The organism is Comamonas sp. CMM02, from assembly GCF_014851485.1.
GTDB lineage: Bacteria > Pseudomonadota > Gammaproteobacteria > Burkholderiales > Burkholderiaceae_C > Comamonas > Comamonas avium.
Genome location: NZ_JACUZW010000004.1, coordinates 57,672 through 115,342, shown reverse-complemented (window position 1 = coordinate 115,342; position 57,671 = coordinate 57,672). Strand labels below are relative to the sequence as shown.

The following is a 57,671-nucleotide window of genomic DNA, read 5'->3' as shown; positions in this document are numbered from 1 at the left end:
AAGGTACGTTCAGATCCGCACGGATGAAAACGCGTTGGCCTTGGACTTTGCCCTGGGCGCACAGATCAGAAAAGCGAATGATGTTCATGGCGTCAAACCGTCAAGTCTTATAGAAGTGTGAAAACTGCGCCGCATTGTAGGGGGCGCAACTTTGCCTGCGCTTATTTCCAGCGAATGGGCTCGACCACCACGCTGCCCTTGTCGCTGGACAAGGTGAGCTGGCCTTCCTGAATGGTGGCTTGCAGCTGCATGCTGCGCTCGGCCAGGCTGCCCAGCTGCTGGGCGACTTCGGAGTCGATGTAGAGCACTTGCAGCTTGCTTTGGCGGTTGACCTTGCCTTCCAGGCCCTTCCACCAGATGTTGGCGGCATGGTTGAAGGGGTAGACCAGCACGTGGTCAGATTTGTTGCAGGCCTTGGCAATCGGCTTTTCTTCGGGCTGGCCGACTTCAATCCACAGGCGTTTCTGGCCGGTGTAGTCGGTGATGTGCACATCTGGATCGTCCGGATCGCTCAGGCCCACGCCGAAAGAGAGCGTGCCGTCGCCATTGCACAGGGCTTGCAGCTGCCAGGCGTTCAGTGCCAGAGCCACCAGGCGCACCATCATGCGGTCGTCGGTTTCGCTGGGGTGGCGTGCCAGCGTCATGTTGTGGTCGCCGTAGTAGCCGTGGTCAATGTCTGCAATCTGCAGGTTGACTTTGAAAATGGTGGACTTGATCGCCATGGGCACGCTGCCCGGAGGCAGTCCTGTTTGAAAATATATAAAAACAAGAGCTGCCAGCGCTGGTGTATCCTCGCTTTGGCAGCTCTTTGATGCTAAAACGCTTACTGCATAAGCGTTGGTAGCTATGGTTTACGTGGTTTAAACGCGGCGGGCCAGTTCGGCAGCCTTGCCGATGTACGAGGCAGGCGTCATGGCCAGCAGGCGATCCTTGTCGGCCTGGGGAATTTCCAGACCACTGATCAGCTTGTGCAGATCGGCCGCCTGCACGGTCTTGCCGCGGGTCACTTCCTTGAGCTTTTCGTAAGCGCCTTGCACGCCGTAGCGGCGCATGACGGTCTGAATTGGCTCTGCCAGCACTTCCCAGGCGTGGTCCAGGTCTTCTTGCAGGCGCTCTTCGTTGAGCTCCAGCTTGTTCAGGCCGGTCATCAGCGAGGTGTAGGCCAGTGTGGCGTAACCCAGTGCCACGCCAATGTTGCGCAGCACGGTGGAGTCCGTCAGGTCACGCTGCCAGCGGCTGACGGGCAGCTTTTCAGACAGGTGCTTGAGGATGGCGTTGGCCAGGCCCAGGTTGCCTTCGGCGTTCTCAAAGTCAATCGGGTTGACCTTGTGCGGCATGGTGGACGAGCCGATTTCACCGGCTTTGAGACGCTGCTTGAAATAACCCAGCGACACGTAGCCCCAGATGTCACGCGAGAAGTCAATCAAGATGGTATTGGCACGGGCCACAGCATCGAACAGCTCGGCCATGTAGTCGTGCGGCTCGATCTGGATCGAGTAAGGCTGGAACGTCAGGCCCAGGCCCTTGGGCTCAGGCGACTCAATCACATTCTTGGCAAACGCTTCCCAGTCGAAATCTGGCCAGGCCGACAGGTGGGCGTTGTAGTTGCCCACAGCGCCGTTCATCTTGCCCAGCGTCTTGACGTTGGCAATGTTGTCCACGGCCTTTTGCAGGCGCACCAGTACGTTGGCAATTTCCTTGCCCACGGTGGTGGGCGAGGCAGTCTGTCCGTGTGTGCGGCTGAGCATGGGCACATCGGCAAACTGGTGAGCCATCTCGCGCAGCTTCAGTGTGATGCGGTCCAGCGCAGGCAGCACCACCATGTCGCGGCCCACACGGATTTGCAGGGCGTGGCTGGTGTTGTTGATGTCCTCGCTGGTGCAGGCAAAGTGCACAAACTCAGAGGCTTTTTGCAGCTCTGGGCGGCCGTCAAACTTGGCCTTGATCCAGTACTCCACGGCTTTCACGTCGTGGTTGGTCGTCTTCTCGATCTCCTTGATCGCCTCGGCATCGGCTTCGGAGAAATTGCTCACCAGACCGTGCAGATAGGTACGAGCACCTTCGGACAGCGCCGGGAATTCGGCGAAGCCGGCATCCGAAAGCGCGATGAACCAAGTGATTTCCACTTGGACACGGCGGTGCATGTAACCCTGTTCGCTCATGATGGGGCGCAGGGCGGAGAGCTTGGCGGCGTAGCGGCCGTCAAGGGGGGAGAGGGCGGAGATGGAAGACAGGCTCATGGCGCGTGATTGTAGGTGGCGCGGGCAGCGCTTGCACTGTGTGGCTACATATGCAACTGCTGGAGACCCGGAAACGAGCAAGGGCACCCGGTAGGTGCCCTTGTCGGGAATAAAAAGGCTGCGAAGCGTCTTGAAGTGAATTAAGAGAGGGAGGGAGGAGATGCACCCCAAGACGGACAACCACACCAGGTGGAACGGCTTCGCAACACTAAAACTGGCCGGGTTTACAACCCTGACGATGCTTTGTGACTTTTCGAATTTGGGAAAGTTCCCAGATTTTTCAAGGCCATTGGGCAGCGCCTGTACGAATCATAGGGCCAGCAATTTCTCCAGTGGTAGGCGAACGCGCACTTCTTTGTGTGCGACTGGACTGACAATTTTCCAGGCTGGCTGGGCGGTGTCCCGGGGTATGGGTTCGCCAGTCGGCATGCCAGAACGGTTCAGCAGCACGGCAACGCGGGGCGCCGAGGCCGAAGCTCCACGGCGGATGACTACCCCGACTTCCTCGCTGGCCAGCTTGACCCAGGCACCGGGCGGGTAAATGCCCAGTGCCTTGACCAGCGCGGCGCCTGCTTCGTCCATCGACTTGGTCTCGTCGTAGTAGCTGGCCTGCATGGCAGAGGTGACAGACATGGGCTCGCGGTTGGCACGGGGGGCGATGCGGGCACCAAAGATGTCGGCGCGCTGAATCAGACGTGCCATTTGCTGGCCCAGGGTTTTTTCTGCCAGTTTGCCCGGTGCGCGGTGGTGGTGGGTCTTGACGGCGTCCAGCCACAGAGGGTCTGTAATGCCCATGGCTCGCAAGATACTGACGGAGGCATCGGAATGCTGGTCAACCTCCTGTGCCTGCTGAGGGGTCAGCGGCGTGGATTGCTGAGCAAGGTCGTCCTGCAGCCGTGCCATGCCCATGTTCATGCTCAGCGCGGCACGCCCCAGAGGCAAGATGCGGTTTTCTGGCCAGCGCAGGGTCTCACGTGCAACGGTCATGCAGATCACGCTGACCAGCATGGCATGGGTAGCGCTGTAGTAGCGCGTTTCTTCGGCCGACATCTGCATCAGCGCGAGCAATGCCCCATCGGGGTTTTTGAGCAGGTAATTGTTGAGCGCAGAAAACAGATCTTCAAAACGCGAAGCGAAATCACTGTTGTCCGGGTTGCGCAAGAGCTGCGTAAGACCCAGTTGCCACTCGCGCCAGGCAGGAGGGCCCATGTCCTGGGGCACTTCCACTGCTGCCGCAGCCGATTGCATGGTCATGCTGGTGATTTTGTTCAGCGGCTTGTCGGACAGCAGCAAAGATTGCAGCTGCGCCAAGAAGGCACGGTAGCTTTCGCCCGATTCATCCGTATCCACGTACAGCGTCTGGCCTCGGGCGAGCAAGACGCGCAAATCGTCTGCCGAGCGAATGACAAAACCTTTGTTCGCTAGCAAGCTGCCTCCGACCCCGCGCAGGGCGAAGGGGATAGGCTGGCCAAAGGAGATGGTCGAAAGATTTAGTTCAACGAGTTTCATTGCAATTCAAGCGCGGTTGAACACATTTTTACATTTTGAATGCGGCTCGACCACCATCCAGCCCCAGGGCCCATAGGCGTATCGGTCGGTCAGTCAGAAAACACAGCTTCCCACAAGGCCAAAACCGCATCGCGGTGGGCGGCAATCGAGGAGGCCACCACCAGTCCATTGCCCTCATCCAGCCGAGACTTGTGCTGAATACGGCGCAACTCGCGATAAGCCGTGGCGGCGGCCTGCCCGATCTGGGCCGGCAGCAGCCCTGCTGCTTCTGCACGCTGCAGCAAGGCAATGTTACCGACATTGCCCAGCAGCTCTGGATTCTGTGCAGATTGCGACAGCACCAGAAACTGCACAGCGAACTCTGCATCAACCATGCCTCCGCGGCTGTGTTTGACATCAAAAAGTTCGCCACGCACGGGGTGAGCACTGCGCACCCGTTCTCGCATGCTCACGATTTCGGCCTTGAGCGACTGCGCATCGCGGGGTGCTGAGATGACCGCTTCGCGCACGCTGTCGAAGCGCTTGCCCAAATCTGCATTGCCCAGCACAAACCGCGCACGCGTCATGGCTTGGTGCTCCCACGTCCACGCGGTATTGCTGCCGCGCTGCTGCTGGTAGTCCGCGTAGGATTTAAAGCTGGTGACAAGCAAGCCAGAGTTGCCGTTGGGGCGCAGGGCGGTGTCGATTTCATACAAGTCGCCTTCACCGGTTTTGACGGTGAGCCAGTTGATGAGCTTGCGCACCCATGCGGTGTAAATCTCCGGGGCGTTCTCATCGTCGTCATCAAAGATGAACACAATGTCCAGATCACTGCCATAGCCCAGCTCTTTGCCTCCGAGCTTGCCGTAGCCGATGATGCCAAAGAGCGGATCTTCGCGGTGGCGCTGCTTGAGGCGTTTCCAGCACCATTGCGCTGTAACGCGCAGCACGCTGTCCGCCAGTGCACTCAAGTCATCAGCGACCTGCTCGACCGTAATGAACCCTTCTACATCGCGTGCCAGAGTACGGAATGTCTCTGCATGCTGCGCTCGGCGCAGCAGGTTCAGCAGGTTCTCGTCATCGTCTTCACCCGTGCTCTCCAAAGCGGCCAGGCGCAAGGCCATCTCCTGCTCAAAATCAGTGGCGTTAAAGCGCTCTGTAAAAAGCTGGTCGCTGGCCAGCTCGTCGATGACTCCGGGGTGTTGCTGTAAATAGCGGGCAGGCCATTTGGCTGCACCTAAAAGGTGCAGCAACCGCTCAAGAACCGAGGGCCGCTCCAGTAAAAGTGCCAGATAGCTTTCGCGGCGCAGCAGGGGCTCCAGCCAGGCGATGAAGCGGATGGCGTTGGTCTCTTCCAGTGAGCCCTGGCTCACCCGCTGTGCTGCTTGCTGCACCAGACGAAACAGGCGTGCCCGGGCTTCATCGCGCAGGCCTCGCACTTTGGGGTTTTCACGCCATTCAAGTAAGCGCTGCGCCATGAGAGGCGGCAGCTGCTCAATCAGGCTTTCCAGATCGGGTGCGCTAGAGGCGCCGCTGACGGTGCGCGGGCCATTGCACATGCCGGACTGGCACGTTTGGTTGCCTCCGAGCAAGGTGTCAAATTCTTGGGCCACCAGCTCGCGGTGCGTGTCCAGTTGCCGCAAAAAACTGTGCGTGTCTGCGTAATCCATGGTGTGCGCAATCCATTCCAGATCGTCGTCACGGGTGGGCAGAACGTGGGTTTGCTGATCGTCGAGGTACTGAATGCGGTGCTCAACATTACGCAGGAAGGTGTAGGCCTGTGCAAGCTGCTCTGCGGTTTCTTGCGGCATGAGGTTGGCACGCGCCAGACGTTGCAATGCCTCCAGCGTAGGGCGGCAGCGCAGTTCGGGAAATTGCCCGCCGCGAACCACTTGCAGCAACTGGACTGTGAATTCAATTTCACGGATGCCGCCACGAGACAGCTTCACATCGTTGGCACGCTCAGGGTGACCGGCACTGCGTCGGGCGGCATGCTCGCGAATCTGGCGGTGCAGTGTGCGCAAGGAGTCAAAAACGTTGTAGTCGAGGTATTTGCGAAAAACAAAGGGCAACACGACAGAGCGCAAGGCTTGAACGTTGGGGGCCTGAATTTCGGAGCGTGGAGCTACGACACGGCTTTTCAGCCAGGCAAAGCGCTCCCACTCCCGGCCATGCACCTGCAGGTAGTCTTCCAGAGATGAAAGACTGACCGCAGCAGGCCCCGAGTTGCCGTGGGGGCGCAGGGCCAGATCGACGCGAAAGACAAACCCATGCTCTGTGGTGTCACCAATCAATGCATAGATAGCTTTGACGGCTTTGCCAAAGTATTCATGGTTGCTGATCTTGCCGCGGCCATCTGCAAGGCCTTGGGTTTCCCCCTCGTGCTCATAGACATAAATAAGGTCAATGTCGCTGGAGACATTGAGCTCGCGCGCGCCAAACTTGCCCATGCCAATAATCCACAGGGGAACGGGTTGACCACCAGGGCTGGTGGGCGCTCCATGGCGGCTGTCCAGCTCTTGGCGCACGTGCAGGCAGGCGCGATCCAGTACCAGCTCTGCCAGAACGGTGACTGCGCTGGTAACCGAATGCAGATCAGCCTTGCGGTCACAGTCCAGCACCATGAGCCGTTCCATGACCAGCTGCCGCAAAACACGCAATGCAGCAGATAAGTCCAGTCCTTGGTGTAACAGGGCTTGCAGTGCCTGTTCCATCGCTTCGCGATCAGGAACTGCCGGGGGCAATATGCCCAGCATGTCGGCATAACGACGATGCAGACGCTGCCAAAAGCGAGAGTGGGCGGCGGATGGGCTGGCAACGGGCGTTTGAATATGGTCTGCGATCTGCATGCTTGGCACTGGTTGGTGCGAGTTCAAAGAACCTTCAGGTTGTTCCCTTTGGGGTCATACCCCGAGCAGGGTAAGCGGGCGATAATTCCTGCCACTTGTGAACCCACGAATGATCGATCCGAGCTCTACCCCATCACGCCAGCTGCACATCTTTGCCCGCTTTGCCCGTTGGTCATTGTGGCTGGTGCTGGCTTTTTGGCTGCTGCTGGCGCTGGTATGGGGGACTCTCCATGGAATCATTGTGCCGCGAATTGGAGAGTGGCGGGTTCAGGTAGAGCGCTTAGCGACGCAAGCACTGGGGGCAGCGGTACGGGTAGATGCCATTGAGGCCAAATCGGACGGTTTATTTCCGACGGTGCACCTTTCTGGGGTGTCCGTTTTAGATGCCCAAGGGCGGGAGGCGCTCAAACTTCAAAGCGTCGTGGCCACCGTGTCAGCGCGCTCGGTCTTGCGGCTGGGGCTGGAGCAGCTGTATATCGATGCGCCAGAGCTGGATATCCGGCATCTGGCAGATGGGCGCTGGCAAGTTGCAGGCCTGGATGTGGTTCAAAGCGATGCCTCGGAAAGCCCCGCGCTGGAGTGGCTGCTTGCACAGCCTGAGCTGGTAATTCAAAAAGGCGTGCTGTTGTTCACAGATGAACAACGTGCCGTGCCCACCGTGCGTTTGCACGATGTGGACCTGGTGCTGCGCAATCGCCACTGGAACCATGTCGTTCGCCTGGATGCCACCCCTGAGGCCGCGGATGGCGAACGGATGCAAGTGGTGGGCGCTTTTCGGCAGCCGCTGCTGCCATCGTCCAAGGCACCCTGGACCCGCTGGAGCGGGCAGTGGTATGCCTCCCTTCAGTTGCATCGCGTGCCTTTGCTGCCGTGGCCCGAGGCATGGGGTGTCCGGGCATTGCAAGGCAATGGCGCAGCGCGGGCATGGATCGATGTGCAGCAAGGACAGCTGGCCGGCCTGACCGTGGATTTGGCGTTGCCACAAGCGTTGGTGCAGTGGCAAGACACCGGTGTTGCGGATCTGGATGTCCGCGCACTGCAAGGCCGCATAGAGGCCAATTGGCAAGCGCAGGCATGGAGTCTCAAAGGGCAGCACTTCAGCTTCATGCAAGCGGACGGTGATAACTGGCCGAGCAGCAATTGGGATGTGCGTCTCGTGGGGCGGCCACACAGCGCGAAAATTGCCCTGGACTATGCAGATTTGGCGATGGCTTCCCAGGTTGTGCAAACCTTGCCACTGCCGGCGCAATGGCGCGAGTCCATGGCGCAATGGACTCCGCAAGGCGAACTGCGGCAACTGCAGCTGCAATGGCAGGACGGCGGCGCTTACCGGGCCAGTGGACGTGTAGCGGGCCTGACGTTGCAGCCGCAGCCTGCAGAGCAAGGCGTGGGCGTTCCGGGGGTGCAGGGGCTGGATGCCAGGTTTGAGCTGACAGAAGGGGGCGGTAACGCGCAACTGAACATGCAGTCCGGGGTGTTGCACTTTCCCGGGGTGTTTGAAGAGCCCGCCATTCCTATGGATGAACTGCAAGCACAAGTTCGCTGGAGTGTGAAAAACGGCGGCCACGTCAAAGTGGATGTTTCGCAGGTCGCTTTTGCCAATGCAGATGCCCAGGGCACCTTGCATGCTTCGTGGGAGATGGGGCAGCAGGCGCAGGACCGGTTGCCCGGGTATTTGCAGCTTCAGGGCCTGCTCGAGCGTGCCAATGGAGCGCGTGTGCATCGCTATCTGCCGTTAGAAATCCCGGAAATGGCCCGCCACTATGTGCGCGATAGCGTTCAGCAGGGGCAAGGCAGCAAAGTCGAGTTTGAGGTGAAAGGCAACTTGCGGGATATGCCTTTTGAGAGGCCGGGCACGGGGCGTTTTTTCATCAAGGCACCGGTCAGGAATGTGATTTATGAGTTTGCCCCTGCCTCGGTGCAGACCCCTGGAGAGCCAGCATGGCCTGCTCTGACAGATTTGAGTGGCACTTTGATTTTTGAGGGTGCCGGCATGACGGTGCAGCAAGCGAGCACTGGGTTCGTCGGATATCCGAAGCTGCGCATGGGCTCTGTCGTGGCGCATATCCCTGATCTTGAGCATCCCCATTTAACGGTGAATGCTTTGGGGCAGACGGATTTGAATGCAGCGTTGGCGCTGGTGAAAAAATCTCCTTTGGCCGTTTTCACCAGCCACGCCCTGGACGCCACGCAGGCGCAAGGTGATGCCAGTATTACCTTTGATTTGGAGTTGCCCATTGACCACTTGGAGCGGGCCAAAGTGCGAGGCCGTGTCGGTTTCCAAAACAATGGCCTGCAGTTCAATGAAGAGGCACCGCTGTTGCGTCAATTGCAAGGGGCGGTGCAGTTCCATGACCAGGGGTTTGAGCTGCTCAACGTGCGTGGACAGGCTCTGGGCGGCAGCATCAAGCTGGAAGGCGGCATGCCGTCACTCAAACAAGGTGTACACATCTTGGCGCGCGGCACAGCCACTGCGCAGGGGCTGCAAAAACACAGCGGTATTGCGCTGCTGGCGCAGATTGCAGCGCATGGGCAAGGGCAGGCCGCTTATACGGTTGATGTGAATGCACGCAATGGAACGCAGGATGTCACGGTGCGCTCAGATTTGCGTGGCATCGCGCTGAATTTACCGGCACCTTTTAGCAAGCAAAGCGATGAAGCCTTGCCTTTGACCGTGCAGCAATCGCTGTCTGAGCAACAAATGCAAGAGTTGCGGGTCGACGTTCAGGGGCGTGCCCAAGTGAGTTACACGCGCAACTTGTCGGTGGTGCCTGCACAAGTGGTGCAGGGGCGCATTGTGGTTGGCGAGCCTCCAAACAATGAGCCATTAGAGCGTGGCGTTTCTGCGTACGTGCAATTGCCAGAGCTGGACATGGATGCGTGGAGCCAAGTACTCTCGTCCAAGGCTCACAGTGACGGGAGTGAAACCGCATCGCAAGCACAGGCTTATATGCCACAGCGACTGAAGCTTTCTGTGGACCGGTTGCTGGTTAAACAGCGCGAACTGCAGTCGGTCAAGGCAGACTTCGTTCAAGCCAGCGCAGTGTGGCGCGGGCGCTTGAATGCCAAGCATTTCGCAGGCCAGGTGGAGTACCGGCTGCCCAGTGCATCGGACCCTTCCGGGCGCTTGTTTGCGCGTTTGTCTCACCTCTCGATCCCCAAGTCAGAAGCCTTGCGGCTGAACCAGGCCACAGGCGATGAGACTTCGTCTGAGCCTGAAACTTTGCCGGCACTCGACATTGAAGTGGAGCGCTTTGAGATTGCCGGAAAAGCGCTGGGCAAGCTGCAGTTGCAGGCACGCAATAGCATGGGGCCATCTGGGCGGGACTGGCTGCTGGAGCAGTTTTATTTGACAACGCCAGAAGCTCGCTGGAAAGCGAATGGATATTGGGGTGCCCCGTCGCGCGGTGCTCCCCGCACGACGCACCTGAGCTTTCTGCTAGAGCTCGATAGCTCAGGCAAGTTGCTGGAACGGTTTGGCATGCCTGGTGTGATTCGTGATGGACAAGGGCGATTGAGTGGAAACATCGCGTGGCAGGGTGCGCCAATTACGCCCCACTGGCAGAGCATGGATGGTGGTGTACACATGCAGGTAGACAAGGGACAGTTTCTGAAGGTAGAGCCAGGCATGGGCAAGCTGTTGAGTGTGCTCAGCCTGCAGTCCTTGACCCGTCGGGTAGCACTGGATTTTCGAGATGTGTTCAGCCAGGGTTTTGCATTTGACTATGTGCGTGGCGATATCAGTATCGAGCAAGGCGTAGCACGTACCAATAATTTGCAGATGAAGGGGCTCAATGCCGCGGTGCTGATGGAGGGCAAGGCCAGCTTGATTGATGAAACCCAGGACCTGACGGTGGTGGTTGTGCCAGAAATCAATGCAATGACTGCCTCACTGGCTGCAACGGCCATCAACCCTGTGATCGGACTGGGAAGCTTCTTGGCGCAAATGTTTCTGCGGGGTCCGCTGATGGAGGCCGCAACGCGCACGTTCCATGTGCACGGCCCCTGGAGTGACCCAGTCGTGGACCCGGTCAGTAAAAAGGCGGTTGAAAGAAAATCGACACCCAGCACAGAAGGAGTGGTGCCATGAAGGTTGCAGTACTGCAGATGGTGTCTTCACCTGACGTTGAGGACAATTTGGCTTGTGCGCAGCAATTGATTGCGCAAGCCAGCGCACAAGGGGCTGAGCTGCTGGTACTGCCCGAATATTTTTGCGGCATGGGGCTCCAAGATACCGACAAGCTGGCCTGGGCAGAGCCGCTGGGCAAGGGCCCCATTCAGGAGGCCATGGCTGGATGGGCACAAGCCTATGGCATCTGGCTGGTTGGGGGGACCGTGCCTGTTCAATCCGGTGCTGAAGGCAAAGTGCTCAACACGTCGATGCTCTTTAACCCGCAAGGGCAGCGGGTGGCGCATTACGACAAAATTCACCTCTTTCGTTTTGCAACCGACACGGAGCGCTATGACGAAGCGGCGGTAATTGAGCCGGGTGTTTTGCCGGTGGTGGCCGATATGGTGGACCGCAGCGGACAGCAATGGCGACTGGGGCTTAGCGTGTGCTACGACCTGCGTTTTCCGGAGTTGTACCGACAGCACGTAGCCCAGGGCGCGCACATTTTGTTGGCTCCGTCTGCTTTCACGTACACCACGGGGTTTGCGCACTGGGAGCTGCTGCTGCGCGCCCGTGCAGTGGAAAACCAGTGCTGGATGCTGGCAGCGGCGCAAGGCGGCCAGCATGACAATGGCAGGCAGACCTGGGGGCACAGCATGGTCGTGGATCCGTGGGGGCAAATCGTTGCTGAACAGGCATCGGCTGGTGCAGGCATCAGTTATGCCGTACTGGATGCTGCCTTTTTGCAGCAAGTGCGTCAGCGCTTGCCGGCTTTGGAGCACCGTTGTTTGTAAATCCGCTTCAGCCTTGGCCGTGGCAACGCTGGCACAGCGCATGGCGCCGCTGGTCCCTGTGGACAGTGCTGGTCGTGCTGGTGGTGGGCATGCTCATCATCATGGTGTGGCTGGCTGGGCGCTATGAAGCCTCGCAAGTTCAGGACAAGCTGGACCGAGATGCCGCCCAGGCGGTGGTGGAAATCCGTTCCGGCCTCAATCGCAACCTTCAGGATCTGCAAGCCATCAACCCTATGCACGTGACGCCAGAGCAATGGAGCGTGCGTGTCGCGGAGCTGCTGCAGGTGCGCCGAGAGCTATTGCGGGTGGAGTGGCGCGGTGAAAACCTGAACATTCGCCAGGTGGCAGAGACTCCCTACCGTTCTGTAGAGTGGGATGCGGATTTACGAGAAGAATCTTTCAGCCATGCCGTGACTGCGTGTTCGAACGCGCAGCGCACGAACAGCCCTGCCTACTCGACCAGCTATTTTCAGATCTTGGGCGGCACGATGGGGGCTGAGCTGATGGAGGTGTGCCTGCCGCAAATGGAAGGGGGGCATGTCAGGGGCTTTATGGTGGGTACGTACTCGCTGCAAAACATTCTGATTTCGCAAGTGAGCAAGAACCTGACGCAGAACCAGGAAATCTCTTTTACAGAGCCTGATGGCACCCGTTTGGCGGTGCTGGGGGCTGCGTGGCGCGGATCACGTGTGTTCACATCACAGCAATTGCTGGATTTGCCAGGTAACACCATGGTGCTGCGCATGGACAGCTGGCATCGGGCTCCCAGCGTGTTTCCGAACGTGCTGACAGCACTGGTGACTGGCATGGCCATTGCCCTGGGCTCCGTCTTGATTGTGCTGGTGCGCGATAACCGCCGCAGGCTGCGCGCAGAGCGCGATCTGGGAGATGCGCTGGCCTTTCGCAAGGCCATGGAAGACTCTCTCATCACCGGCCTGCGGGCGCGTGACTTGCAGGGGCGCATCAGCTACGTCAACCCTGCTTTTTGCGCCATGGTGGGCTTTAGCGCCGAAGAGCTGCTGGGCCAGAGCTTTGCACCCTATTGGCCTCCAGAGCTGGCCGAGGAGTATGTGCGCCGGCAGGCCCGGCGTTTGTCGGGTGCGATGCCTCCTGCGCGGGAGGGGCACGAGTCCGTGTTTATGCGCAAAGATGGCACGCGGTTTCCGGTGCTGATCTTTGAGGCACCACTGATCAACGCACAAGGCCAGCAAACGGGCTGGATGAGCGCATTTATCGACATCACTGAGCAGCGTCGCATGGAGGATCTGTCGCGTGCCTCGCATGAACGGCTGCAGGCTACGGCGCGGTTGGCGACGGTGGGCGAAATGGCTTCCTTGCTGAGCCACGAACTCACACAGCCGTTGATGGCCATGTCCAGTTATGCCAACGGTTCACTCAATATGCTCCAGCACGACGGGGATCTGGCGTTGCTGGACAAGGCCAGCCTCATCCAGCGCTTGGGCGACTTGAAGTCTGCCATGCAAAGGATCGCGTTTCAGGCCGATCGTGCAGGCAAGGTGATCAAGAGCGTGCGTGACTTTGTTCGCCGTCGTAGCCAGACACATGACACGATTACCGCCTCCGAGCTGCTGGACGCGGTGATGCCTCTTGTGCGCATGCAGGCGACAAAGCTGGGCGTGAAAGTACAGGTGGATGTTGAGCCACGCCTGCCGCCCATGGTGTGTGACAGCACGATGATTGAGCAGGTACTGCTGAATCTGGCGCGCAATGCCATGCAATCCATGGAAAATGTGGAGGCCGCGTACAAGAAGCTGACGATCAAAGCGCTGTGGGACGAGCCCTCAGGCCGGGTTGTTTTTAGCGTGCAAGATCAAGGCGCAGGCATTCCTCATGAGGTGGCCGAGCAATTGTTCACCCCGTTTTTCACCACCAAGGCAGAGGGTATGGGGCTGGGTCTGAGCATGTGCCGCACGGTGATTGAGCAGCACTCCGGAGAATTGCGCTACAGCGTCAATGCCCCACGTGGTACGGTGTTTACCTTCAGCCTGCCTGTTGCAGGTGACCGAGAAAAGTTAAGCTGAACCCCATGGAACCAGTCACTAATGCCACGGTTTATATCGTGGATGACGATGCGGATGTACGCGACGCTTTGGCGTGGCTGCTGCGTTCGCGCCGTTTGTATAGCGAAAGTTTTGCCTGCGCCGAAGATTTCCTGGCCATGCTGGGCGAGCGGCCCGTGCCACGGCATCCGCAATGCCTGCTGCTGGATGTTCGCATGACGGGCATGAGTGGCCTGTCTTTGTTTGCACAGCTCAAACAAATGGAAGGCGTGATTGAGACGGTACCGGTGATTTTCCTGACCGGCCATGCCGACGTCCCCACCGCTGTGCAGACCGTCAAGCAAGGCGCTTTTGATTTCTGTGAAAAGCCGTTTTCAGACAATGTGCTGGTGGATCGCATCGAGCAAGCGCTGCAGCAATCTGCGCAATACCTTGAAGAGACGGCGTTGCGCCATGCTTTGCTCAACCGCCTGGCGGATCTGACAGAGCGCGAGCGAGGGGTGATGACACTCGTTGTTGAAGGCGTGCCCAACAAGCTGATTGCGGATCAGCTGGACATCAGCGTGCGCACGGTCGAAGTGCACCGGGCACGTGTGTTTGACAAGATGCAGGTGAAATCGGCGGTAGAGCTGGCCAATGTGCTGCGCGCGCACGGGCAGTTGTAAGCTGCTTCAGGGACAAGACCGGGCAAGCCTCACAACGCGTCCACAAGCCCTTTGAGGATGTGATGGGGCATAAAAAAAGGCTCTGAATTTATTCAGAGCCTTTTTGCCTTCCAGTGCCTTGCCAGGCAAGTACTGTCAGCTGTCCTTATTGAGCGCGTTCACCCACAAAAATTTCAACACGGCGGTTGCGCGAACGGCCCTCTGCAGTGCTGTTGGATGCGATGGGCTGGTAGGAGCCGCGGCCTTCTGTAAAGATGCGGCTGCCGCTGACGCCACGCTGCATCAGATAGTCGCGGGTGCTGTTGGCACGGTTGAGCGACAAGGGGTTGTTCACAGCATCAGAGCCGGTGCTGTCGGTGTGGCCCACGATGCGTACTTCTGCGTTGGGGCTGCTGCGCAGGCCTTCAGCGAAACGATCCAAAATGGGGGCAAAGTTGCTCTTGATGTCGTAGCGGCCAGTATCAAAAGAGATGTCGCTGGGGATTTCCATCTTCAGCTGGTTGTCGGCGGTTTGAACCACATTTACACCCGTACCCTGGGTGGCCGCCTGCATTTCTTGTTTGCGCTTTTCCTGGTTGTTGGACCAGATGTAAGTGCCAAGTCCGCCAAGGGCGGCGCCAGCTACCGCGCCGACACCGGCTTTACCGCCTGTGGCAGCACCGATGGCAGCACCAGCCAGAGCGCCGACACCAGCACCAGTGGCGGTACGCTTGGTGGTGTCAGACATGCCATCCGTAGCGGCACAGCCGGAAATTAAGAGTGCTGCAGCCACGGAGGCAGAGAGGATGAGATTTTTGCGCATGGTTTTTCCTTTACGTTATGAGCGCTACAGCCGTAGCGGGCAGATATTCGATTGTGAGAAGTCTGCTTGAACGCTCTATCAGTCGTGCCAGATGCCTCGCGTAGGAAATTGCCGAGCAACGTCAATCTTTGTCTTGGTGCTCATCGCAGGGCGGTAGTTCCCCTTTAGAGCGACCATGGAACATGGTCCACCAGACAATCCCCACCAGAATCAACAAAGCGAGCAAAGCTTCAAGCAAAATCAGGCCCATGACCGTATCTCTCCTGCTTCGTGTTTCGATGGCGCTGATTGTAGGCACCCTCGCTGCCTGCTCTTCTGGCCCACGTGTGTCCGGCTCCTCCGGGGGCTCCAACGACGGCCCCAGCACAGGCTTTCCTACCGGTGAGGTGATCGATACCGCCCCGCTGGGGCCACCCAGCTTTCGTGCAAAAAGCCGCTGGCTGCCTGTGCGCTGGGCAGAGTTGCCCGGTTTCCAAGACGATGCCCTGCATGAGGCGTGGAATGCCTGGCTGCGCAGTTGCGAGCGCCCGCCTGCGGCGCTGGCGGGGCTGTGTCAGGACGTGCGCCGTTTGAGCATTGCCAGCGTACAGGAGCAAAGCCACTGGCTGCAATCGAACCTGCAGCCTTACCGCGTGGAGTCGCTGGATGGCAAGTCGCAAGGCATGCTCACTTCGTACTATGAGCCCGAGATGGTGGGCTCGCGTGTGCGTACGGCAGAGTTCAACATTCCGCTGTACCGCGCACCTGCAAGCTTGGGTGCGCGCAAGCCGTGGTTCTCGCGCCAGCAGATCGATACCCTTCCCGAAGCGCAGGCCGCCTTGGCCGGGCGCGAGATTGCGTGGCTGAACGACCCGATTGAAGCCTTGGTGCTGCACATTCAGGGCTCAGGCCGTTTGCGCATTACCGAGCCGGACGGCAGCGTGCGCCAGATTCGTCTGGCCTATGCCGCCACCAATGACCAGCCCTACAAGAGCGTGGGCCGCTGGCTGCTGGATCGCAATCTGATTACGGATGCCAGCTGGCCCGGCATCAGCGCATGGATTGCGGTGAACCCCGATCGTGTGCAGGAGATGCTGTGGAGCAACCCGCGTTACGTGTTCTTCCGTGAAGAGGCGCTGGAAGGGCTGGACGCACAGTTTGGCCCCAAAGGCGCGCAAGGCGTGCCGCTGACACCGGGGCGCTCGATTGCAGTGGACCGTGGCAGCATTCCTTACGGCACACCGGTGTGGATGTACTCCAAGGGCATGGAAGTGGAATACAAGCGCCTGGTGCTGGCGCAAGATACGGGCAGCGCCATCGTGGGCGCTGTGCGCGCCGACTACTTCATGGGCTGGGGCAAACAGGCAGGAGACCTGGCCGGGCGTATCAAGCAGCCGCTGCGACTGTGGGCCTTGTGGCCCAAGGGTATGCCTGTGCCGCAGTAAAAGTGAGCATATGACGCTTGTCAGTCAATGATTTCAAATAGTTTTAGTGCTGAAATCGTTGATGAATAAGCCTTGATAGCTCATTTATTAGAAATACCATCCAACAAAAAGGCTGCATGACTGCAGCCTTTTTGTTGCCCGCCTGGGCCTTAATCTGTCTCGAAATAGCGCGTGACCCGGGGCGGTGTATCCAGCACGTGGAAGGCCAGCTTGCGCTCACGCAAGGCCACATCGGCAGCGGTGACGCGGTCAAAGCGGCGCAGGTGCTCAATCCAGGACTCATCCACAATTTCTTCCACATAGCGCTCTGGCCGCTCCATGCTGTGCAGCATGCGCCACGCCAGCGCGCCCTGGCGCATGCGACTGCGCCGGCTTTCCTGCATCAGTGTGCGAAAGCGCTTGGCCTTGGCGGGGTTGATGATGAACTCAATGTGCACCACCACGCGGCCCTCTTCGGGCTGGCTGTGTTTGGGCGGCTCCCAGGCTTTGGAGGGGCTCAAATCTTCCAGAGCCTGGCGATCCAGAAATACGCGCTGCACCACCAGCATGCAGACCACGCCAGTGATGGCGGCGGTGATCAGGCTGGCAGGCACCGAGGTGAGCGATGCAATCTTGCCCCACAGCGCCGAGCCCAGCGCCATGCCGCCCATGATGGACATCTGATAGGCCGACATGCCCCGCGCACGCACCCAGTTGGGCAGTGCCATCTGGGCTTTCACGCCCAGCGTGTTGGCCGTAGACAGCAGCGACAGGCCGGCAATCATCATGCACACAATGGCCAGCGCCAAATTGGGTGCCAGAGCCACACCAATGGTGGATGCTGCCTGCAGGCAGGTGCCCGTCAGCACCAGAGCCTCGCTGGGCAAAGCCTGCCGGATGCGGGGCAAAAACATGGCACCGATGATGGCCCCAGCGCCCATGGATGCCAGCAGCACGGTGAACACGCCCGCGCCGCTGATGAAGCCAATGCCATCAAAGCGTTTGGCGGTCAGCGGCAGCAAAGCCATGATGGCGGTGGACATGAAAAAGAACGACACGGTGCGCGCAATTACGGCGCGCATGCGCGGCGATTCTTTGACGAACTGCAGCCCCACGCGCATGGCACTGGGCAGGCGCTCGCGCCCCAGAGGGTTGATGGCTGCCTGCTCCCGCTGCCAGCGCAGCAAGATGAAGCCCGCCACGATGGACAGCAGCGCATTCAGCACAAACACCCACAGCGTGCCTGCGCTGGCAATGATGGCGCCTGCCACCAGGGGACCCACAATGCGCGAGGCATTCATGGCCACCGCATTGAGCGCCATGGCCGAGGGCAGCAGCGGCTTGCTGATCACTTCGGGAATCAGCGCAGAAAAGACCGGCCAGCGCATGGCCATGCCAATGCCGTTGGCAAATGTCAGGGCCAGAAGCAGCGGGGCGCTCATGGCGTCCAGAGCGACGGCTGCGCACAGCAGCACAGCCACGATCGCCACCCAGAACTGCGTGAAGATGAAATAACGGCGTCGGTCCAGGATGTCGGCCAGAGCGCCGCTGGGCAGGCCCAGCAAAAACACGGGCAGGGTGGATGCCGTCTGTACCAGGGCCACCAGCACAGGGGATGTGGTCAGGGAGGTCATCATCCACGCGGCGGCCACATCGTTCATCCAGACGCAGATGTTGGCCACCAGCGTCACGCTCCACAGCAGGCGGAAGGTGGGGGTGCGCAAGGGTGCCCAGGTCGAGTCAGGCCGGGAGGCTTGGGGCGCTGGTGTTGCACCAGGCTCTTCAAGAATGCGCCCTGGGGAGGGCGTGGGCGGGAGGGGGGCTTGGTGGTCGGGCATCACCGCCAATTGTCAGCCCTCTAGCAGCTTCTTGCCGGACATTGCCTGCGAGCGATGGCTGCCATCTCACTTGGCACATGCGCGCAGGTCACAAGTGACCTGCTTGGCTACACGCCAGCGGCCGGCACGGGCGGCATGCTGGATTTCACCTCCCCCAGTGAAAAGCTGGTGTGCATGTCCTTCACATTGGGCAAATTGAGCAGTACGGAACGCGTGAAGTTGGAAAAACTCTCCAGATCCTTGGCAACCACCTGCAGCTCAAACATGCCCTTGCCGCTGATGTAGTGACACGAAATGACTTCGGGGATGGCGCAAATGGCCTCTTCCATCTCCCGGGTGCGCGCGCCAGAGCTGATTTCCGCATCAATGCGCACAAAGGCCAGCACACCCAGCCCGATTTTGTGGCGGTCAATTTCAGCGTGGTAGCCGCGGATGTAGCCCAGCGTTTCCAGCGAACGCACACGCCGCCAGCATGGCGCTGCAGACAGGCCCACACGCTGTGCCAGTTCAGCATTGGTCAATCGCCCATCGGCCTGCAAATGGGCCAGGATGGCGAGGTCAAATTTGTCCAGAGTATTCACGTTTTCCCTTGTTTGAGAAAGGATCTTGCGCAGGATTGGTATTTTGGGGCAAAAAAAGCAATCCCTTATCCCGCGCTCACTTCTACACTTGATTTGGGTCATCGCCCACACACCAAGAGACCAGCCAAACGCATGGTCCATATGAAGGAGACAACGATGAACGCCCCATGGATCAATGCAGTAAGCCCCGTGCTGACACCTGCCAGCCAAGGACGTGCGCTATGAACGCACCCTTGAACGACGCCGTGCGCCTGGCGCTGGAAAACGTCACGCTGGACGACAAATACACCCTGGAAAGAGGCCGCGCCTTCATGAGCGGCGTGCAGGCGCTGGTGCGCCTGCCCATGCTGCAGCGCCTGCGCGATGCGCAGCAGGGGCTGAATACAGCCGGTTTCATCAGTGGCTACCGTGGCTCGCCTCTGGGTGGCTATGACCAGGCGCTGTGGGCAGCCCAAAAACACCTGGAGTCACAAAACATCGTCTTTAAGCCGGGTGTGAATGAGGAGCTGGCTGCGACTGCCCTGTGGGGCACGCAGCAGCTGGATTTGTACCCGCAGTCGCAGAAGTTCGACGGCGTCTTTGGCATCTGGTATGGCAAAGGGCCGGGGGTGGACCGCTGCTCCGACGTGTTCAAGCACGCCAACATGGCCGGTACCGCACAGCACGGTGGCGTCATTGCACTGGCGGGGGATGACCACATCAGCAAAAGCTCCACGGCGGCCCACCAAAGCGATCACATTTTCAAGGCCTGTGGAACCCCCGTTTTCTTTCCCAGCAGCGTGCAGGAAATTCTGGACATGGGCCTGCATGCCTTTGCCATGAGCCGCTTCAGCGGGCTGTGGTCGGGGATGAAGACGATTCAGGAGGTGGTCGAGTCCTCCAGCAGCGTCTGGGTGGACCCAGACCGCGTGAACATCGTGCTGCCCGAAGACTTTGCCATGCCACCCGGTGGCCTGCACATTCGCTGGCCTGATGCCCCGCTGGAGCAAGAGCAGCGGCTGATGCACCACAAGTGGTATGCCGCCCTGGCCTATGTGCGCGCCAACAAGCTGAACTACAACGTGGTGCAGGGCAGTCAGGACCGCTTTGGCATCATGGCCAGCGGCAAGGCCTACAACGACATGCGTCAGGCCTTGATCGACTTGGGGCTCGATGACGCCACCTGCCAGCGCGTGGGCATTCGGGTGCACAAAGTGAATGTGGTGTGGCCGCTGGAGGCTACGATCACGCGCGACTTTGCACGCGGCCTGCAAGAAATTTTGGTGGTGGAGGAAAAGCGCCAGATCATTGAGTACCAGGTCAAAGAAGAGCTTTACAACTGGCGTGATGATGTGCGCCCCACCGTGGTGGGCAAGTTTGAAGACCGCGAAGGCGGCGAGTGGAGCAAGCCCAGCCACGCCAGTGGCGACTGGCTGCTGCGCGCCAATGCTGACCTGACCCCCGCGCTGATTGCACGCGCCATTGCCAAGCGGCTGAAAAAACTGGGTGTGCCGCAAGACGTGCAGGCACGCATGGACCAGCACCTGGCACTGCTGGATGCCTGTGAGCTGCAGCAGACACAAGCCAATGCCCCTGCGGGTGACCGTACGCCGTGGTTTTGCAGTGGCTGCCCGCACAACACCAGTACCCGCGTGCCCGAAGGCAGCCGCGCTGTGGCAGGGATTGGCTGCCACTACATGACGGTGTGGATGGACCGCTCCACCAGCACTTTCACGCAAATGGGCGGCGAAGGGGTCAGTTGGGTGGGCCAGGCACCGTTCACCAAAGAGGCGCACGTGTTTGCCAACCTGGGTGATGGCACCTACTTTCACAGCGGGTTGCTGGCGATACGCCAGAGCATTGCGGCGGGTGTGAACATTACCTACAAGCTGCTTTACAACGATGCCGTGGCCATGACGGGCGGGCAGCGTGTGGGCGAGCGGCCTGAAGGCCACTCGGTGCTGCAAATCATGCAAAGCTTGCTGGCGGAAGGTGTGCGCAAGCTGGTGATCGTCACCGATGAGCCCGCCAAATACCAAGGGGTGAGCCTGTCGCCCGGGGTGACGGTGCACCACCGCGATGAGCTGGACCGCATTCAGCGTCAGTTCCGTGAGCTGGAAGGCTGCACGGCCATCATTTACGACCAGACGTGCGCCACGGAAAAACGCCGTCGCCGCAAGCGCGGCACGCTGGCAACGCCTGCCAAGACCGTCATCATCAACGAGCTGGTGTGTGAAGGCTGTGGTGATTGTTCGGTGCAGTCCAACTGTCTGTCGGTCGAGCCGGTGGAGACGCCGTTTGGCCGCAAGCGCCGTATCAACCAAAACAGCTGCAACAAAGATTTCTCTTGCGTGAAGGGCTTTTGCCCCAGCTTTGTCACTGTGGAAGGCGGACAGCTCAAAAAGCCCAAGAAGGAAAAAAAGGGTGACCTTTCCCTGCTGCCAGCGATTGCCGAGCCGGTGTTGCCCGATGCCACCCAGGCGTGGGGCATTGTGGTGGCCGGGGTGGGCGGTACCGGGGTGATCACCATTGGCTCGTTGCTTGGCATGGCGGCACACCTGGAAGGCAAGGGTGTCATCACGCAAGACGCTGCGGGCCTGGCACAAAAGGGTGGCTCAACCTGGAGCCATATCCAGATAGCCAACACACCAGAGGCCATTCACACCACCAAGGTGGATGTGGGCAAGGCCGATTTGGTGATTGGCTGTGATGCCATCGTCGCGGCGAATGCGGTGACCCTGGCATCCATGCAGTCGGGGCGAACCTTTGTAGCCCTGAACACCCATGGCACGCCGACAGCGGCCTTTGTACACAATCCTGATTGGCAGGCACCCGGCGCGCAATGCGAAACCGCCATTGCCCATGCTGTGGGTGGCCAGGCCCATCTGGGCGTATGGGATGCCGATGAAGTGGCCGTCAAGCTGCTGGGCGACAGCATCTACACCAACCCGCTGATGCTGGGCTATGCCTGGCAAAAGGGCCGTATCCCCCTCAGTCGGCAAGCCCTGTTGCGTGCCATGGAGCTCAACGGTGTACAGGTAGCCAACAACCAGGCCGCGTTTGAGTGGGGCCGCCGCTGCGCGCACAAGCTGGAAGATGTGCAAGCCATTTACCGCACGGCGCAAGTCATTCAGTTCGTGAAGAAACCCGGGGTGCAAGAGCTGGTGGCGCAGCGTGAAGAGTTTCTGACCGGCTACCAGAACGCCGCCTATGCCGCGCAATACCGTGCGCTGGTCGATAAGGTGCAGGCGGCAGAAAGTCAGCTCGGTGCTTCCACCAAGCTGACCGAAGCTGTGGCGCGTTACTTGTTCAAGCTCATGGCGTACAAGGATGAGTACGAGGTGGCGCGTCTGCACACAGACCCGGCTTTCACACAAAAGATTGCGGACATGTTTGAAGGCGACTACAAGCTGGTGCACCACCTGGCACCGCCCACAACAGCGTCCAAAGATGACCAAGGTCATCTGGTCAAAAAAGCGTATCCGCAGCGTATCCGTACCTTGTTCAAGGTGCTGGCAGGCTTGAAGGGTTTGCGCGGTACGGCTTTGGATGTGTTCGGCCGCAACCCTGAGCGCAAAACCGAGCGCGCCTTGATTGCAGAGTACCGGGAGTGCATCGAAGGCTTGCTGCCACAGCTGACGACGGACAAGCTGCCGCTGGCCGTAGAGATTGCCCGCATCCCCGAAGACATCCGCGGTTATGGCCACGTGAAAGAACGGCATTTGCAGGCTGCACGCAGCAAGTGGCAGGCGCTGATGCAGCAGTGGCGGGCCCCGGCTGCAGCAAAATAACAGGCTCTTTGACAGCCGGTTATTTCTGAAAAGATAGCTGCTGACGCTTATCCAGTAAGCGCCAGCAGCTCATTTCTTTTAAAAGATATTCTGTGGCAAACACTGGCAGGTACTCAGGTTTAGCTGCGGCATATCACAAGGCGCACGCATACAATGCTTCGTTGACTTGCGCTCAGCTATGCTGTAGCGCTTGGCAGGCCCTGTGGCCTGTTCTTTTTTTTGACCCATTCCATCTTGGAGTTCGTCCGTGTTTATTTCTTCTGCTTTTGCCCAAACCGCTCCCGCAGCCGCTGCTGCTGAAGGCGGCATGATGTCTTCGCTCACCGGCATGCTGCCTCTGGTGCTGATGTTTGTGGTCTTGTACTTTGTGATGATTCGTCCCCAGATGAAGCGTCAAAAGGAACACCGCGCCATGGTGGAAGCCCTGTCCAAGGGTGACGACGTGGCAACCTCCGGCGGCATTCTGGGCCGTGTGGTCGATCTGGACGAGCAGTTTCTGTTCATCGAAATCGCTGCCGGCGTGAAGGTGCAAATCCAGCGTTCCGCCGTGGTGCAAGTGCTGCCCAAGGGCACCGTTAAGTAAGACCAGACTTTCTTCTGGTTGAGCGGGCCGGTGGGCTTGTCTGAAGGCATGCCGCGCCCTGTTTCTAGCGTGAGAGATAGAGCGCGATCATGAACCGATACCCGGTCTGGAAGTACGCGATCCTTGTGGTCGCGCTACTGGTAGGTGTGATCTACACCCTGCCCAACTTTTTCGGCGAGGCACCTGCAGTGCAGGTGTCTTCTGCCAAATCTTCCGTCAAGGTCGATGAGGGTGTACTCACCCGTGTCGAAAGCGCACTGCAAGCGGCCTCGTTGTCGCCAGACGTTCTGACTCTGGAAGGCAATTCTGTGCGCGCGCGTTTCAATACGCCCGACGAGCAGCTCAAAGCCAAGGACGTGATCGAACGTGCTCTGGTGGCCGACCCTGCTGACCCTGCTTACATCGTGGCGCTGAACCTGGTTTCGCGCTCACCCCAGTGGCTGACATCCTTGGGCGCCAACCCCATGTACCTGGGCCTGGACTTGCGCGGTGGTGTGCACTTCATGCTGCAAGTGGACATGCAAGCCGCGTTGACCAAGCGTGCTGAATCTCTGGCGGGCGATCTGCGCACCATGATGCGCGACAAGAGCATTCGCCATGGCGGTATCAGCCGTGATGGTCAGGCCATTGAAGTGCGCCTGCGAGACGAAGCCAGCATGACTGCTGCGCGCAATCTGATTGCCGACCAGTTCCCCGATCTGCAAGTGGCAGAAGTGGGCACCGGTGCCGATGGCCGCCTGCGTGCCACCATCAAGCCTGAATCGCTGCGCAAGGTGCAAGAGCAGGCACTCAAGCAAAACATCACCACGCTGCACAACCGTATCAACGAGCTGGGTGTGGCTGAGCCCGTGATCCAGCAGCAGGGTCTGGACCGCATTGTGGTGCAGCTGCCGGGCGTGCAGGACACCGCCAAGGCCAAGGACATCTTGGGTCGTACCGCGACGCTGGAAGTGCGCTTGGTGGACGAATCCTCCGAGGGCCGCGCAGCTGAAATGGGCACGGGCAATGTGCCATTTGGCTCGGAGCGCTATCTGGACCGCAGCGGCAACCCGGTCATCGTCAAGAAACAAGTGATTTTGACGGGCGAGAATCTGACCGATGCCCAGCCTGGTTTTGACAGCCAGACCCAGGAGCCAACCGTGAACCTGGTGCTGGATGCCAAGGGCGCGCGCATCTTCAAGGACATCACGCGCGAGAACATCAACAAGCGCATGGCCATCATCTTGTTCGAAAAGGGCAAGGGCGAAGTGGTGACTGCGCCAGCGATCCGCTCTGAAATCGGAGGAGGTCGCGTGCAGATTTCGGGTCGCATGACGACCACGGAAGCCAACGATACCTCGCTGCTGCTGCGCGCAGGTTCTCTGGCTGCGCCCATGGAGATCATCGAGGAATACACCATTGGCCCCAGCCTGGGTGCTGACAACATTGAGCGTGGTATCAACTCCGTGGTGTGGGGCTTCGTCGTTATCGCCATTTTCATGTGCGTGTACTACCACCTGTTCGGCGTGTTCTCTACGGTGGCGCTGGGTGTGAACGTGCTGTTGCTGATGGCGGTTTTGTCCATGCTGCAAGCGACGCTGACCTTGCCCGGTATCGCGGCGATGGCGCTGGCGATTGGTGTGGCGATTGACTCCAACGTGCTGATCAACGAGCGTATACGGGAAGAGCTGCGAGCCGGTCTTTCGCCGCAGGCGGCCATCCACGCGGGCTATGACCGCGCATGGGCCACCATCCTGGACTCGAACCTGACGACCCTGATCGTGGGCTTGTCGCTGCTGGCCTTTGGCTCAGGCGCCGTGCGCGGCTTTGCCGTGGTGCACTGTATTGGTATTGCGACCAGCATGTTCTCTGCCGTGTTCTTCTCGCGTGGCTTGGCGAACCTGTGGTATGGCCGTCAAAAGAAGCTCAAGAGCGTGTCCATTGGCACGATCTGGCGCCCTGACGGCACTGCCGTTGAAGAAGCGAAGTAAAGGAGGAAGACATGGAACTCTTCCGCATCCGAAAAGACATTCCGTTCATGAAATACGCGTTGGTGCTCAACGCGATTTCCATCATCACCTTTGTGCTGGCCGTTTTCTTCCTGGTCACCAAGGGCCTGCATCTGTCTGTGGAGTTCACGGGTGGCACGGTCATGGAAGTGGCCTATAGCCAGCCCGCTGATCTGGAGAAGGTGCGCAAAACCATCCAGGACAAGGGTTACAGCGATGTGACGGTGCAGAACTTTGGCACTGCACGGGATGTGATGATCCGCATGCCCGTGCAGCAGGGCGTGACTTCTGCGCAGCAAAGCGAAAGCGTATTGCAGGCGCTCAAGGCGGCTGACCCTGAAGTCACATTGCGTCGCACCGAGTTCGTTGGCCCTTCTGTCGGGGAGGAGCTGGTCACCAATGGCCTGCTGGCGCTGGTTGTGGTGATGGTGGGCATCATCGTCTACCTGGCGTTCCGCTTTGAATGGAAGTTTGGCGTAGCCGCAGCGTTTGCCAACTTCCACGACGTGGTGATCATTCTGGGCTTTTTCGCGTTCTTCCAGTGGGAGTTCTCGCTGCCAGTGCTGGCCGGTGTGCTGGCAGTGCTGGGTTACTCCGTGAATGAGTCGGTGGTGGTGTTTGACCGTATTCGTGAAACCTTCCGCAGGCAGCGCAAGATGGATACGACGGCGGTCATCAACCACGCCATCACCTCCACCATGAGCCGCACGGTGATTACCCACGCATCGACCGAAGCCATGGTGCTGGCCATGTTCTTCTTTGGTGGCCCCAGCCTGCATTACTTCTCGCTGGCGCTGACCATTGGTATCGTGTTCGGCATCTACTCGTCCATCTTCGTGGGCGCGGCCATCGTGATGTGGCTGGGCGTCAAGCGTGAAGACCTGGTCAAGCCCTCCAAGCAGGAGCAAGACCCCAACGACCCCAATTCCGGGGCTGTGGTCTGAGTTCACAGGCTGACAATCAAAAAAAGGGCACCTAAGGTGCCCTTTTTTTGCGCCTGATGGCTTCAGGCCTGGCCAGTGCGCTGAAACAGACCTCCGGCCAGGCGATGGACACTGCCTTCTAATTCCAGCTCCAGCAACTGGGCCTGCAAATCTGCTGCGCTCCACCCTGTGCGAGCGACGAGGGTGTCCAGATGGACAGGGTCGTAGCCCATGGCGGTGAGCAGTGGGTGCTCATTAGAGGTGGGTGTCGCGGCGACTGTACTGACCATGGCTTGGGGTGTGTGGTCGCCCCATTCATCCAGAATGTCCTGTGCACGTTCGACCAGTTTGGCGCCCTGCTGTATCAGTGCATGGCAGCCACGGGCTTGTGGGCTGTGGATGGAGCCCGGAATGGCGAATACTTCGCGCCCCTGCTCTGAGGCCGTGCGTGCCGTGATCAGTGAGCCGGATGCCAGAGCGGCTTCGACCACCAATGTGCCACGAGACAGCCCTGAAATAATGCGGTTGCGTTTAGGGAAATTGCTGGCGATCGGTGGGGTGCCTAGGGGGAACTCACTGATGATCAGCCCGCAGTGAGCCAGTTGATGTGCCAGCTGCTTGTGCTGGCGGGGGTAGATGCGGTCTACGCCGGTGCCCACCACCGCAATTGTGGGCAGTGATGCGCTGCTGGCGGCCATGGCTCCTGCATGGGCTGCCGCATCAATACCCAGTGCCATGCCTGAAACAATACACCAGCCCTGGCCTGCCAGATGGTGGGCAAATTGATAGGCGTTGTCAGCCCCCTGAGGGGTGGGGTTGCGAGAGCCAACGATTGCCAGACTGTGCTGCCAGTCCACGATGGGCGTATGGCGCTCTAGCCAGTGGCGAGCACCCATCACATAGAGCATCAGAGGCGGGTCTGCGGTGTGCAGCAAGCTGTCTGGGTAACGCGGATCACCAAGTGTGATCAGCGCATGACCCAAATCCGGGCTGTTCGCATGCAGCCATTGCCAGGTGGTTTCGCATGCCGCAGAAAAATTCTTCGGGGGATGACGCAGCTGGGCCGCCTGCGCCAGGCTCACGCAGGTTTGCAGCTCGGCCACTGATTCTGTGAAGATCGCTGCAGCTGAACCAAAGCGTGCAAGCAGGCGGCGGGCGGCAGCGTTGCCAACGCTGGGCGTCAGGGACAAGCGCAGCCATGCCTCCAGATCTGCGCGCTCCCAGTGGGTGATGTCCGCTGTCATGGCATGGATTAGCGTGGTGTTGTCAGTAAATCTCCGACTTGGACGCCGCGTTGAATGTCCATGATGAGGGCGTAGGAGACGCGGTCAAAACTGCGAAACACCATGGCCAGCCCGTTTTCTTCGTTGGGCAGCTGTACGGTGGCGCGCTGTGGATCGGTTTTGTCGACCAGCGTCTGTCCCGTGGTCATCAAGGCCAGCACCATGCCGGGAGCCATCCCATCTTGGCTGCCTTTGTTGATGGTTACCACCTGATATTGCGTGCCGTAGCGTACGGACGTACTGCCGTAAATAGACACAACGTGGGCCGCCACTGCGGTTTGCGGGGCGTGGGGCGCATAACTCAGGTATTGGCGCGCAGGCTCAGGCAACAGGCGGTCGCCCGGGCGTATTTCTTCCTTGATCTTGCTGATATTGACCGTGCCTGGCACGTAAACGGGCAGCGCATCCTTTCGGGCCGCCATACCCAGCGTTTCACCGCGTTCCAGCTCAGCCTGGCCCAGATACTGCGCTTCATAACCCAGGACTTCTTTGGTGATGGGGTCGTGCAGCGGCGTGGCCTGGCGAAACAGGCGGTAGCTGCGCGAGGCCCCCTGCGCATACAAAAGCGGTGCTGTCGACGGCCCACGCACATAGGCGCGGTCACCGGGAGAGAGCATGGAGCGGTCATCCTCGCCGGCGATGATGCGCGGCGCATTGGCAACCGTGTCACTGTCAACGACCAGTGGCTCGGCCAGAAATGCCTCAATGATGTGCATCTGCAGGGTCGGCAGTGCGAGGTCAGACAGACTTTCGCTGCGCACGCGCGGCGAGAGCTTGATGGTGGATGAGCCACCATTGCGCGCCGTGGTCAGACGGGCATAGTCACCGTCTTTCTCCAGATACAGCTGCTGGCCGGGGTAGATCAGATGGGGGTTGGCAATCGATTGCAGATTCATGCCCCACAGCTCGGGCCAGCGCCAGGGCTGGCGCAGGAACAGGCCGGAAATGCGCCAAAGGGTGTCTCCACGTTGCACGGTGTAGCTGCTGGGTGCGCTGGGGTTGAGCGCCGACAGTGGTACGCCTTGCTGTGCGACTTGCTGGGCGGTGGCACGTTGTTCTGTAGTCACCGCTAAGGAGTGGGTCTGAGCACCACCCACAGAGCTATACAGCGCAGCGACCATGGCCAAAACACACGTGGTGACAGTACCCTTCATGCTCTTCCCTCTCTCTCTGTTATTCAGGCGCGGGCGCCATTTTGTGTAGACAATCCCTGCAGATTCTCATTCCAAGGCCTTGATTGGGCAATGCGTATCAACAACTTGTGCTGCGCGACTGTGCGAAAGTGGCGAAAATAGAGACATATTTCCAGAATTTGCCATGGCCTTACTTCCGATTCTTTGCTTTCCTGATCCTCGCCTGCACAAGGTAGCCAAACCTGTTGAGCAGGTGGATGACCGCATTCGCAAGCAGATTGAGGACATGTTCGAGACCATGTACGACGCCCAGGGCATCGGTCTGGCAGCCACGCAAGTGGACTTCCATGAGCGCCTGATCGTTATTGATGTGTCGCAAGAGCATGACCAAAAACTCGTCTTGATCAACCCGGAAATTGTCTGGGCCAGCGAAGAAAAGCAGGTCAACGAAGAAGGTTGCCTGTCCGTGCCCGGTATTTACGACGGCGTGGAGCGGTCTACTTCGGTCAAGGTCCGGGCGCTGGACGAAAACGGTCAGGCGCGCGAAATCGAAGCCGAGGGCTTGCTGGCCATCTGCATCCAGCACGAGATGGACCATCTGATGGGCAAGGTATTTGTGGAATACCTGTCACCTTTGAAGCGCAACCGCATCAAGACCAAGATGGTCAAACTGCAAAAACAGGCAGAACGCTGATGCCCAAGCTTCCAGCGCTCTCGTTTTTGTGGCGCTGGGCCGTGATGCTTGTGTGCACGGCCACTGTGATGGCATGTGCAGTGCCCGAGTGGCAAAAGCCCGGCACACCCGCTGCGCAGTTGCTTGAGGACATGGGCCAGCCCCACGTGCGTGTGCCTCTGGCCGGTGGCGGTGAGCGCTGGGTCTACAGCCGCCAGCCTGCGGGTCAGCAGGTCTATCACATGCAGCTCGATGCCCAGCAACGGCTGGTGCACGTAGAGCAAGTGCTGCAAGAGGCGCATTTTCAGAAACTGCAGCCGGGCCAGGACAATCGCCAAAGTGTTTTCAACTACTTTGGCAAGCCTGCACTGGTTGAGGGTGTGGGCAACTTCAAAGGCGATATCTGGACCTACCGGATTCGCGAAAATAGCATTGACCGGATGGCCCATGTTTTCATCGACCCGCAAGGCGTTGTGCAACGGGTGATGTTTACCGACGAATTACGCAGCGACGACGACTCGCGCCCATGAAGGCGCTGTCAGTCCTTGCGCCTTGCAGGCCTGGCGCCCTGTGTCAAACGCTGCATCTGCCCAGCCAATGGCAGTAGTTTTCTCCGGATGGAACGCATGAGAGTTATTTTTGCCGGCACGCCTGAGTTTGCGCGTGTGGCCTTAGAGCGCCTACTCAAGGCAGGTTTTGATGTCCCCCTGGTGCTGACGCAGCCAGACCGCCCTGCGGGACGTGGCATGAAGCTGCAGGCCTCCCCCGTCAAGCAATGTGCGCTGGAACACGGCATTGCCGTGGCGCAGCCCTTGAGCCTGCGACTGGATGGCAAATACCCCGAAGATGCTGCTGCGGCGCGCCAAGCCTTGCTGGATGCCAACGCTGACGTGATGGTGGTGGCCGCCTATGGCCTGATCCTGCCGCAGTGGGTGCTGGATTTGCCTCCCAAAGGCTGCCTGAACATCCATGCTTCGCTCTTGCCTCGCTGGCGCGGGGCTGCGCCTATTCACCGAGCCATTGAAGCGGGTGACGCGCAAACGGGCGTGACCATCATGCAAATGGACATCGGTCTGGACACCGGTGACATGTGCCTGATAGAGCGCCTGCCCATTACTGCCACAGACACCACGGCCAGCATGCACGACAAGCTGGCCGATCTGGGAGGGCGCATGATTGTGGAGGCGCTGGAGATGAGCACCTGCGGCGGCCTGCCGCGCACGCCGCAGCCGGCTGAGGGCGTGACGTACGCGCACAAAATTGAAAAATCCGAAAGCTGGATGGATTGGCGCTTGTCCGCCATCGAGCTGGACCGCCGCCTGCGTGCGTTCAACCCCTTTCCTGGCGGTGCTACGCAGTGCGGCGCTGAGGTCATCAAGCTGTGGGCAGCCACCCCTGAGGCCTACAGCGGCAATGCCCAGCCTGGCACCGTGCTGGCAGCGGATGCCGATGGCGTGCTGGTGGCCTGCGCAACTGGTGCACTGCGGCTGATGCAGCTGCAGCGTGCTGGCGGTAAACGCCTGTCCGCAGCCGATTTTCTGCGTGGCTTTGAGCTGCCTGCCGGTACATTGCTGACACTGCCAGACACGGCGGCGGAGTAAGCCGTGCGTACACAAGCTATCTGGCAGCGCGCCGCGTCAATTGCGCGCGAACCCGCTTTCGAGGCCGGCGCCCGTGCCGTCATGGCCACCATGCTGGGAATTGCCGCCTGGGGTCTGGTCACAGGCGTAGCGATGGTCAAGGCCGGCATGTCGGTGCCTCTGGCTATTTTCATGTCGCTGACCGTGTACGCGGGCAGCGCGCAACTGGCGGTACTGCCCCTGATGATGGTGGGTGCACCGCTGTGGGTGGTGTGGTTCACGGCCACCTGCGTCAACCTGCGGTTTGTGATTTTGAGCAGCATGTGGCGCCACTATTTTGGCCACCTGCGTCTGGCGCACCGCATCACGCTGGGTTACTTTAGCGGCGACATCATTTTTGTGGCCTTTGCGCAGCGCTACCCCACACCCGAGAAAAAGCCTGAGCAGCTGTCGTTTTTCTGGGGGGCAGCCGTGGGCAACTGGGCATCCTGGCAAGTGGCCTCCATTGCAGGCATCTTGCTGGCGGATGTCATCCCGCTGGAGTGGGGGCTGGGCTTTGCGGGGGTATTGGCGCTGCTGGGCGTGCTGTATTCCATGCTCAAGGACAAAGCCACCTGGCTGGCCTGCGTGGTGGCCAGCGGTGCTGCAGTGGCCGCATTTGCGCTGCCATTGAAGATGAACATCTTGGTCGCTATTGCAGCGGCTGTCACGGCCGGTCTGCTGATGGAAACCGCAGAGCGGCGCGCGGCCCGGTTGCGGCCACAGCCAGCGATCCGGCCCCCGGACCCCAGCAAGGGCGAAAAACACCCGGTGATGCCGCTGCCAGAGCGCACCACAGACAAGGAGTCGGTATGAGTGGACAGTGGAGCGGCGTGCTGCCCTGGGTGGCAACTTTCGGCCTGGCCGTGGTGACTGTGGTCACGCGGGCGTTCTTCATGATTCCTGAACGCGAAGTGCCCATGCCTGAGTGGTTCAAGCGGGGCCTCAAATACGCCCCCCTGGCGGCGCTGGCGGCCGTGATTGCACCAGAAATCCTGATGAGCCAAGGCGCACTGATCACCACGCTGGCAGATGCGCGCCTGCCCGCAGCGCTGTGTGCGTCCATCTACTTTGTCTGCAAGCGCGGCATTCTTGGCACCATTGTGGTGGGCATGGCGGTGTATTTGCCGCTGCACATTATCTGGGGTTGGTAAAAATAAGAGCTTCTATCGCTTGTGGGCTATAGTTTTTAGATATAAAACTATCTGAAAACGTTGCTGGATAAGCGATATGTGCTCTTTTTTATGATTTATTCTCCAGTGCCCGCTCGGCGTAGCGTGTAAAACGCCACGCGGTGCCTTCGGTCGTAATGCGCTGCCAGACGGCACGCTTGGCATAGGGGCTCATGCCGGGCCACAGCTGCACCTCTTCAAAAGTGCGCCCGCAACCTTTGCAATGGTTGTCGCCCTGACTGGTGGAGCAAATGGCAATGCATGGCGTGTCAGGCTGCGTGTCATACCAGGCCAGCCATGCGTACAAAGCGGCCTCGGGCATGTCTTGCAGGGCAATGTGCGTGGCTTTACTGCAAATCAACCCGGCGTACACCTCGGCCAGATGCGCGGTTTCTGCTGCCAGCGCCAGGCCCGGCCCCTGTGCGCAGCGTGCGCGCCAGAAGTTGATAGCGGCTTCCAGATCGGTAATGTGAATGCTTTCCATGAAGTGCCAAGCGTACGAGAGCCGTGCCAGACACAAGATGCGCGGTGCGAACATCCGCAAAATCCACATGCACATTTATCTGCACAGTACTTTGACTTGTGTTTAAATTGCGGCCTTCAAAGGGGAGTAGCTCCCCGCTGGGCCGCAGCATGCGGTAGCAAACCAGCGGATTGGCAAGTCGTCAGTACGAAACTCCGGTTTCCGGCTTGTCAGGTGAGGTCCAGCGTGATCTTGCGGGCAAGACCTTTGGGCGACTGATTACACGTGGTCCCCAAAGAAGCCCCCATAGTGCGCTGGTCCTGCATCACGCGCTTTCAGACTTCCCAGGGTGAGCATGCGTAAGTAACCGCTGCATGGCGCGTTGAGGTGCGTGCGGCTTCCTTTTGAGGTTTTATATGGATATGGATTTCCTGACCCATGCCCCCTTCTGGGTTGCACTGGGGCAAATCATCATCATCGACATCTTGCTGGGTGGCGATAACGCGGTCGTGATCGCGCTGGCATGCCGCAAGCTGCCGCCTGATCTGCGCCGCAAGGGCATCATCTACGGCACCGCCGGTGCCATCGTCTTGCGCGTGATCTTGATCGCGTTTGCCATGACACTGCTGGCGCTGCCAGCGCTGAAACTGGTGGGCGCATTGCTGCTGGTGTGGATCGGTGTCAAGCTGCTTGCGCCTGACGATGAAGGCCACGACAACATCCAGGGCAGCGACAAGCTGCTTGCAGCCATCAAGACCATCATCGTGGCCGACCTGGTCATGTCGGTGGACAACGTGATTGCTATCGCTGGTGCGGCCCAAAGCTCGGGCGAACACCAGATGCTGCTGGTTGTGCTGGGTCTGCTGATCTCGATTCCGATCATTGTGTGGGGCTCGCAGCTGGTGATTACGCTGATGGAGCGCTTCCCGTTGATCATCGTGGCAGGCGGCATGCTGCTGGGCTGGATTGCTGGCGGCATGCTGGTGACCGATCCGCTGTTCGTGAACCCCGACAAGTGGACATGGATGCCCAAGCTGGGCACGCTGGACGAAAATGGCCTGGCCCAGATCTCCAGCACGCTGTACTGGACGGCCCACATCAGCGGTGCGCTGCTGGTGCTGGCGGTAGGCAAGCTGATCGCTTCCAAGAAGTCCGGCGGCCAGGCGGCCCACTAAACCAGTCAGGGCACGGCATGGTCCGTGCCTTGTATCTGGCTCAGCCCTGCTGTGGGTCACACCAAGGAACCAAATCCTCTGGTGGTAGTCTCAGCAGGGCTTTTGTTTTTTTGACACGCCTTCAACTTCTGCGACCGACTGAGGAAAGACATAGATGGAAACCATCATCGTATACGTGGACGACGCTGAGTACGCCCGGCGCTTGCTGCAAGCAACCGCGCAAGCGCCCCAGGCCAGCCGCGCGCACTGGGTGCTGGTGGCCTGCGCCCCTCGTATTACCCATCGTGTCAGCAAGTTTGTGAGCAATCGCTCTCGTGAAAACTGGCGCAATAAATGGGCGGATCGTCTTTTTCAAGACTGCGTGCCCATGCTCAATGCGCGTGGCGTGCAGGTCAGCACGGTGCTGGCGCGTGGCCCTTTGCCCGAACTGCTGGCCAGCCTGCAGGCCGAACACGGCGCGCAGGCGCAAGTGATCGACATGCGCCGCCCCAAGATGCAGGAGCAAGAGGTACAGCTAGCGGCCGCTCCAGCGGGCGTTTCGCCTCTGCGCAAGCTGGCTGGTACCCTGGCCGGAATTGGCGCACTTTGGACCGTGTTGATTGGCGAAACACTGGCTGCCTGAACATAGCGGGCAGAGATGCAAAAGGGGCTTCAGAGCCCCTTTTTTTATGCTTCATTGCAGATTCATGCCGGTGTGTTCAGCGCCAGTGCCCCTGCTGGCTGCTATGCTGGATTCCATGAAAATTTTGCTCAAATGGCTGCTGAATGCAGGCGCATTGCTTTTGGTGGCTGCCGTATTTAGCGGCGTACAGGTTGAAAGCTTTGGCTCTGCGTTGTGGGCGGTGGTGGTCATCAGCTTGCTCAATACCCTGGTGCGCCCAGTGCTGATACTGCTGACCTTGCCCGTCACCTTGATTACGGTGGGCCTGTTCCTCTTTGTGATCAACGGGCTGATGCTGTGGTCGGCATCGGGCATGCTGGGCGGCCTGCACGTCGCAGGCTTTTGGGCCGCAGTATGGGGGGCTATCCTTTACTCGCTGCTCGGTCTGGCCATCGAATCACTTCTCGCGCGCCTGTTCCCGCAGCAGTGAATCCACGGCACGCAGCCGTGTATCAATGATCGACGCCTCAATGTAATCGGCCTGCGTATGGCTGCGGCGGGCCAGATCCTGAGCGGCTCTGAAGCGGTCAATGGCGGCCGCATAGTCGTAATGTGCGGCATGCGCCTCCGCTTCTGCGCGGATGGCGCGCAGCCCCAGCCCCTGCGCCTGCCATGCCTGCGCCAGCAAGCGCCAGGCCCAGGCGTCATTGGGCTGCTCAATGACCCAGGTTTGCAGCCGGTCAGACACCTTGTTCGGCTGGCCTGCGGCAATCAGGGCCTGGCTGCCCAAAATCATGGCAGGCCGCGGGATTTTTCCCTGTAAATCGCTCAGGCCCAGCAGCCGCAGTGCGGCCTGTGGTTGCTGGGCCGCAAGCTCCAGCTCTGCCCCCAGCCAGCGCACTTGCTGCTGGGCAGGCGCATCGCCTTGGGTCTGTACGAGTGCCTGAAGCTGACCCCACGATTGGCGGGCGTCGGCCAGGTTCTTCAATTCCATGTAGCTGAGCGTGGCCGCATACAGCTGGCTGGCCTGCTCCAGAGCGGGCAGCTGCGCAAACTCAGGCAGCCGTGGTTGCGCGGCCCACTGGCGCAGCCTGTCAGGGCCTGGGCGGCTCAGAACGCGTGCCCGGGCCGCCATCATGGTGTGCTCCATCGTAGGCTGGGGCGGCTGTGTCTGGTCATGGGGCACCCGCGTCTGCATGTCTGCCATGCGCTCGGTGGTCAGCGGGTGACTGCGCAGATAGGGCCAGCTGCCGTTGTCGTTGAGGCGGCTGGCATGCTGGAGCTTTGCAAACATGCTCACAGCCCCTTGCGGGGCAAAGCCTGCCGGGGCCAGCAGGCTGTAGCCAATGCGGTCAGCCTCGCGTTCCATGCTGCGCGAAAAACTCAACTGGTTCTGAATGGCCGCTGCCTGCCCCCCCAGAATCAATGCATTGGCCGCATCCGGGCTTTTGCTGGCGGCCAGCGCACCCAAAATCATCCCTGCGACCAGCAATGGGGTGCTCTTTTTCTCCTCGCCAATCATGCGTGCAATGTGACGCTGGGTCACGTGCGTCAACTCGTGTGCCATGACGGTGGCCAGCTCATCGCTGCTGGATACCGCACCGATCAGGCCCAGATGCACGCCCAGATAACCACCGGGCAAAGCAAATGCGTTGATGCTTTTATCGCGGCCCAACAAAATTTGCCAGGCAAAACGCTCCTCCAGCTCCGGCGACATGTCTCCACGTGCCTTGGCGGCCTGCACCAAAGGCTGCCAGATGCTCATCACATAAGCCTGCAGCTGCGGGTCGTCAATGTAGTCCGGGTCGCGGTACAGCGAGCGAATGATGCGGTCACCCAAACGGCGCTCTTCGCTGCTGGTGATCTCTGCACCATCGCCCATATTGGGCAGAGCCAGCTGCGCGTGCGTGGGCGCGATATGCCACAGGGGCGCACTCAATGCCAGTATCAGCAAACTTTTGCGCAGTGCTGGCGCGGCCAAACCAGTGAAAGCAGTCATCATGGGCAACAAAAGGGCGCAAGGCCATCTGAGGCAGGAACAGGCTCTTATGATGCCTGCATTGCGACCATGTTCCCCGCTTTACATGTTTTTGACATGGATTGCCTTCCGAGGTCGCCCCCACCATTGACTGGCAGAGACCCCTTATGAGCGAGCAAAACCACCCCAACCACGGCCTGACCCACTTTGACGCCCATGGTCAGGCGCACATGGTGGATGTCGGCGGTAAAGCCCCAACGCACCGCGTTGCAGTGGCGGAAGGCCGCATTGTGATGAAGCCCGAAACACTGGCCATCATTCAAAGCGGCACTGCCAAGAAAGGTGATGTACTGGGCATTGCCCGCATCGCCGGCATCATGGCGGCCAAGCAAACCAGCAACCTGATTCCGTTGTGCCACCCCCTGGCGCTGACCCGTGTGGCCGTTGATTTTGAGCTGTTGCCTGCAGAAAACGCGGTGCGCTGCGAAGCCACCGTTGAGCTGCATGGCCAAACCGGCGTAGAGATGGAGGCGCTGACTGCCGTACAAATCGCCTTGCTCACGGTGTATGACATGTGCAAGGCGGTAGACAAGGGAATGGTGATGCAGGGCGTGCGCGTGCTGGAAAAACGGGGAGGAAAGAGTGGCGCGTTCAATGCGCACACGCAGGTACATATTGATGTTTGAATTTAATTAATTCAGTTATTTTTTTTGTTTCTTCTTCACCATAATACGAGTCTATCACCTTGATTTGCTTTGAATATTCTGAGCATTGCATGCTTGCATAAAGTGCTTCAGCATATTTTGATTCATATGTTTTTGAGGGGCGAGTATGAGAAATTCTTCTTAAAATCTCAATGTCTTCTGACGAAATATCTTTATCAATTTTGATATTTGAAATAATTTTATCAGGCTCAAAATAATTTAAATATTTTTGTTTTTCAGTTGTTTTGTTGTCATACGCTACACCAATAGAATTGAATCTGATAGATCTAATTAATTCTTCTGAATTAATGTAAAGAATACTGTAGCTGATAAGCGGTATTGAGGTCAGAGTTATCAGTATAGTGGATGTTAATTTGTTAATTGAAAACAATGAGGCATTGGCGCCTGTTATATTTCTTCCGACTACGAAAAAGAAAGGAATCCCGAAATACATGTAGGCGTGAGGATATTCTAATAAGGAGTGTAGTATTAGCGGAATAAGGATGATCTTTGTTTTGTCATTTTTCTCTTTTTCTATTTGCAGTAGAGCTTTTGAAGAATAAATTAAAATTAATATGGTGATTGGAATGCCAAACCAAATCAAAAAATCAATAATTATATTGTGTGAGTAGTGAAATGGCGCGGACCTTAAATTTTCGTTATTTCTTATTTGATTATCCAGCGTGCTGAATACACTGTTGAAGCCATGCCCTGTAATGGGTTTTTCTTTGACAGAGTCAATAAGGATTGACCAGGCAAGCAGTCTGCCGCTGCTGCTGGTATCGGTGATTCTGGTATGGCTTTCTACTTGATTTTGGTAAAAACTATCATAAATTTTCGGAGTGAGCAGAAAGCTTAGGCAGACGAATATTAGGCTTGAAAATAAAATTGTTTTTCCGCAATATTTCTTCAGCGAAGCATAAAAAATATAAACAGAAAATGCAAGAAAACCAGTCCTTGATTCTGTTGCAGCAATAGCGAAACTGAGTGTTATAAAAATAATTAATTTAATTATTTTGGAAGAAAAACTCTTTTGCAAGCAACAAATTAAACCGAGGCATATAAATGTTGCTGCATGATTGGCTTGGATAAGTGACCCGCCAGGGCGACGAGTATTTTCAATGCTCGGTAATAATTCGAAATTATCCGCAACATCAAAAAATTGTGCAATAACTGATATGGATAGGAAAAAACCAATTAAAATTATGAAATTGAATAAATTATTTTCTTTGATTTCTTTTGTATTAAACCCTGCAATTAACGCCAGGCTATATATGGCAAAGTAGACTAAGAAGTTCTTATATTCGGCGGAATTATTTTGTATGATTAATCGGATAGCAATGTAAATTGATATTACTGCTGCGAATATTAAGAATTTCTTGGGTATCTCAATACTTTTATAAAAAGATTTGAAAAGCAAAAGAAAAACTATAGCAAAAGCGCATAAAAACTCGGAATGAAATGAATTCCATGGTGGAATATGAAATGGATTCAATACGCCAATAAAAAAGAATGAGGCAGATAATAAGTAAAAAAAGTACATAAAAAAACGCCCCGAAGGGCGTTGTGATTTATTTAAATTAAACGCCGCGGCATGATCCTGGAAGGAATTTTGCAGGCACCGTTGTCACAACATCGGAATTGTCTACGGCAGCACGGTTGCCACAAATCCATTCTGTAATTTGCTTGGTACTATTATCGACCTTAGGAACCAGTGAAACCGTTTTTTGGTCAATATCGTTATCGCCAAAGCCTCGCGCGGTCACTGCAATGCCACCTGCATCATCAGTTTCGACCTTTTCTACATATCTGGTGGCGCCGGTGCCAGAAACTTCACAGCCCCAAGCATTGGCTTCAGGTAGGCTGGCGGCGCTATTGGTTTGATAAACTTCAGACACTGTTGTGCGGCAAGAAGATGCGGCCAGAATTACTTCTGACATCTTTGCGCGCTTCGTGTAATCCTGATAAGCAGGCAGTGCCACAGCAGCCAAAATACCGATGATTGCCACCACAATCATCAATTCGATCAGGGTGAAACCCTTTTGCATCGTGCGCTTCATGAAAAAGCTCCTTGAAGTAGAAATAGAAAAATACAGTGTAGAGAGAGCAATCGGCGTGCCAGCCCTGTCCTACAAGGGAAAGCGTGAAACTTTGCAAAGTTTGCTTGCAAATAGACGGGATGTGTCACGTTTCTAGGGGCGGCGTCTGCTGTAAGTGACGTTTTTGTCAGATTGCAGGCATTGCAGCACACAGACTGCCTTGGTTTTAAGGCCAGCGCGGGCTGGCACAGGGGTGAAGCTTGCGGATACGCTGTGCCAGCCAAGAAAAAGCGCCCGAAGGCGCTGGTGCTGGCTGGTGCCTGTGCCGGCTCAGGCCAATGGTTTGACCTGGCGGGTTTGCATCCACTTGCCTACGGCGACCACCAAAACGGCACCCGCAGCAGCAGCTACGTAGTGCAGCCATGGGTGGGCCAGTGCGACCCCGTGCAGCAGGTTGTCGTTGACGATGGTTTCACCACCGACCCAGCCAATCAGGGCTGCACCCAGCGTGATGATGACGGGGAAACGGTCCATCAGCTTGATCATCAGGGTAGAGCCAAAGATGACCAGAGGGATGGAGATGGCCAGGCCCATGATCAGCAGCACCATGTTGCCTTGGGCGGTGGCTGCAACGGCAATCACGTTGTCCAGGCTCATCACCAGATCGGCGATCAAGATGGTACGAATGGCCGCAGCCATGGAGCCCTTGCCCTTGGCTTGGCCTTCTTCTTCCTCACCGCCAGTCAGCAACTGGTAGCCGATCCACAGCAGCAGGCAGCCGCCGATGACTTGCAGGAACGACAGCTCCAGCAGCTTGGCCGCAACCACCGTCAGCACGATGCGCAGAAAAACGGCAGCGCCAGAGCCAAACATGATGGCTTTCTTTTGCTGCTCCGGCGGCAGTGAACGGGCAGCAAGGGCGATGACGACAGCGTTGTCACCAGAAAGAATGATGTTGATCCAGACGATCTTCATCAGGCCGATCCAGAAATCGGCAGTGCTCAGAAATTCCATTTTTACTCCACTGTTATGAATTGAAAACGCCGTTCTGCAGATGCAGAGCGGCGTTTACTTTTTTTGGAGTCGGCAGTTTACGCCTGCGCTTGCCCAGTGGCGTGCGTAGTTTTGCGTAAATGGCTGGCTGCTCGCGGCATGCTCATGCAAAAAGGCCGCCCCGACAGAAGTCGGCACGGCCTTTTTGGTCAGCAAGCTGCTGTGGCTTACTTCTTGAGCAGGCCTTGCAGCAGGCGGCCCATTTCGGAAGGGTTGCGCGTGATGGTGAAACCACACTCTTCCATGATGGCCAGCTTGGCGTCAGCCGTATCAGCACCGCCAGAGATCAGCGCGCCAGCGTGGCCCATGCGCTTGCCGGGAGGCGCTGTCACGCCAGCGATAAAGCCAACGATTGGCTTGGTCATATTGGCCTTGCACCACAGAGCGGCTTCGGCTTCGTCCGGGCCACCGATTTCACCAATCATGATGACGGCGTCGGTGTCTGGATCGTCATTGAAGGCGCGCATCACGTCGATGTGCTTCAGACCGTTGATGGGGTCGCCACCAATACCGACAGCCGAGGACTGGCCAATGCCCAGTTCGGTCAGTTGAGCCACGGCTTCGTAAGTCAGCGTGCCGGAACGCGAGACCACGCCGATACGGCCCTTCTTGTGGATGTGACCGGGCATGATGCCGATCTTGATTTCGTCAGGTGTAATCAGACCGGGGCAGTTAGGGCCCAGCAGCAGGGTTTCCTTGCCGCCTGCGGCGACCTTGGCGCGCATTTTGTTGCGCACTTCCAGCATGTCACGCACTGGAATGCCTTCGGTGATACAGATGGCCAGATCCAGGTCGGCTTCTACGGCTTCCCAGATGGCAGCTGCAGCGCCTGCTGGTGGCACATAGATCACGGAAACAGTGGCACCGGTTTCTTTGGCAGCGTCTTTGACGGAGCCGAAGATTGGGATGTCAAAAATGCGCTCGCCAGCCTTCTTGGGGTTCACACCCGCTACGAAGGCGTTCTTGCCGTTTGCGTACTCTTGGCACTTTTCGGTGTGGAACTGACCGGTCTTGCCGGTAATGCCCTGGGTGATGACTTTGGTGTCTTTGTTGATAAAGATCGACATGTTTTTATCTCCGAGGGCTTTTTACTTAACGGCAGCGACGATTTTTTCAGCCGCTTCGGCCATGGTGTCGGCAGCGATGATTGGCAGGCCGGATTCGGCCAGAATCTTCTTGCCCAGATCTTCGTTGGTGCCCTTCATGCGCACCACCAGTGGCACGGACAGGTTCACGGCCTTGCAAGCGGTAACCACGCCGTTGGCAATGGTGTCGCACTTCATGATGCCGCCGAAGATGTTGACCATGATGCCGGTGACCTTGGGGTTCTTGAGCATGATCTTGAAGGCTTCAGTAACCTTCTCAGCGGTTGCACCGCCGCCCACGTCCAAGAAGTTGGCAGGCTCGCCGCCGTACAGCTTGATGGTGTCCATGGTGGCCATGGCCAGACCTGCGCCATTGACCAGACAGCCGATGTTGCCGTCCAGCGAGATGTAGGCCAGATCGAACTTGGAGGCTTCCACTTCGGCTGCGTCTTCTTCGTCCAGATCGCGGTAAGCCACGATTTCTGGGTGACGGAACAGCGCGTTGGGGTCAAAGTTGAACTTGGCGTCCAGCGCCATCAGGTTGCCCTTGGAGTCGCAGTTCAGCGGGTTGATTTCCACCAGCGATGCGTCGGTGTCCATGTAGCACTTGTAGATCTTGGCGAAGATGTCTACGGCCTGGTCAATCGATGCGCCTGTCAGGCCGATGGCAGCAGCCACCTTCTTGCTCTGCTCAACGGTGATGCCAGCGATAGGATCGATCATCTCGGTGATGATCTTCTCGGGTGTGGAGTGAGCCACTTCCTCGATGTCCATGCCGCCTTCGCTGGAAGCGATCAGCGCAACTTTTTGCGTGGCACGGTCAGTGACCAGCGACACATACAGTTCGTTCTTGATGTCGGCGCCGTCTTCAATGTACAGGCGACGCACTTGCTGGCCTTCGGGGCCAGTTTGGTGCGTGATCAGCTGCATGCCGAGAATTTGCTCGGCCAGGGTTTTCACATCCTCGATGGACTTGGCCACCTTCACGCCGCCGCCTTTGCCGCGGCCGCCAGCATGGATCTGCGCCTTCACCACCCAAACTGGGCCGCCAAGCTTTTGTGCTGCCTCTACAGCTTCTTGGACGGTGAATGCCGGAATGCCACGGGGTACTGGCACACCGAATTGGCGCAAGATTTCCTTGCCTTGGTATTCATGAATCTTCATGAGTCTTGTCTCTCTGAAACGGAGGGGAAAATGCCCGTTTTCCTGCTGCCTAAACATGCGGAGCCGGGCTCGTATGACATGGCAATCAAAGAATGTACCATGGTGCACTGCAACCAAAAAGTGCCATGTCAAGTGGGTTCTACGTATGTCAATACGTAGTGAAGTGCGCAAAGCCGCGTCAAATCTGTGTTTGCGCGGCCTAGCAAAAACCCTAGTGGCTCTATGGGCGGCGTGCGGGGGTGTCCTGTCGAGGGACAATCCGCGTTTTTGTTGAGATGGTGCCGCAGTGTGTGGCACAGATGCGCCAAAGAGCGCGGGAGCGTTGAGATGTCCAAAGTCTTTATTGATGGCGAAGCCGGCACCACGGGTCTGCAGATTCGTGACCGCTTGCAGGGGATGGCTGGCGTGGAGCTGGTCAGCATTGCGCCTGAGCTGCGCAAAGACCCTGCTGCCAAGCGTGCGCTGATCGCGGGCGTGGATCTGGTGATTCTGTGCCTGCACGACGATGCTGCGCGCGAGACCACTGCCATGGTGGATGCGATCACCGCAGAGACGGGCCGCGTCATCAAGATCATTGACGCATCGACCGCGCACCGCGTGGCCCCTGGCTGGGTGTATGGCTTTCCAGAGCTGTGCACGGGCCAGCTGGCTGCGGTCAAGGCCGCAACCCGCGTTTCCAACCCCGGCTGCTATGCCACGGGTGCCATTGCGCTGCTGCGCCCGCTGGTGGATGCGGGCCTGATTCCTGCCGACTATCCGGTGGCCCTGCCATCTGTGTCGGGCTACTCTGGCGGTGGCCGCCCCATGATGGAGGCGTACGAAGCTGGCAGTGCAGCGCCGTATGAGGCTTATGCGTTGGGTTTAAGCCACAAGCACATTCCAGAAATCTTGCACTACACCGGCATGACGCGCCGCCCGGTGTTCATTCCTGCGGTGGGTAACTTTGCCCAGGGCATGCTGGTGCAGTTGCCCCTGCATCTGGACTTGCTGCCAGGTGCGCCCAAGGCGGCTGACTTGCACGATGCGCTGGCCAGCCACTACGGCCAAACGAATACGCCAGCCCAGTGGGTCAAAGTGTTGCCTCCGACGCAGGACAACAAGCTGGCTGCTGACACGCTGACCAACACCAACCAGCTGGAGCTGCGCGTGTTTGCCAACGAGCAATACCGCCAGGCCGTGCTGATTGCGCGTCTGGACAATCTGGGCAAGGGCGCCAGCGGTGCTGCGGTGCAAAATCTGCAGCTGATGCTGGGCCTTTAAGCGCCGCGCTGTCAGCGCTCACAACAAAGAAGCGGTCTGGTGCCGCTTTTTTTACGCAGAGCGACCGTATTTTTTATTCATAGCGCACTACGCGCGTATTCATTGGTTTTTAGATAGATATGTATCTGAAACCATTTAACTGCAAGCGTTAACAGCTACTTTTTATGATGCATGCTTGATGTCTGACTTAACAGCCAAGGCTGCCCAGGTGCGCCGTGCCACCTTGATTGGCCTGATTGCCGTGGTGTGCTGGAGCTGCACGGTTGGCCTGATGCGTTCTGTGGCCGAAGCGCTGGGTGCCCTGGGCGGTGCGGCCGTGCTTTACAGCGTGAGTGCAGGCTTTGTCCTGATGGTCAAAGGCCTGCCATCGCGCACGCAGCTGCGCGGGGTCTCACGGGTGTATCTGCTCGCTTGCGGGCTGCTGTTTGCGTTCTACGAAATCTGCCTGTCTTTGGCAATCGGGCTGGCCCATGACCGCCCGCAATCGCTGGAGCTGGGCATGATCAATTACCTCTGGCCAAGCCTGACCATTGTGCTGGCTGTGGTGTGCCGCCAGCAGCGTGCCCGCTGGTGGCTGTGGCCCGGGGCGGCCCTGTGCCTGTGGGGTCTGGTCATGGTGATGGGTGAGGGCGCACAAGCCAGTGCGGCGCCTTGGTGGCGCAATTTGGGCACGCACATGGCGGCCAATCCGCTGGCCTATGCACTGGCTTTTGGTGCAGCACTGATGTGGCCTGCGTACTCTGTGCTGGCGCGCATGTTTGGCGGGGGCTTTAATGGCGTGGGCCTGTTCCTGATCCTCACCGCAGCATTGCTGTGGCTGCAGTGGCTGGCAGTCGATGCACCGCCCATGCAATGGAGCTGGAGCGTGGTGGCACAGGTGCTTGCCGTGGGCGGGGCGACGGCACTGGGCTATAGCTGCTGGGAGCATGGCATTCAGCGCGGCAATCTGGCGGTGATGGCGGCCGGCTCTTATTTCACCCCTGTACTGTCGGCACTGTGGGCCAGTGTGTGGCTGTCGGTGCAGCCGGGTCTGCCGTTCTGGCAAGGCGTGGTGCTCATTACCGGTGGCTCGCTGGTGTGCTGGTGGGCGACGCGGCACTAGAGCGGTCTTTACCTTTTGTGAGTGTGGCAACTGCTGCCTTCGTGCGGTTGCTAGGCAGGGGCCGTTGCCGGCGCCTGCTGCACTCGCTTAATCCTCGTCCGGGGCCTGTCCGCGCAGTACTTTGTTGACCACATCGCCGCCAAAGCCCCGGCTGGCCAGAAAGCGCATCTGCTTCATGCGTTCTTGTGGTGTGGTGGCGGGTTCGCCAAATTTGCGCAGCCAGACATCCCAGGCGCGTGCGTGCTCGGTGTCTTTGAGCTGCTCGGCGGCGGCGCGCACTGTGTTGTCATCCAGCCCTTTGCTGCGCAGCTCGTGCAGCACGCGGGAGGCTCCCAGCTTGCCGCTGCGCCGGTACAGCACCGATTGCGCCACACGCTCGGGGTTGATGAAGTTCTTGGCCTCCAGCGCATCCAGCACGGCAGCCAGGTCTTCGCCTTCTTCTACGTAAGGGGCCAGCTTGCGCTCCAGCTCCAGGCGCGAGTGCTCGCGCTGTGAAAGGTATTTGAGCGCGCGGCCGGTCAGAGATATTTTGTGGAAACCCATAACATCCAAAAAAATGGCTGCCAGTGCTTGAACAGTCAGCGCTGGCAGCCTTTTTCACGCTAAAAGCTGATTAGGCAATCACACCGTCTTCGTCGGCAACCAGCTTGTCGGCTTTTTTGCCTTTGGCAGGTTTGGTGGCTGCTGCATCTGCGCCGGGCACGGCCACCAGGCTGATGCCCAGGCTTTCGCGCACCTTGTTTTCAATCTCGATGGCCAGCGCGGGGTTCTCTTTGAGGAACTCACGGGCGTTGTCGCGGCCCTGGCCGATTTTTTCACCGTTGTAGGCATACCAGGCGCCGGATTTTTCAATCAGCTTGGCTTCAACACCCATGTCCAGCACTTCGCCTTCGCGGCTGATGCCTTCGCCAAACATGATGTCAAATTCCGCCGTCTTGAAGGGGGGCGACACCTTGTTCTTGACGACCTTGACCTTGGTTTCGTTGCCAATGGCGTTGTCGCCCTTCTTGATGGTGCCGGTGCGGCGAATGTCCAGACGCACCGAGGCGTAGAACTTCAGCGCATTGCCGCCGGTAGTGGTTTCTGGCGAGCCGAACATCACGCCAATCTTCATGCGGATCTGGTTGATGAAGATGACGGTGCAATTGGTCTTCTTGATCGTGGCCGTCAGCTTGCGCAGGGCCTGGCTCATCAAGCGCGCCTGCAGGCCGGGCAGCGAGTCACCCATGTCGCCTTCAATTTCGGCCTTGGGCACCAGTGCGGCCACCGAGTCGATGACGATCAGATCCACCGCGCCAGAGCGCACCAGGCTGTCGCAAATTTCCAGCGCTTGCTCGCCGGTGTCAGGCTGGCTGATCAGCAGCTCGTTCAGGTTCACGCCCAGCTTTTGGGCATAGGCGGTGTCCAGTGCGTGCTCGGCATCGATAAAGGCGCAGGTGCCAGCCAGCTTTTGCATCTCAGCAATCACCTGCAGCGTGAGCGTGGTCTTGCCCGACGATTCCGGGCCGTAGATTTCAATCACGCGGCCACGTGGCAGGCCACCAACGCCCAGCGCAATGTCCAGGCCCAGCGAGCCGGTAGACACCACCTGAATGTCTTCAATCGCTTCGCCTTCGCCCAGCTTCATGATGGTGCCTTTGCCAAACTGCTTTTCAATCTGGGCCAGGGCTGCAGCCAGTGCCTTGGACTTTTCGCTGTTGGCATCGGGGGTGTTGCGGGTGATGGCGTTCATGGCTTTTCCTTGAAAAAAGAGGGTGGACTTGGTAAGTGCACCCCCTGTGGTTGTTCACAGGCTGGATGCTTGAACAGTAGTGTATGGGCTTTGTAAAAAATATATAGTCAAGTTGTATGACTATTCGTAAAACTGACTATGCCAATGAAAACATTGCCTGTGCATGTCGATGAAGCGTGGCGGCAGACCCACCTGGGGCGGTTGCTGGGCCATGCCATGCGCAAGTTTGATGAGCGGGTGCGCAGTCTGATGGCGCAGGACGATGAAACACCGCTGGCGCTGTCCAACCTGGCAGCGCGCAACAAGGTGGGGGCGGCGCACATTCACATCACGCGCCATCTTTCGCTGCAGGGAGACCGCATCACCGATCTGGCCGAGAGGGCCAGCATGAGCAAGCAGGCCATGATGGATCTGGTGGATCAGTGCGAGGCCTGGGGGCTGGTCACGCGCGTGGCTGATCTGCATGACCGGCGCGCCAAGCGCGTGCAATACACCGAGGCCGGCTGTGAATGGCACTGGGCTTTTCAGCGTGCGGTACAGCAGGCGCAGGCAGAGTTTGTGGAGGCCGTGGGCGAAGAGGTTGCCACCGTGGTGCGTCTGGGGCTGGAGGCCTACGGCAACGATGCAGGCGATGTGGCCTGACTGGTTGCTTGTCCGCCACATGCGTGCTGCAGCGCAGCACCCGCGTAAACACCTGTAGGGCGCGCAGGGGGGGACTTCTAGAATGGTCAGATGAACGGTGCCGTCCACGGTGCCGTGCGTGAAGTGACAACACACGCTGCAGCCTGCGGCACGAGATCGCGGCGCGGCAAGGAGACTGACCCATGCGCATCCTCATTGCAGAAGACGATCAAGTGCTGGCCGATGGCCTGTTGCGCAGCCTGCGCAGTGCGGGGGCGGTGGTCGATCATGTGGCCAGTGGCATTGAGGCCGATACCGCCTTGGTCACCAACAACCAGTTTGACTTGCTGATTCTGGATCTGGGCCTGCCCCGCATGCATGGGCTGGAAGTGCTCAAGCGCATGCGTGGCCGTGGTGACGGTCTGCCAGTGCTGATTTTGACGGCCGCTGACAGTGTGGACGAGCGCGTGCAGGGGCTGGATTTCGGTGCTGACGACTACATGGCCAAGCCCTTCAGTCTGCAAGAGCTGGAGGCTCGCGTGCGCGCCCTGACGCGCCGGGGCATGGGAGGCACCAGCAACTCCATCAAGCACGGCCCCTTGGTGTACGACCAGGCCGGGCGTGTGGCAACGATTGACGGCAAGATGGTGGAGCTGTCTGCGCGTGAGCTGGGCTTGCTGGAGGTGCTGCTGCAGCGTGCGGGCCGTCTGGTCAGCAAGGACCAGCTGGTCGAGCGCCTGTGTGAGTGGGGTGAAGAGGTGAGCAACAATGCCATTGAGGTCTACATCCACCGCCTGCGCAAAAAAATTGAGCGCGGCCCCATCCGCATTGCCACGGTGCGTGGTCTTGGGTATTGCCTTGAAAAAATCCAAGGCTAAATAAAGCATCGCTGGCAGCGCTTGCTGCACAGGCGTTAGCGGCCAAAAATATACCAATGACAGGCCAGCCCCGTGAAGATATTCCAGCGTGAGCAGCGATCCTTGTTCGGAGAAATTCTGGACTGGATGCTCACGCCCTTGCTGCTGCTGTGGCCCGTGAGCCTGGCGCTGACGTGGCTGGTGGCGCAATCGCTGGCCAACAAGCCTTTTGACCGTGCGCTGGAGTACAACGTGCACGCGCTGGCGCAGCTGATCATGGTGGAGCCCGATGGCCGCGCCCAGTTCAACCTGCCCCTGCCCGCCACCGAAATCTTGCGCGCCGATGAGTCCGACATGGTGTTCTATCAGGTGCTGGACAACAAGGGCGAGCATCTGTCCGGGGACCGCGATTTTCCTTCCGCCCACTCGCGTTACGACGTTCCCCCCGGTGAGGTGGTGCTGCGTGACGATGAGCTGCGTGGCGTGGACATTCGTGTGGCGGCCATGTGGGTGCGGTTGCCGCTGGTGGGCAACGACGAGCTGGCACTGGTGCAAGTGGCCGAAACGCGTGAAAAGCGCAGCGTGCTGGCAGCAGAAATCATCAAAGGGGTGATGCTGCCGCAGTTCGTCATCTTGCCGCTGGCGGTGCTGCTGGTGTGGCTGGCGCTGGCGCGTGGCATCAAGCCGCTGCACCGGCTGGAAGAGCGCATTCGCGCCCGCAAGCCCGAAGATTTGTCACCACTGAACCACCGCGCTGTGCCCATGGAGGTGGCCCCGCTGGTGGATGCGGTGAACGATTTGCTGCGCCGCCTCAATGAATCGCTGGCCACGCAAAAGCGCTTTCTGGCCGATGCGGCGCACCAGCTCAAGACACCGCTGGCAGGCCTGCGCATGCAGGCCGATCTGGCGCAGCGCGAGGGCATGAGCACGCAGGAGCTCAAACGCTCGCTGGAGCAAATTGCGCGCTCCAGCGTACGGGCCACGCACACGGTCAATCAACTGCTGTCGCTGGCTCGTGCCGAAGGCGGTGGTACGGGCTTGCAGCGTGCACCGTGTGACCTGGTGTCGCTGGTGATTGAGGTGATGCAGGACTTGCTGCCCCAGGCCATGGAGCGCCATGTGGACATGGGTTACGAGGGGGCCGAGCCGGGTGACCCGGGAGTGTGGCTGCAAGGCAATGCCACCTTGCTCAAAGAGCTGGTGCGCAACCTGCTGAGCAATGCGATCAACTACAGCCCATCCAGCGCTGAACACCCGGCGGTAGTTACGGCGCGCGTGTTGCCGGATGTGCTGGCGCGTGTGGTTTTGCTGCAGGTGGAAGACACCGGCCCAGGCGTGCCGCAGGAAGAGCGGGATCTGGTGTTTCAGCCGTTTTACCGGGCGCTGGGTTCAGAGGCTGACGGCTCGGGTCTGGGCCTGCCCATCGTGCAGGAGATTGCACGCCAGCATGGTGCCGAGGTGGTGCTGAGCGACGCCCAGCCGCAGCGCAAACCGCCGGGCGCACTGTTTTCCGTGCGCTTTAACGCCATCCGATCCGCTGCATCTATAGAAGCCACTGGCGTCGATTAAGTCAGCGATCCAGCATGTTTATGCTTGAGAAGCGTTGCTGGATGAGCGGTGCTTGCTGCGAATTTTGTGTTGCGCCGCCAGGCTGCTGGCGGTTGGCTCTTTGGGAGGCTGTGCATGCTGCAGCAACCAATTGCGAAAAGCCACCAGCGGTGCAATGTTGGCGCGTGACTCGGGGTAGCACAGCCAGTAGCCCAGGTTGCTGACCAGCCCGTGCTGGGGCAGTGGCTCGCTCACCATGCCGCTGGCAATCTTGTCCTGCACCAGACAGCGCGGCACCAGAGCTACGCCCATGCCGGCCATGACGGCCTGAATGATGGTCTGAAACTGGTCAAACTGCAGGCCTGCCAGCGGGTCCATATTGCCCACATCCCAGGCTTGTGCCCAGGTCATCCACGCATGCGGAATGGTCAGGTGGCGCAGGCGCGTATAGCGCGCCACATCGTGCGGGGTTTGAATGGGGGGGCCACCAAAGCTGGCAGGGGGTGCAATCAAGGCTACGTCCTGGCCGTCCAGATAGTGCGCCCGGGCGCCGGGCCAATGGCCATCCCCAAACAGGATGGAGCAGTCCAGGTTGGGGCTTTCAAAGTCATAGCTTTGCACGTAAGGCACAAAGTGCAGTGTCACTTGCGGGTGCTGCTGTTGAAACTGGGGGAGCAGCGGAATGAGCCAGCAGGCGCCAAACGTGGGCAGGCTGGACAGGTGCAGCGCCCCGCCACCATCGGTGCTGGTGATCAATTCCAGCGTGGCTGATTCCAGTTGCGACAGCAAGGCGCGCACGGCTTTCTCGTAGCGTTCTCCTGCGGGCGTCAGGGTCAGCCGTTTGCGGCTGCGCTCAAACAAATCCACGCCCACCCACTTTTCCAGCTCCTGAATCTGCTTGCTCACCGCGCTTTGGGTGAGGTGCAGCGCCTCAGCCGCACGCGAAACCCCACCAAAGCGTGCGACGGTGGAGAAAGCGCGCAGCAGGTGCACGGGAGGCGTCAGACGACGCAGGGGAAGTAGGCTGGTTGACACGGTTTTATTCCTCTTGGGAATAATAACAATAGGACTATTTGTTTGGTTGTAAGCAGGATTTACCCTAACCTCATGCACTGGTCTTATAGATAACCCGCTTTTTCGTCATGGAGTCCGCACGATGCAACGCCGCCACTTTCTCTCCACTGTAGCCGCAGCTGCTGCAGTGTCTGTTTCCGGAATGGCCATGGCCCAAGATACGCGCCCCTTGCGCATCATCGTGCCCTTCCCTGCAGGCGGCTCCACCGACATGGTGCCCCGCAATTTGCAGGACGTACTGGGCAAGCTGCTGGGCCAGCCTGTGATTATTGAAAACAAGGCCGGTGCGGGTGGCTCCATCGGCATGGCTGAAGTGGCTCGCTCCACCGACGGCCTGACTTTTGGCATTGCCACACTGTCCACCCACGGTGTAAACCCTGCGGTCTACGCCAAGCTGCCTTACAACGCGATTGAAGATTTTGTGGGCGTCACAGAAATCGTGAAGGCGCCTGGCGTCATCGTGATCAACCCCAAACTGATTCCTGCCAAGAATTTTGCAGAACTGGTGGCCTACCTGAAGGCCAACCCCGGCAAGGTCAGCTACGCCACACCCGGCAACGGCACCATTGGTCACATGTGGGGCGCTCAGTTCATCAAGGCCACTGGCGTAGACATGCTGCACATTCCTTACCGTGGCGCAGGCCCTGCCATCAATGACGTGATGGGTGGCCAGGTGCCGGTGTACTTTGACCAGGTGGCATCTTCGCTGCCGCACATTCAGGGCGGCAAGCTGCGCGCCATTGCGGTGTCTTGGCACGAGCGTCTGGCGGTGCTGCCTGATGTGCCCACCTACAAGGAAGTGGGTCACCCTGAGTTGAACGATCCTTCGTGGTTTGGTCTGGTTGCGCCCAAGAGCACGCCTGCAGAACAAGTGGCGCGCGTGCAAAAAGCGGTGGCCGATGCACTGAAAGACCCCGCAGTGAAAAAGCGCATGGATGCCCAGGGCATGTACATCTCTGGCACAAGCAGCGCAGATTTCACCAAGCAGATCGCCAGCGAAGTGGCCAAGATGAAGAGCGTGGCATCCTCTGCCAATATCAGCGTGAATTAATTCACCGCTGTCCCGACAGCCAGAACCCGCAGCGCCCATGGCCTGCGGGTTTTTTGTTGCCCAGCGTGTCTGCGTGGCTTGGCATGTTGCTTGCATGCAAGTAGCACCAATAGCGCATGTGCGCTGGTTTCATTGCTTGAAAGGTGGGTTTTATGCAGCGTCGCTTCTTCTTGGCCTCAATGTCCGCAGTCGCTCTGGCGGCCAGTTTTCCGGTGCAGGCCGCCACGCAAGACATGGCGCCACTGCGCATCGTCGTGCCATTCCCTCCTGGTGGGGCCACCGATATGGTGCCGCGCAATATGCAAGACGCGCTGAGCAAGCTGCTGGGCCAGCCTGTGATCATTGAAAACAAGGCCGGTGCGGGTGGCTCCATTGGCATGGCCGAAGTGGCGCGCGCCGTGGATGGCAATACCTTTGGTGTTGCCACACTGTCTACCCATGGCGTCAACCCTGCGGTCTACAAAAAACTGCCGTATGACGCTGTCAAAGACTTTGTGGGTGTGAGCGAGGTGGTGAAGGCCCCGGGTGTCATCGTGATCAACCCCAGCGTGATTCCTGCCAAGAATTTTGCGGAGCTGGTGGCCTATCTGAAGGCCAACCCCGGCAAGGTCAGCTACGCCACGCCGGGCAACGGCACCATTGGCCATATGTGGGGGGCACAGTTCATCAAGTCCACGGGTGTCCAGATGGTGCACATTCCCTATCGTGGTGCAGGCCCGGCAGTCAACGATGTACTGGGCGGGCAAGTGCCGGTGTACTTTGACCAGGTGGCCTCTTCGCTGCCCCATGTGCAGTCGGGCAAGCTGCGCGCCATTGCGGTGTCTTGGGGTGAGCGTCTGGCCGTGCTGCCTGAAGTGCCCACCTACAAGGAGGTTGGGCACCCCGAGTTGAACGATCCTTCGTGGTTCGGGCTGGTGGCCCCAAGGAGTACCTCGCCTGAACAAATTGCACGCGTTCAGAAAGCGGTGGCTCAGGTGCTGCAGGACCCCGCGGTTAAAAAGCGCATGGATGCGCAGGGCCTGTATGTCTCGGGTACATCCAGCGCAGAGTTCACCCAGCAAATCGTCAGCGAAGTGGGCAAGATGAAAACGGTGGCTGCAGCCGCCCATATCAGCATCGAGTAAGCACTTGGTGCTTTAAAAAAGGCCTGCGGCATCGAATGCGGCAGGCCTTTTTCAATGTTCAGCTGCTTCCAGTGGGCCTGTGGCTTGACGACTGCACCGCCACTGCCAGCACCACCACCAGTTTGCAGCGGCTGGCTGGCGTGGGCTGTGCCTAGCTGGCGCAGGCTCGCAATGCTTTGCCACCCATTGAGAGCTGCAGGCGTTGCAAGATGGAGCGCTGTGCAGCGGTGGCATGGCTCAAGCGCAGCGCATACAGGGTTTGGGGTGCGCGCTCTTGCACAACGCGTGCACCACGCACGCCCTGGTTGAGCATCTGGCCCAGTTCGCGGGTGGCGGCATCTTCCGAAGAGAAGCGGCCAAGGGACAAGCCGGGCTCCAGACTGCCGCCTGCACGGTCGTAGCCAATCTTGCGCGTACGCAATTCAGCGCGGCGTTTTTCAAGGGCTGTTTCGTTGGGGAATTTGCCCAGGTACACCATCCAGCGCCCGGCAATGGCCGAGCTTTGCATCTCCCAGCTGGTGGAAGGCAAGTCACTTTGCTGCAAAATTTGCTGCAGTTTTCTGGACTGTGCCTCATCCATGTTCTCGGACTGCAGGCAGACCGTGGTTTCAGGCAGTATCTCTTCGACAGGTTCGGTGGCGCTGACGGAGGAGGATGCGGGTGCTGGCGGAGCGGTGGCTGCTGGCGGTGTGGGGACCACGCTCAGGACATCAGGGCGCACCTGCTGCTTGAGCCGGTAGGGCTCGGTCTGGGCTTCAGGCATCCAGCCCAGTGTGGCCATCCAGCCTTGAGACCACGCCAGATAGCCCGCATTCGCCACCAACAAAACCAGCAATGCAAAACGCAGCATGAAAACAGTTCCTGTGGATCAAAGGGGCGCAGCCGGCAAGGCCATGTGTATGGGGCGCACGCTGACGTCGCCGCTCAGTACGCTGCGCACACCGGCTTGTGTGCGCAGTTGCAGTGTGCCATCGGGCAAGACGCCAAGGGCTTCACCGCTGCTGCCGTCGCTTAAATGCACACGCTGGCCGCGCAAGACATCGTGCGCGGCAAAGCGTGCCTGGAAAGGTGCAAAACCGTGGTCGGCAAACTGCATCACGTCATCTACCAGACGCGGCAGCAGATGCTGTAAAGCCCGTGGCGCTGACCATTGGGCATCGATATCCTGTAAACACGCGGTGGGGGTGGACAGCGCATCGGTCGCACCTTGGGGTGCCCGCACATTGATGCCCGTGCCAATGATGACAAAGCGTGCCATGCCCTGGCCAGCTCCTATACCTGCAGCATGGGTGCTGGCGGGTAAGTTGGCCGTTTCAATCAAGGTGCCGCCCAGTTTGCGGCCATCGTGCAGCCACAAATCGTTGGGCCACTTCACACCAATCCGAGCCTGACTGGTGGGCGCACCCGCTTGCAGTGACTCGGCAATGCTCAAGCCCACCACCAAGGACAGCCCTGACCAGTCGACAGGGTTGAGCACCAGACCCAGCGAATACATCAGGCAGTCACCGGGCTGGTTCAGCCAGGCACGACCTTGGCGACCACGGCCCGCTGTTTGCGACTCGGCCACCAGCACAATCGGCTCGGTCTGGCCGGCACGGGCGCGGCGCATGAGTTCGGTGTTGGTCGAATCAATCTCGGGCAGCACTTCCACGGTAAACCCCGGCAGTCTGGGGGCGATTTCCAGCCAGAGGTCTTCGGCAGGCCAGCGGGTAGGTGCCAGATTCACAGCGCAACTCCGTCTTCGGAAAAGTCTTCTGGCATGGGGGGGCGCCAGCCACGCTTGGGTGCCAGCATGGTGCCGCGACAAGAGGCGGCGCCGCAGTAGCAGGCGTACTCCGCCTTGAGCGCCTTGGTGTAGCGCTCTTGCACCATCAAGCCGTAGTCGTAGTTCAGTTCTGAGCCCGCCTTGATGTTGCGCAGCGCCACGATGTAGATGCGCCCGGCGCGCTCATCCGTATAGCAGTTGGGCGCGCAGCTGTGGTTGATCCAGCGGGCGGAGTTGCCCTTGTGGTTGGCATCAATCACCACATCGTTGTCCACGTGGAAGTAAAAAGTGTGGTTGGGCTGACTGGGGTCATGCGGGTGGCGCGCTTGCGCTTCTTCCCAGTTGATGACTTCGCCGGTGTACTCGATGATGGTCTCGCCTGCGGCGATGTCCTGCACGGCAAATACGCCTTTTCCATGTACACCGGAGCGGCGCGTTTGAATGCGTTTAGCTGTGGGAGAAGGACGTAATGTGCTGGGCATTGAAATCTCTGATAACTTAAATATGCACACATGCACGTGCGCGCACATGCGTACATGTACATGTGCGTACGCACGCGTGCGTGAAGACGAATTGTAGAAGCGGTGGCTATTGCATAGAAAGCGACCGCTGCAAAAGACGAGAACACTCAATGACAAAGACCTTGGTGATAGCGGAAAAACCGTCGGTGGCACAGGACATCGTGCGGGCACTCACGCCCGTCCACGGCAAATTTGAAAAGCACGAAGACCACTTTGAGAACGAACAGTTCGTGGTCACCAGTGCAGTGGGTCACCTGGTTGAAATCCAGGCGCCCGAAGAGTTTGATGTCAAACGTGGCAAATGGAGCTTCGCCAACCTGCCGGTGATTCCACCCCGTTTTGACCTCAAACCTGTAGACAAGACCAAGAGCCGGCTGAATGCGGTGGTCAAGCAGGCCAAACGCAAAGATGTGACGCAACTGATCAACGCCTGTGACGCGGGCCGCGAAGGGGAGCTGATCTTTCGTTTGATTGAGCAGTACGCCGGTGGTGCCAAGGGTGGCCTGGGCAAACCTATTCAGCGCCTGTGGCTGCAGTCCATGACGCCGCAGGCGATTCGCGATGGCTTTGCCAAGCTGCGCAGCGAAGCGCAGATGCAGGGTCTGGCTGATGCTGCACGCAGCCGCTCCGAGGCCGACTGGCTGGTGGGTATCAACGGCACACGCGCCATGACGGCCTTTAACTCGCGCGACGGTGGCTTCTTTCTGACCACCGTAGGGCGTGTGCAAACGCCCACCCTGTCGCTGGTGGTGGACCGCGAAGAAAAGATCCGCAAGTTCGTCAGCCGCGATTACTGGGAAGTGCACGGCACGTTCGATGCGCAGGCCGGTCAGTACCTGGGCAAGTGGTTCAATCCGCAGTGGAAGAAGAGCGAAGACCCCGAGGCCAAGGCCGACCGTGTGTGGAGCGCCGCCGAAGCGCAGGCGATTGCCGCAGCTGCCAAAGGCAAACCTGCCAAGGTCACCGAAGAAAGCAAGCCCACAACACAGGCTTCACCGTTGCTGTTTGATCTGACCAGCCTGCAGCGCGAAGCCAACGGCAAGTTTGGCTTCTCGGCCAAAACCACGCTGGCGCTGGCGCAGAGCCTGTACGAGCGCCACAAGGCGCTGACTTACCCACGTACCGACTCGCGCGCGTTGCCCGAAGACTATGTGGCGGTGGCAGGCCAGACCTTTGAGATGCTGGCCAACAGCGGCATGCGCCATCTGGAGCCGTTTGCCAAGCAAGCGCTCAGTGGCGGCTACGTACGCCCCACCAAGCGCATTTTTGACAACAGCAAGGTATCGGATCACTTTGCCATCATCCCCACGCTGCAAGCCCCATCAGGCCTGTCGGAAGCCGAACAAAAGCTGTACGACCTGGTGGTGCGCCGCTTTATGGCGGTGTTCTTTCCCAGCGCGGAGTACCAGGTCACCACACGCATCTCGCAGGTCGAGCAGCACGCCTTCAAGACCGAGGGCAAGGTGCTGGTCAAACCCGGCTGGCTGGCCATTTACGGCAAGGAAGCGGCCATCGAAGTGGAAGACGCCAAGGAAGGTGACAAGGGCCAGCCGCTGGTGGCCGTGCAAGCCGGTGAGCAGCCTCGCACCAGCGATGCACAGGCCAAGGGTCTGAAGACCAAGCCCCCGGCACGCTACTCGGAAGCGACCTTGCTGGGTGCCATGGAAAGCGCAGGCAAGCAGATCGACGACGAAGAACTGCGCAGCGCCATGCAGGAAAAGGGTCTGGGTACACCTGCCACGCGCGCTGCCATCATTGAAGGCCTGTTGACTGAAAAGTACATGCTGCGCGAAGGGCGTGAGCTGATTCCAACGGCCAAGGCCTTCCAGCTGATGACGCTGCTGCGGGGTCTGCAAGTGGAAGAGCTGTGCCGCGCAGACTTGACCGGCGAGTGGGAATACAAGCTTTCGCAAATGGAAAAAGGTGCACTGTCGCGTGCGGCCTTCATGCAAGAAATTGCCTCCATGACCGAGCGCATGGTGAAAAAGGCCAAGGAATACGACCGCGACACTATTCCGGGTGACTACGCCACCTTGGAAACTCCGTGCCCCAATTGCCAGGGCATCGTCAAAGAAAACTACCGCCGCTACGCCTGTACGGGCGCAGACGGTCACAGCGACGGTTGTGGCTTCTCGTTCACCAAGTCACCTGCGGGGCGCACCTTTGAAACTGCCGAAGCCGAAGCCCTGCTGCGCGAGCGCCGCATTGGCCCGCTGGAAGGTTTCCGCTCGAAGGCGGGCTGGCCGTTCACGGCGGAAGTGGCCATCGTGCATGACGAAGAAGCCAAGAACTACAAGCTTGAATTTGACTTTGGCGATGACAAGGAAGAAGAGTCCGGCGAGATTGTGGATTTCAGCGCACAGCAAAGTCTGGGCAGCTGTCCCAAGTGCGGCGCGCCCGTGTTCGAGCATGGCGCCAACTATGTGTGCTCCAAGGCCGTGCCTACACAGCAGCAGCCAGCGCCGAGCTGCGATTTCAAGAGCGGTCAGATCATCTTGCAGCAGCCGATTGAGCGCGAGCAAATGAGCAAGCTGCTGACCACAGGCAAGACCGATTTGCTGGAGAAATTTGTCTCCAACCGCACGCGCCGCAACTTCAAGGCCTTCTTGGCGTGGGATGCGGCTGCGGGCAAGGTGAATTTTGAGTTTGAACCCAGCAAGTACCCGGCACGCAAGACTGCAGCCCCTGCAAAAACTGCAGCCGCGGGTGCCGCAAAAACGGGCACTGCTGTCAAAAAGACGGCTGCAGCCAAAAAAGCCCCTGCAGCCAAGAAAACGGCCGCACGCAAGCCTGCTGCGGCCAACTACCGTCCTGATGC

General features: G+C 58.9%; 49 protein-coding genes (2 of these 49 cut by a window edge). 26 read left to right on the top strand and 23 right to left on the bottom strand.

Annotated elements, in window-relative coordinates; translation table 11 throughout:
- The 5 genes from IB213_RS14120 to glnE form a co-directional block, all read right to left on the bottom strand.
- Window positions 1-88: the start of a phosphoglycerate kinase gene (locus IB213_RS14120; protein WP_191721892.1), read on the bottom strand. 1,106 nt of this gene lie to the left of the window's left edge; the window shows 88 of its 1,194 coding nt (coding positions 1-88); the start codon lies at window positions 86-88; its stop codon lies beyond the left edge, outside the window.
- A 73-nt stretch (window positions 89-161) separates the two neighbouring features.
- Window positions 162-722: a YaeQ family protein gene (locus tag IB213_RS14115; RefSeq protein ID WP_191721891.1), complete on the bottom strand. Its 561-nt coding sequence runs from the start codon at window positions 720-722 to the stop codon at window positions 162-164.
- A gap of 138 nt (window positions 723-860) precedes the next feature.
- The gene (gene purB, locus IB213_RS14110) at window positions 861-2,240 is read right to left on the bottom strand and encodes an adenylosuccinate lyase (protein ID WP_191721890.1); all 1,380 of its coding nucleotides are present in this window, start codon (window positions 2,238-2,240) and stop codon (window positions 861-863) included.
- Window positions 2,241-2,549: 309 nt separating this feature from the next.
- Window positions 2,550-3,749: an HD-GYP domain-containing protein gene (locus tag IB213_RS14105; RefSeq protein WP_191721889.1), complete on the bottom strand. Its 1,200-nt coding sequence runs from the start codon at window positions 3,747-3,749 to the stop codon at window positions 2,550-2,552.
- 89 nt (window positions 3,750-3,838) lie between these two features.
- Window positions 3,839-6,577, bottom strand: a complete 2,739-nt coding sequence (gene glnE, locus IB213_RS14100; protein WP_192407317.1) for a bifunctional [glutamate--ammonia ligase]-adenylyl-L-tyrosine phosphorylase/[glutamate--ammonia-ligase] adenylyltransferase — start codon at window positions 6,575-6,577, stop codon at window positions 3,839-3,841.
- Between the two features lie 109 nt (window positions 6,578-6,686).
- Here glnE and IB213_RS14095 point away from each other — a divergent pair, with 109 nt between their 5' ends.
- The 4 genes from IB213_RS14095 (at window position 6,687) to IB213_RS14080 (ending at window position 14,168) form a co-directional block, all read left to right on the top strand.
- Window positions 6,687-10,667 (top strand): YhdP family protein, encoded by a 3,981-nt coding sequence (locus IB213_RS14095; protein WP_192407315.1) that lies wholly within the window; start codon window positions 6,687-6,689, stop codon window positions 10,665-10,667.
- Window positions 10,664-11,482, top strand: coding sequence for a carbon-nitrogen hydrolase family protein (locus tag IB213_RS14090; RefSeq protein WP_192407313.1), 819 nt, complete (start codon window positions 10,664-10,666; stop codon window positions 11,480-11,482). Before IB213_RS14095 ends, IB213_RS14090 begins: the two co-directional genes overlap by 4 nt.
- An 89-nt stretch (window positions 11,483-11,571) precedes the next feature.
- A complete protein-coding gene (locus tag IB213_RS14085; protein ID WP_192407620.1) occupies window positions 11,572-13,524 on the top strand; it encodes a nitrogen regulation protein NR(II) in 1,953 nt (650 codons plus the stop codon).
- A gap of 5 nt (window positions 13,525-13,529) precedes the next feature.
- Entirely contained in the window at window positions 13,530-14,168 is a 639-nt protein-coding gene (locus IB213_RS14080; RefSeq protein WP_192407311.1) for a response regulator transcription factor, read from the top strand.
- A gap of 145 nt (window positions 14,169-14,313) precedes the next feature.
- On the opposite strand, the gene IB213_RS14075 is transcribed toward IB213_RS14080, so the two are convergent.
- Window positions 14,314-14,970: an OmpA family protein gene (locus IB213_RS14075; protein ID WP_191721884.1), complete on the bottom strand. Its 657-nt coding sequence runs from the start codon at window positions 14,968-14,970 to the stop codon at window positions 14,314-14,316.
- 248 nt (window positions 14,971-15,218) lie between these two features.
- Here IB213_RS14075 and IB213_RS14070 point away from each other — a divergent pair, with 248 nt between their 5' ends.
- A complete protein-coding gene (locus IB213_RS14070) occupies window positions 15,219-16,394 on the top strand; it encodes a murein transglycosylase A (protein ID WP_225213965.1) in 1,176 nt (391 codons plus the stop codon).
- A gap of 149 nt (window positions 16,395-16,543) precedes the next feature.
- Here IB213_RS14070 and IB213_RS14065 read toward each other — a convergent pair whose 3' ends face one another.
- Complete coding sequence (locus IB213_RS14065) at window positions 16,544-18,211, bottom strand: MFS transporter (protein WP_191721882.1); 1,668 nt, start codon at window positions 18,209-18,211, stop codon at window positions 16,544-16,546.
- Between the two features lie 107 nt (window positions 18,212-18,318).
- A complete protein-coding gene (locus tag IB213_RS14060) occupies window positions 18,319-18,792 on the bottom strand; it encodes an Lrp/AsnC family transcriptional regulator (RefSeq protein WP_191721881.1) in 474 nt (157 codons plus the stop codon).
- 221 nt (window positions 18,793-19,013) lie between these two features.
- Here IB213_RS14060 and IB213_RS14055 point away from each other — a divergent pair, with 221 nt between their 5' ends.
- The 4 genes from IB213_RS14055 to secF all read left to right on the top strand — a co-directional run bounded on the left by IB213_RS14055 (window position 19,014) and on the right by secF (window position 26,077).
- Window positions 19,014-22,562 carry an indolepyruvate ferredoxin oxidoreductase family protein gene (locus IB213_RS14055; protein ID WP_192407309.1) on the top strand — a complete coding sequence of 1,183 codons (3,549 nt, stop codon included), beginning with the start codon at window positions 19,014-19,016 and terminating at the stop codon, window positions 22,560-22,562.
- Window positions 22,563-22,809: 247 nt separating this feature from the next.
- On the top strand, window positions 22,810-23,145 hold the full coding sequence (gene yajC / locus IB213_RS14050) for a preprotein translocase subunit YajC (RefSeq protein ID WP_191721878.1): 336 nt from the start codon (window positions 22,810-22,812) through the stop codon (window positions 23,143-23,145).
- Window positions 23,146-23,234: 89 nt separating this feature from the next.
- Window positions 23,235-25,115, top strand: coding sequence for a protein translocase subunit SecD (secD, locus tag IB213_RS14045; protein WP_191721877.1), 1,881 nt, complete (start codon window positions 23,235-23,237; stop codon window positions 25,113-25,115).
- An 11-nt stretch (window positions 25,116-25,126) separates the two neighbouring features.
- Window positions 25,127-26,077 carry a protein translocase subunit SecF gene (secF, locus tag IB213_RS14040; protein WP_191721876.1) on the top strand — a complete coding sequence of 317 codons (951 nt, stop codon included), beginning with the start codon at window positions 25,127-25,129 and terminating at the stop codon, window positions 26,075-26,077.
- Between the two features lie 62 nt (window positions 26,078-26,139).
- Here the strand turns inward: secF and dprA are convergent, their stop codons facing one another.
- Complete coding sequence (gene dprA / locus IB213_RS14035) at window positions 26,140-27,300, bottom strand: DNA-processing protein DprA (protein WP_192407307.1); 1,161 nt, start codon at window positions 27,298-27,300, stop codon at window positions 26,140-26,142.
- An 8-nt stretch (window positions 27,301-27,308) separates the two neighbouring features.
- The gene (locus IB213_RS14030; RefSeq protein ID WP_192407305.1) at window positions 27,309-28,493 is read right to left on the bottom strand and encodes a LysM peptidoglycan-binding domain-containing protein; all 1,185 of its coding nucleotides are present in this window, start codon (window positions 28,491-28,493) and stop codon (window positions 27,309-27,311) included.
- A 163-nt stretch (window positions 28,494-28,656) separates the two neighbouring features.
- Between IB213_RS14030 and def the strand changes: the two genes are divergently transcribed.
- From def to IB213_RS14005, 5 genes are all read left to right on the top strand, one after another.
- Window positions 28,657-29,166, top strand: a complete 510-nt coding sequence (gene def, locus IB213_RS14025; protein ID WP_191721873.1) for a peptide deformylase — start codon at window positions 28,657-28,659, stop codon at window positions 29,164-29,166.
- The gene (locus IB213_RS14020; RefSeq protein ID WP_191721872.1) at window positions 29,166-29,675 is read left to right on the top strand and encodes a hypothetical protein; all 510 of its coding nucleotides are present in this window, start codon (window positions 29,166-29,168) and stop codon (window positions 29,673-29,675) included. The genes def and IB213_RS14020 overlap by 1 nt, the downstream gene beginning before the upstream one ends.
- A 96-nt stretch (window positions 29,676-29,771) precedes the next feature.
- A complete protein-coding gene (gene fmt / locus IB213_RS14015; RefSeq protein WP_192407303.1) occupies window positions 29,772-30,746 on the top strand; it encodes a methionyl-tRNA formyltransferase in 975 nt (324 codons plus the stop codon).
- Between the two features lie 3 nt (window positions 30,747-30,749).
- Window positions 30,750-31,580: an AzlC family ABC transporter permease gene (locus IB213_RS14010; RefSeq protein WP_287918744.1), complete on the top strand. Its 831-nt coding sequence runs from the start codon at window positions 30,750-30,752 to the stop codon at window positions 31,578-31,580.
- Entirely contained in the window at window positions 31,577-31,918 is a 342-nt protein-coding gene (locus IB213_RS14005) for an AzlD domain-containing protein (RefSeq protein WP_191721870.1), read from the top strand. Before IB213_RS14010 ends, IB213_RS14005 begins: the two co-directional genes overlap by 4 nt.
- Before the next feature lie 88 nt (window positions 31,919-32,006).
- Here the strand turns inward: IB213_RS14005 and IB213_RS14000 are convergent, their stop codons facing one another.
- Window positions 32,007-32,420 carry a DUF3717 domain-containing protein gene (locus tag IB213_RS14000; RefSeq protein WP_191721869.1) on the bottom strand — a complete coding sequence of 138 codons (414 nt, stop codon included), beginning with the start codon at window positions 32,418-32,420 and terminating at the stop codon, window positions 32,007-32,009.
- 395 nt (window positions 32,421-32,815) lie between these two features.
- Between IB213_RS14000 and IB213_RS13995 the strand changes: the two genes are divergently transcribed.
- The 3 genes from IB213_RS13995 (at window position 32,816) to IB213_RS13985 (ending at window position 34,665) form a co-directional block, all read left to right on the top strand.
- Window positions 32,816-33,574, top strand: a complete 759-nt coding sequence (locus IB213_RS13995) for a TerC family protein (RefSeq protein ID WP_191721868.1) — start codon at window positions 32,816-32,818, stop codon at window positions 33,572-33,574.
- Between the two features lie 154 nt (window positions 33,575-33,728).
- Window positions 33,729-34,196 carry a universal stress protein gene (locus IB213_RS13990; protein ID WP_192407300.1) on the top strand — a complete coding sequence of 156 codons (468 nt, stop codon included), beginning with the start codon at window positions 33,729-33,731 and terminating at the stop codon, window positions 34,194-34,196.
- Window positions 34,197-34,311: 115 nt separating this feature from the next.
- Window positions 34,312-34,665 carry a phage holin family protein gene (locus IB213_RS13985; protein ID WP_191721866.1) on the top strand — a complete coding sequence of 118 codons (354 nt, stop codon included), beginning with the start codon at window positions 34,312-34,314 and terminating at the stop codon, window positions 34,663-34,665.
- Here the strand turns inward: IB213_RS13985 and IB213_RS13980 are convergent.
- Window positions 34,633-36,174, bottom strand: a complete 1,542-nt coding sequence (locus IB213_RS13980) for a M48 family metalloprotease (RefSeq protein ID WP_192407298.1) — start codon at window positions 36,172-36,174, stop codon at window positions 34,633-34,635. The genes IB213_RS13985 and IB213_RS13980 overlap by 33 nt on opposite strands.
- Window positions 36,175-36,320: 146 nt before the next feature.
- On the opposite strand from IB213_RS13980, the gene moaC reads away from it, so the two are divergent.
- Window positions 36,321-36,839: a cyclic pyranopterin monophosphate synthase MoaC gene (moaC, locus tag IB213_RS13975; protein ID WP_192407296.1), complete on the top strand. Its 519-nt coding sequence runs from the start codon at window positions 36,321-36,323 to the stop codon at window positions 36,837-36,839.
- On the opposite strand, the gene IB213_RS13970 is transcribed toward moaC, so the two are convergent.
- From IB213_RS13970 to sucC, 5 genes are all read right to left on the bottom strand, one after another.
- Window positions 36,805-38,400, bottom strand: a complete 1,596-nt coding sequence (locus IB213_RS13970) for a PglL family O-oligosaccharyltransferase (protein ID WP_192407294.1) — start codon at window positions 38,398-38,400, stop codon at window positions 36,805-36,807. The two genes, moaC and IB213_RS13970, sit on opposite strands and share 35 nt — an antisense overlap.
- A gap of 37 nt (window positions 38,401-38,437) precedes the next feature.
- Entirely contained in the window at window positions 38,438-38,917 is a 480-nt protein-coding gene (locus tag IB213_RS13965) for a pilin (RefSeq protein ID WP_192407292.1), read from the bottom strand.
- Window positions 38,918-39,226: 309 nt separating this feature from the next.
- Complete coding sequence (locus IB213_RS13960; RefSeq protein ID WP_192407291.1) at window positions 39,227-39,910, bottom strand: TerC family protein; 684 nt, start codon at window positions 39,908-39,910, stop codon at window positions 39,227-39,229.
- Between the two features lie 206 nt (window positions 39,911-40,116).
- Entirely contained in the window at window positions 40,117-41,016 is a 900-nt protein-coding gene (gene sucD / locus IB213_RS13955) for a succinate--CoA ligase subunit alpha (protein WP_191721860.1), read from the bottom strand.
- 21 nt (window positions 41,017-41,037) lie between these two features.
- Window positions 41,038-42,198 carry an ADP-forming succinate--CoA ligase subunit beta gene (gene sucC, locus IB213_RS13950; protein ID WP_191721859.1) on the bottom strand — a complete coding sequence of 387 codons (1,161 nt, stop codon included), beginning with the start codon at window positions 42,196-42,198 and terminating at the stop codon, window positions 41,038-41,040.
- A 327-nt stretch (window positions 42,199-42,525) separates the two neighbouring features.
- On the opposite strand from sucC, the gene argC reads away from it, so the two are divergent.
- Both argC and yddG read left to right on the top strand, forming a co-directional pair.
- Complete coding sequence (gene argC, locus IB213_RS13945; protein WP_192407289.1) at window positions 42,526-43,458, top strand: N-acetyl-gamma-glutamyl-phosphate reductase; 933 nt, start codon at window positions 42,526-42,528, stop codon at window positions 43,456-43,458.
- A gap of 178 nt (window positions 43,459-43,636) precedes the next feature.
- Window positions 43,637-44,560, top strand: a complete 924-nt coding sequence (gene yddG / locus IB213_RS13940) for an aromatic amino acid DMT transporter YddG (RefSeq protein WP_191721857.1) — start codon at window positions 43,637-43,639, stop codon at window positions 44,558-44,560.
- Between the two features lie 87 nt (window positions 44,561-44,647).
- On the opposite strand, the gene recX is transcribed toward yddG, so the two are convergent.
- Together recX and recA are read right to left on the bottom strand one after the other, a co-directional pair.
- Window positions 44,648-45,103 (bottom strand): recombination regulator RecX, encoded by a 456-nt coding sequence (gene recX, locus IB213_RS13935; RefSeq protein WP_192407287.1) that lies wholly within the window; start codon window positions 45,101-45,103, stop codon window positions 44,648-44,650.
- Between the two features lie 70 nt (window positions 45,104-45,173).
- Window positions 45,174-46,292: a recombinase RecA gene (recA, locus tag IB213_RS13930; protein WP_191721855.1), complete on the bottom strand. Its 1,119-nt coding sequence runs from the start codon at window positions 46,290-46,292 to the stop codon at window positions 45,174-45,176.
- A gap of 138 nt (window positions 46,293-46,430) precedes the next feature.
- On the opposite strand from recA, the gene IB213_RS13925 reads away from it, so the two are divergent.
- The 3 genes from IB213_RS13925 to IB213_RS13915 all read left to right on the top strand — a co-directional run bounded on the left by IB213_RS13925 (window position 46,431) and on the right by IB213_RS13915 (window position 49,339).
- Window positions 46,431-46,934, top strand: a complete 504-nt coding sequence (locus IB213_RS13925; protein WP_370551218.1) for a MarR family winged helix-turn-helix transcriptional regulator — start codon at window positions 46,431-46,433, stop codon at window positions 46,932-46,934.
- A gap of 182 nt (window positions 46,935-47,116) precedes the next feature.
- Window positions 47,117-47,791, top strand: coding sequence for a response regulator transcription factor (locus IB213_RS13920; RefSeq protein ID WP_191721854.1), 675 nt, complete (start codon window positions 47,117-47,119; stop codon window positions 47,789-47,791).
- A 72-nt stretch (window positions 47,792-47,863) separates the two neighbouring features.
- The gene (locus IB213_RS13915; RefSeq protein WP_192407286.1) at window positions 47,864-49,339 is read left to right on the top strand and encodes a sensor histidine kinase; all 1,476 of its coding nucleotides are present in this window, start codon (window positions 47,864-47,866) and stop codon (window positions 49,337-49,339) included.
- An 18-nt stretch (window positions 49,340-49,357) separates the two neighbouring features.
- Here IB213_RS13915 and IB213_RS13910 read toward each other — a convergent pair whose 3' ends face one another.
- Entirely contained in the window at window positions 49,358-50,353 is a 996-nt protein-coding gene (locus tag IB213_RS13910; RefSeq protein WP_287914408.1) for a LysR substrate-binding domain-containing protein, read from the bottom strand.
- A gap of 121 nt (window positions 50,354-50,474) precedes the next feature.
- Here IB213_RS13910 and IB213_RS13905 point away from each other — a divergent pair, with 121 nt between their 5' ends.
- Together IB213_RS13905 and IB213_RS13900 are read left to right on the top strand one after the other, a co-directional pair.
- A complete protein-coding gene (locus IB213_RS13905; protein ID WP_192407284.1) occupies window positions 50,475-51,443 on the top strand; it encodes a tripartite tricarboxylate transporter substrate binding protein BugE in 969 nt (322 codons plus the stop codon).
- 152 nt (window positions 51,444-51,595) lie between these two features.
- A complete protein-coding gene (locus IB213_RS13900; protein WP_192407282.1) occupies window positions 51,596-52,567 on the top strand; it encodes a tripartite tricarboxylate transporter substrate binding protein in 972 nt (323 codons plus the stop codon).
- A 151-nt stretch (window positions 52,568-52,718) separates the two neighbouring features.
- On the opposite strand, the gene IB213_RS13895 is transcribed toward IB213_RS13900, so the two are convergent.
- From IB213_RS13895 to IB213_RS13885, 3 genes are read right to left on the bottom strand one after another with little or no spacing between them, the layout of a single operon-like run.
- A complete protein-coding gene (locus IB213_RS13895) occupies window positions 52,719-53,417 on the bottom strand; it encodes an SPOR domain-containing protein (protein ID WP_192407280.1) in 699 nt (232 codons plus the stop codon).
- Between the two features lie 18 nt (window positions 53,418-53,435).
- A complete protein-coding gene (locus IB213_RS13890) occupies window positions 53,436-54,293 on the bottom strand; it encodes a biotin--[acetyl-CoA-carboxylase] ligase (protein ID WP_192407278.1) in 858 nt (285 codons plus the stop codon).
- A complete protein-coding gene (locus IB213_RS13885) occupies window positions 54,290-54,814 on the bottom strand; it encodes an SET domain-containing protein (RefSeq protein ID WP_192407276.1) in 525 nt (174 codons plus the stop codon). The genes IB213_RS13890 and IB213_RS13885 overlap by 4 nt, the downstream gene beginning before the upstream one ends.
- 149 nt (window positions 54,815-54,963) lie before the next feature.
- Between IB213_RS13885 and IB213_RS13880 the strand changes: the two genes are divergently transcribed.
- Window positions 54,964-57,671, top strand: the 5' portion of a protein-coding gene (locus IB213_RS13880) for a DNA topoisomerase III (RefSeq protein WP_192407269.1). 214 nt of this gene lie beyond the right edge of the window; 2,708 of the gene's 2,922 nt are visible here — the first part of the coding sequence; it begins with the start codon at window positions 54,964-54,966; its stop codon lies beyond the right edge, outside the window.

Excerpts from the sequence above, each read along its gene's own strand:
- IB213_RS14020 (WP_191721872.1), top strand. The coding sequence starts at position 29,166 with ATGCCCAAGCTTCCAGCGCTCTCGTTTTTGTGGCGCTGGGCCGTGATG.
- IB213_RS13985 (WP_191721866.1), top strand. The coding sequence starts at position 34,312 with ATGAAAATTTTGCTCAAATGGCTGCTGAATGCAGGCGCATTGCTTTTG.
- IB213_RS13925 (WP_370551218.1), top strand. The coding sequence starts at position 46,431 with ATGCCAATGAAAACATTGCCTGTGCATGTCGATGAAGCGTGGCGGCAG.
- yddG (WP_191721857.1), top strand. The coding sequence starts at position 43,637 with ATGTCTGACTTAACAGCCAAGGCTGCCCAGGTGCGCCGTGCCACCTTG.
- sucD (WP_191721860.1), bottom strand. The coding sequence starts at position 41,016 with ATGTCGATCTTTATCAACAAAGACACCAAAGTCATCACCCAGGGCATT.
- IB213_RS13990 (WP_192407300.1), top strand. The coding sequence starts at position 33,729 with ATGGAAACCATCATCGTATACGTGGACGACGCTGAGTACGCCCGGCGC.
- IB213_RS14095 (WP_192407315.1), top strand. The coding sequence starts at position 6,687 with ATGATCGATCCGAGCTCTACCCCATCACGCCAGCTGCACATCTTTGCC.
- moaC (WP_192407296.1), top strand. The coding sequence starts at position 36,321 with ATGAGCGAGCAAAACCACCCCAACCACGGCCTGACCCACTTTGACGCC.
- IB213_RS13970 (WP_192407294.1), bottom strand. The coding sequence starts at position 38,400 with ATGTACTTTTTTTACTTATTATCTGCCTCATTCTTTTTTATTGGCGTA.
- IB213_RS14070 (WP_225213965.1), top strand. The coding sequence starts at position 15,219 with ATGACCGTATCTCTCCTGCTTCGTGTTTCGATGGCGCTGATTGTAGGC.
- IB213_RS13900 (WP_192407282.1), top strand. The coding sequence starts at position 51,596 with ATGCAGCGTCGCTTCTTCTTGGCCTCAATGTCCGCAGTCGCTCTGGCG.
- sucC (WP_191721859.1), bottom strand. The coding sequence starts at position 42,198 with ATGAAGATTCATGAATACCAAGGCAAGGAAATCTTGCGCCAATTCGGT.
- glnE (WP_192407317.1), bottom strand. The coding sequence starts at position 6,577 with ATGCAGATCGCAGACCATATTCAAACGCCCGTTGCCAGCCCATCCGCC.
- purB (WP_191721890.1), bottom strand. The coding sequence starts at position 2,240 with ATGAGCCTGTCTTCCATCTCCGCCCTCTCCCCCCTTGACGGCCGCTAC.
- secD (WP_191721877.1), top strand. The coding sequence starts at position 23,235 with ATGAACCGATACCCGGTCTGGAAGTACGCGATCCTTGTGGTCGCGCTA.
- IB213_RS13965 (WP_192407292.1), bottom strand. The coding sequence starts at position 38,917 with ATGAAGCGCACGATGCAAAAGGGTTTCACCCTGATCGAATTGATGATT.
- IB213_RS13960 (WP_192407291.1), bottom strand. The coding sequence starts at position 39,910 with ATGGAATTTCTGAGCACTGCCGATTTCTGGATCGGCCTGATGAAGATC.
- IB213_RS14090 (WP_192407313.1), top strand. The coding sequence starts at position 10,664 with ATGAAGGTTGCAGTACTGCAGATGGTGTCTTCACCTGACGTTGAGGAC.
- IB213_RS14005 (WP_191721870.1), top strand. The coding sequence starts at position 31,577 with ATGAGTGGACAGTGGAGCGGCGTGCTGCCCTGGGTGGCAACTTTCGGC.
- IB213_RS13895 (WP_192407280.1), bottom strand. The coding sequence starts at position 53,417 with ATGCTGCGTTTTGCATTGCTGGTTTTGTTGGTGGCGAATGCGGGCTAT.
- IB213_RS13980 (WP_192407298.1), bottom strand. The coding sequence starts at position 36,174 with ATGACTGCTTTCACTGGTTTGGCCGCGCCAGCACTGCGCAAAAGTTTG.
- IB213_RS14030 (WP_192407305.1), bottom strand. The coding sequence starts at position 28,493 with ATGAAGGGTACTGTCACCACGTGTGTTTTGGCCATGGTCGCTGCGCTG.
- dprA (WP_192407307.1), bottom strand. The coding sequence starts at position 27,300 with ATGACAGCGGACATCACCCACTGGGAGCGCGCAGATCTGGAGGCATGG.
- IB213_RS13885 (WP_192407276.1), bottom strand. The coding sequence starts at position 54,814 with ATGCCCAGCACATTACGTCCTTCTCCCACAGCTAAACGCATTCAAACG.
- IB213_RS14055 (WP_192407309.1), top strand. The coding sequence starts at position 19,014 with ATGAACGCACCCTTGAACGACGCCGTGCGCCTGGCGCTGGAAAACGTC.
- IB213_RS14065 (WP_191721882.1), bottom strand. The coding sequence starts at position 18,211 with ATGCCCGACCACCAAGCCCCCCTCCCGCCCACGCCCTCCCCAGGGCGC.
- recX (WP_192407287.1), bottom strand. The coding sequence starts at position 45,103 with ATGGGTTTCCACAAAATATCTCTGACCGGCCGCGCGCTCAAATACCTT.
- IB213_RS14080 (WP_192407311.1), top strand. The coding sequence starts at position 13,530 with ATGGAACCAGTCACTAATGCCACGGTTTATATCGTGGATGACGATGCG.
- IB213_RS14085 (WP_192407620.1), top strand. The coding sequence starts at position 11,572 with ATGCTCATCATCATGGTGTGGCTGGCTGGGCGCTATGAAGCCTCGCAA.
- IB213_RS14000 (WP_191721869.1), bottom strand. The coding sequence starts at position 32,420 with ATGGAAAGCATTCACATTACCGATCTGGAAGCCGCTATCAACTTCTGG.
- recA (WP_191721855.1), bottom strand. The coding sequence starts at position 46,292 with ATGAACGCCATCACCCGCAACACCCCCGATGCCAACAGCGAAAAGTCC.
- argC (WP_192407289.1), top strand. The coding sequence starts at position 42,526 with ATGTCCAAAGTCTTTATTGATGGCGAAGCCGGCACCACGGGTCTGCAG.
- IB213_RS14115 (WP_191721891.1), bottom strand. The coding sequence starts at position 722 with ATGGCGATCAAGTCCACCATTTTCAAAGTCAACCTGCAGATTGCAGAC.
- def (WP_191721873.1), top strand. The coding sequence starts at position 28,657 with ATGGCCTTACTTCCGATTCTTTGCTTTCCTGATCCTCGCCTGCACAAG.
- IB213_RS13920 (WP_191721854.1), top strand. The coding sequence starts at position 47,117 with ATGCGCATCCTCATTGCAGAAGACGATCAAGTGCTGGCCGATGGCCTG.
- IB213_RS14105 (WP_191721889.1), bottom strand. The coding sequence starts at position 3,749 with ATGAAACTCGTTGAACTAAATCTTTCGACCATCTCCTTTGGCCAGCCT.
- IB213_RS14075 (WP_191721884.1), bottom strand. The coding sequence starts at position 14,970 with ATGCGCAAAAATCTCATCCTCTCTGCCTCCGTGGCTGCAGCACTCTTA.
- fmt (WP_192407303.1), top strand. The coding sequence starts at position 29,772 with ATGAGAGTTATTTTTGCCGGCACGCCTGAGTTTGCGCGTGTGGCCTTA.
- IB213_RS13995 (WP_191721868.1), top strand. The coding sequence starts at position 32,816 with ATGGATATGGATTTCCTGACCCATGCCCCCTTCTGGGTTGCACTGGGG.
- IB213_RS13905 (WP_192407284.1), top strand. The coding sequence starts at position 50,475 with ATGCAACGCCGCCACTTTCTCTCCACTGTAGCCGCAGCTGCTGCAGTG.
- secF (WP_191721876.1), top strand. The coding sequence starts at position 25,127 with ATGGAACTCTTCCGCATCCGAAAAGACATTCCGTTCATGAAATACGCG.